This window comes from Marinomonas sp. TW1, from assembly GCF_001625355.1.
Lineage (GTDB): Bacteria > Pseudomonadota > Gammaproteobacteria > Pseudomonadales > Marinomonadaceae > Marinomonas.
In genome coordinates, this window is the sequence record NZ_JSEE01000003.1 from 113,563 (window position 1) to 170,748 (window position 57,186).

A 57,186-nucleotide genomic window follows, 5' to 3' on the forward strand; every position below is an offset into this window, starting at 1 on the left:
GCCTTGATTGATTTCATGAAAGCCTTTGAGAAACGTTACGGGTAATGATATGTCTAATTCAAAATCGGTAGTGCCGGACACGCTACCGCTGTTGCGGGATCGCATTGATAGTATTGATTCGCAAATCCAGTCCTTGATTAATGAGCGTGCCCGCTGTGCAGAGAAAGTAGCCGAAGTGAAATTGGCTGAGCAGGGTGATGAAACGGTTGTTTTTTACCGGCCTGAACGAGAGGCTCAAGTATTGCGTCGCGTTATGGAGCGTAACGAAGGGCCGCTGGGTAATGAGGAAATGGCAAAGATCTTCCGTCAGGTCATGTCTTCATGTTTGGCATTAGAGAAACCGATGCGCATTGCCTTTTTAGGACCGGAAGGGACTTTTACTCAGCAGGCTGCATTGAAGCATTTCGGTAAGTCGATTATCAGTGCGCCTATGGCGGCAATCGATGAAGTGTTTCGTGAAGTGGAATCTGGTGCGGCTAACTATGGCGTGGTGCCCGTTGAAAATTCTACCGAAGGGGTGGTGAATCACACTTTGGATACCTTCCGTGATTCGCAATTGAAAATATGTGGTGAAGTGGAAGAGCGTATTCATCATCATTTATTGTTAAGTCCAAATGTGAATGCGGATGATGTTACGCATATCTACTCGCATCAACAATCTTTGGCTCAGTGCCGTGCTTGGTTGGATCGCTATTGGCCACATGTGGAGCGCGTGGCGGTGAGTTCTAATGCTGAAGCCGCTCGCTTAGCCGCAGAGGCGGGGCGCAGTGGTCAAGCGATCGCTGCGATCGCTGGAGAAGTGGCGTGCGAATTGTACGATTTGGTGAAGGTGTCGGCCAATATTGAAGACCGCCCTGATAATACCACTCGCTTCTTAATCGTGGGCACACAGGATGTGCCTGCAAGTGGTAAAGATAAAACCTCGTTGTTGATTAGTGCGAAGAATGAACCGGGTGCTCTGTATCGTTTATTGGAAGCATTTGAGCGTCACGGTGTCGACATGACTCGTTTGGAAACACGTCCATCCTTAATGAGTCGTTGGGGCTACATCTTCTACATCGACTTTGTTGGACATTATCAAGATCCAGAATGTCAGGCTGTCATAGAAGAGCTGCGAAGCCGAGCGTCTGAAGTAAAAGTGTTGGGTTCTTATCCTGTGGCGGTGCTGTAATTAGCAATGAGTGAATCTAAGTTGACAAAAGATCGATTGAAGCACGACCAACTTTCATTTGGTAAAGTCATGATTGTTGGCTTGGGGATGATTGGCGGTTCTTTTGCGAAGGCGTTAAAAGAAAGAGGCTTGGCAGAACTTTATGCGGTTGATCGCCGTGAAGGAGAATTGGCCTTAGGTGTGTCAACAGGGGTGATTGATTATCCAGCTGAATTGACCGAGCAATTCATCGCTCAGATGGATGTCATTGTGCTGGCAACGCCAGTGCGTGCCATGGCCTCCGTATTGGCTGATATTAAACCGTACCTTGCTGAGCATACTTTGTTGACCGATGTGGGTTCAACGAAAGGCAGTGTGGTGGAGGCCGCGGTTTCTGTATTTGGTCATATGCCGGCTAACTTTATTCCCGGTCACCCGATTGCTGGTGCAGAGAAAAGCGGTGTATTGGCCGCCAACTCTCAATTGTTTGAAAAACACATGGCGATTGTAACGCCTGCCGCCGATAGTGATCCTGTGCTAGTGGATCGTTTGCATCGCTTGTGGCGCGCGATTGGTGCCGACGTTGTGAGTATGGATGTTGAACACCATGACCATGTGTTGGCATCGTCTAGTCACTTACCTCATTTGTTGGCCTATACCTTGGTAGATGCTCTAGCCAACAGTGATCGCAGTCAAGATGTCTTTAAGTTTGCCGCCGGTGGTTTTCGTGATTTTACGCGAATTGCTTCCAGTGACCCTGTCATGTGGCGAGATGTGTTCTTAGCCAATAAAGAGGCTACCTTAGCGACGCTTGACCAGTTTACGGCGCGTTTGGCGGATATGCGTGAGGCCATTGAACAAGGTGATGGCGCGAGTATGTTTGGTGTCTTTACTCGCGCAAAGTCTGCTCGAGATCATTTCTTAAGGTTGCTTGAGCAGCGTACTATTGCGCCGCAAAAAGATACTAGTTCGGTTTCTCTGTCGGTTCTGCCTGCGTCAGTTGTAAAAGGTGAGGTTTCTTTGCCGGGTGACAAATCTTTGTCACATATTGCGATTACTATGGCTGCGCTTTCGAATGGCGTGAGTCAATTAACGAATGTTTGTCTTGATAACGGCGTTCGAGTCACGATTCAGGCGTTACGTGATATGGGCGTGGTTATTGAGACGCTGTCCGAAAGTTCGTTGCGAGTACACGGTGTTGGTTTGCGAGGTTTAAGAGCGCCAATTGCACCGATTAATTTGCATCGATCTGAATTAAGTTTATATGTCTTATTACCTGTTTTAGCAGGGCAGCCTTTTGCTGTTTCTGTGACGGCGGACGATCCTCTTTTAAATCGCGTTCGAACGGATGTGTTTGATTTAATAAGGGCCATGGGGGTTGAGTTAGCATTTGAGCGTGAGGATTGTTTGCCAGTTAAAATGACGCCAGCAGTGCCCAAAGCTTTGTCTTTTAGTTTGGACGGCGCGTCGCAAAAATTAATGGTCAGTGCCTTTATGGCGTGTTTGTTTGCTGAACAAGATGCGAGTTTGACGCATGCGCCGCAAGACGTCACTCAAATGGAAGTTTTATTACAGCGCTTTGGCGTGGTTGTTACTCGTTCTGAAGCGACAATATCGGTTGTATCGGGTGAGCTGATCGCAACGGATGTTGAGATCGTTGCGGATATGTACAGCTCGGCTTGGATGGCGTTATTGGCCAGTTTGTTGCCGGGTTCTGAGTTGGTGATGACGAATTTAGGCTTAGATGCCAGAGCGTTTGCGTATTTTGCTTTGCTTAAGCAGATTGGCGCCGATATTGACATGCCTGCTAAGGGGTCCTCCGGTTTATATGAAGGGCAAGTTGTGGTGCGCTTTGCTGAGTTGTCAGCGTTTCAGTTGTCAGTTGAGCAGACCAATCAGTTAAGGACCCTAATGCCGTTGCTTTGTGTGGCGGCGGCTTATGCTAAAGGTCAATCTCGAATGGATGGTATTGGGCAATTGCCTTATTACCATGAAGACAGAGTCTTAGCCCTGATCGACGCTTTTGGTCTGGTGCAAGTGAATGCGCAGATTGAAAGTGGTTGTTTGAGTATTGATGGCGGTGTTCCACAGGGAGGGGAATTGGACTGCGCGGGTGATCAATATTTGGCGCTTGCTATGTTGGCGCTGGGGGTAAGAAGCAAAACGATTACTCAAATAGAAGATTGCCAAACATTATTAGAAGAATTTAGTGAGTTAGACGCGCAGGCTAAGCAATTAGGTTTACATTGCTCAGTGGCGCAATAGTTTTTTAAGAGGAATAGTTATGATTAACCAAGGCCCAGTTATTACGATTGATGGTCCAAGTGGTGCTGGTAAAGGCACAGTAAGTCAATTGGTAGCAGAAAAGCTGGGATGGCATTTGTTAGACAGTGGTGCTTTGTATCGACTTTTAGCGTTGGCAGTGTCACACCACGGTATGTCTGAAAATGATGTGGAAACACTAAAGGTATTGGCTGAACATTTGGATATTCAGTTCCAGCAGTCGGCTGAAGGTAAGGTTGAAATTGTGCTTGAAGGTGAGGTGGTCACTCAGGCCATTCGAACTGAAGAAGTTGGCAACGCGGCATCAAAATTAGCAGCGATCCCAGAAGTTCGTCAGGGTTTACTGCTTCGTCAACGAGCGTTCGCTCAAACGCCAGGTTTGGTGGCGGATGGTCGCGATATGGGGACGGTCGTTTTCCCATCAGCGCAAATTAAAATCTTTTTGACGGCTTCCGCTGAAGAGCGAGCACAAAGACGTCTTCTGCAATTGCAGCAAAAAGGCGAAACTGTTAATCTAGAGACATTAGTTAAAACGATTAAAGAGCGTGACGAGCGTGATGCAAATCGTGTCATCGCGCCACTTGTCCCTGCGGCTGGTGCGCTTGTAATCGATAGTACTGACTTAACCATAGAACAAGTTGTTGAAATCATCCTTGCTGAAACAGCCAAGGCGGGTTTTGCATAGCTTGTTCTTTTTCGCATGTGTTCTTTTTTGTGCGTTAAGTGTGCTAAAATAGTTTAAATGTTGACCAAGTCGATATGGGGGCCAGTAAACCTGTATCGCAAATTTTATAAAAATTGACCCACATCTTGCTGGCAGTGTGGTTAAGACTTAGTTCAACTAGGTCGATTATATAGGAAATACAATGACTCAAAGCTTCGCAGAACTGTTTGAAGAAAGCCTACAAAGCGTTGAAATGGCGCCAGGCTCAATTGTTACTGGTATCATTGTTGATATCGACAATGAATGGGTAACTGTTCATGCAGGTCTTAAATCTGAAGGCGTAATTCCTCGTTCTCAGTTCCTAACGGAAAGTGGTGAGTTCAACTTAAACATCGGTGACGAAGTTAAAGTTGCACTTGACGCTGTTGAAGATGGTTTCGGTGAGACTAAATTGTCTCGTGAAAAAGCTAAGCGTGCAGAGACTTGGTCTGTGCTTGAAAAAGCTTACGAAGAAAATGCCATCGTTAACGGTGTGATTAACGGTAAGGTCAAAGGTGGCTTCACTGTTGATATCGCTAACATCCGTGCTTTCTTGCCTGGTTCTTTGGTAGATGTTCGTCCAATCCGCGACACGTCTCACTTGGAAGGTGTGGATCTAGAGTTCAAACTTATCAAGCTTGATCAAAAACGTAACAACGTTGTTGTTTCTCGTCGTGCCGTTATGGAAGCGACTAACAGCGCTGAACGTGAAACATTGCTTGCTTCTCTTGAAGAAGGTCAAGAAGTTAAAGGTATCGTTAAGAACCTTACTGACTACGGTGCATTCGTTGATCTTGGTGGTGTTGATGGTCTTCTACACATCACTGACATGGCTTGGAAACGCATTAAGCACCCAAGCGAAATCATTGCTGTTGGCGATGAGATCGATGTTAAAGTTCTTAAGTTCGACCGTGAGCGTAACCGTGTATCACTAGGGCTTAAGCAGTTGGGTGAAGATCCATGGGTTGCAATCAAAGCCCGTTACCCAGAAAACACTAAAGTAACGGCTAAAGTTACTAACTTGACTGACTACGGTTGTTTCGCCGAGTTGGAAGAGGGTGTTGAAGGTCTTGTTCATGTTTCTGAAATGGACTGGACTAACAAGAACATCCACCCATCTAAAGTTGTCCAAATTGGCGACGAAGTTGAGGTTATGGTTCTTGATATCGACGAAGAACGTCGTCGTATCTCTTTGGGTATCAAGCAGTGCACAATGAACCCATGGGAAGAATTTGCTACTTCTTTCAACAAAGGCGATAAGATCTCTGGTGCCATCAAGTCTATCACTGACTTCGGTGTGTTCATCGGTCTTGACGGCGGCATTGACGGTCTAGTTCACCTATCTGACCTATCTTGGGATGAAGCTGGTGAAGAAGCGGTTCGTCAATACAAGAAAGGCGATATGCTAGAAACAGTTGTATTGTCTATCGATGCTGAGCGCGAGCGTATCTCTCTAGGTGTTAAACAACTAGAAGAAGATCCTTTCCTAGCTTACGTTGCTGAAAACGACAAAGGCACTATCGTAAATGGTACTGTTTCTGAAGTTGATGCTAAAGGCGCTGTTGTAACACTTTCTGAAGGTGTTGAAGCGACTCTTAAAGTATCTGAAATCAGCCGCGAACGTGTTGAAGATGCAACAACGGCTCTTAAAGAGGGTGACTCTGTAGAAGCGGCGATCATTAACGTTGATCGTAAAGCTCGCACTATCACGCTTTCTATCAAGCAGAAAGATGCTACTGAAGAAAAAGCGGCGATGAAGTCTCATTCTGAGAAGCAACAAGTTGAAGCAAATGGTCCAACCACTATCGGTGATTTGATCAAAGCACAATTGGAAGGCCAAGAGTAATTTTTACTCTTTCGTCTTGATGAAAAAGCGAGCCTCTGGCTCGCTTTTTTTATGCGTATTTTTTGATGGATAATCTTGACAATAAAACTATACACAGAACATGTGGATAACCATGGGTATAGCTAGCCTAAGCTCAATTTAACGAGTCTAAAAGTGCTTTTACGTCCTCTTCGTCCCACTCATCTTTTTTAATCAATATTTTTAACTTATTGTTTTTCTTGGTTTTACTTAAGTTTTCTTGGAACTTCGCATAATGGAAATCTTTAATTAGCTTTTCATCTTCTTTTGATCGATAAATGTTCGCTGTAGGCTCGTCAGGGATTGGATCTTGACGGACATTCTTTGGGTCAAGTTGGTTGATTTTCTTATAAGTATTTAAAAATTGTTTTTTGATCATACTTAACCTCACTTCACTTGTTCAATTTCGATGATTTCGAAATATTGATCCTTTGCTTGCCATCTAATGTTTAAATCCCACAGGCTGATGCCGTGTTCTCGATCGATTTGATTGGCTAAATAAGAGGGTCTTGGGTCTTGTTCTATGATTTGTGTAATTAAAGTATATAGGTCTTTTTCTAAGTTGGCTGAAAAAGCGGCACATTGCTGTTGTGCTTTTTCGGTAAATACGACGGGTTTAGGTTGGCTTCTTTCTGTCGTTGGCGTAAATGAACTGGTCGCTTGAGGAAGGCAATCTGAATAGGGTAAATAGGGCTTTATGTCTAGGATAGGGGTGCCATCCAGTAGATCGGCACCATGAAGATCAATCAAAATGCGTTTATCTTGTTGGTGTATCTTGCCTATTTTGACTACGGATAATCCAATGGGGTTTGGGCGATGCGTTGACCTTGTGGCAAAGACGCCCATTTTGCTTTTTCCGCCTAATCTGGGTGGTCGTACTTTGGCTTTCCAACCTTCGCTGATGCAGGCGTGAAATACGAACTGCACCCAAATGTGAGAATAGGCTTCGATGCCATCCAGTGTATCAAGTCGATTATAGGGTGGCAGCAATTCCAGTTGCGCGGTAGCCATGGTGACGAGCCCGGGCTGTCTAGGGATGCCAAATTTTTCTTGGTAACACGAGTGGACAATGCCAATGCTGGAGAATTGGAAGGCGTCAGTTGAGGGCACGTTTGGATCCTTTCATGTAAAACTGCACGGGATGAATAAATATATTGTGATAGTATACTGTTTCGCATAGAGGTATTTGACAGATTTTGTGGTCAGATGCGTATTTTTTATTATTTAGTTTGAGATGAAAAATGTCTTTAGAATCGTATATGAATCAAATTGGACAGCAGGCAAGGGCGGCGTCACGTTTGCTTGCTAAGGCGTCAACGGAACAAAAAAACATGGCTCTCTTTGCCATGGCTGAAGCGTTGGAAGTTGCTCGCCCCAAATTGATTGAAGAAAATGCGAAAGACATGAAAAGCGGTGAAGAAAAGGGTTTGGATACCGCAATGTTGGATCGCTTGCTGCTCACAGATGTGCGTATTGACAGTATGATTGAAGGCCTAAAACAAGTGGCTTCACTGTCGGATCCTGTGGGTGAAATTTCCGATATGGCGTATTTGCCTTCTGGTATTCAGCGAGGTCAAATGCGAGTGCCACTCGGCGTGGTCGGCATTATTTATGAGTCTCGTCCTAATGTAACCATTGATGCGGCCAGCTTGTGTTTGAAATCGGGTAATGCAACGATTTTACGTGGTGGTTCAGAAGCGTTTTATTCTAATCAGATGATTGCCGCGGCCATTTCAGCGGGGTTGGAAAAAGTCGGTTTGCCGGCGACCGCAGTGCAGGTGATCAACACCACGGATCGAGCGGCGGTGGGTAAGCTGATTACCATGCCGGAATTTGTTGATGTCATTGTCCCTCGTGGTGGCAAGGGCTTGATTGAACGCATTAGTGTTGATGCGCGAGTCCCAGTGATTAAGCACCTTGATGGTAATTGCCATGTCTATGTCGATGACGAAGCGGATTTTGATAAAGCCCACAAGATTGTTATTAATGCTAAAACCCGTCGTTACGGTGTGTGTAATGCGATGGAGTCTTTGTTGTTGCATAAGGACATCGCCGCGGATTTTTTCCCTCGTATTCTGACAACCTTTGAAGAAAAAGGGGTGGAATTACTAGGTTGTCCTGCCACGCAAGCGTTGTCAGATAAAGTTGGCGTGGCCACTGAGGACGATTGGTACACAGAATACACCGCCCCTAAATTATCAATCAAAGTCGTTGAGGATATGGATGAGGCGATTGCTCATATTAATAAATATGGTTCTCACCACACGGATGCCATAGTGACTCAGAACTACACAAAAAGTCGGGCTTTCATGACAGAGGTCGATTCCTCGTCGGTTATGGTGAATGCTTCAACCGCTTTTGCAGATGGTTTTGAGTACGGTTTTGGCGCTGAAATTGGTATTTCAACGGATAAAATACATGCTCGTGGGCCGGTTGGTTTAATCGGTTTGACCAGTCAGAAATACATCGTGCTGGGTGATGGCCATACCCGTGACAATTGATTCAAGCACCGCTCTTAAGAAAAAAGGCGTGGCCATTATGGGGGGCACATTTGATCCTATTCATAATGGTCATTTGCGCACCGCAGTGGATATCTTAGACGGTTACCATTATGCCAGTTTAAGGCTAATTCCGTGTTTTCAGCCCGTGCACAAAAGACAGCCTAGCATTACCCCTCAGCAGCGATTAGATATGGTCAAGCTGGCCATTAGTAGTCATGATGGCTTGTTGGTCGATGATCGGGAAATAACCCGTGAAGGGCCGAGTTATACCGCTGATACTTTGCGGGATATTCGTGCTGAAATTGGTCCAGATGAGCCTTTAGTGATGGTGTTGGGCATGGACAGTTTTCTGTCTTTACCCACTTGGCATAATTGGCAAGACCTAATCAAATTTGCGCACTTGTTTGTGGTGTCTCGTCCAGGTTGGGAGCCGGATCTGATTTCTGAGTTAAGTCGCTTTAGTGAAAACTATCGTGCCGCCTCGCCGCATGAGTTACAATGCAAGCCGTCAGGGCTAGTCTGGTTTGAAACCTTAACGCCATTGGGCATTTCTTCTAGCATGATTCGATCGTTAGCGAGGAAGAATAAGTCCATAGCGTATTTATTGCCCGAGCCCGTACAAAACTACATAGAAACAAATCAACTATACCGATAGGAAAATGTAAATATATGAGTCAAATTAATCTCACAGCGGATCAAATCTTAGCCTTTGCTGTCGAAGCGTTAGAAGATGTCAAAGGTGACAAGATCACTGTGTTGAATGTAGCAGATCATACAGACATGATGGACTACATGGTCATTTGTACCGGTACCTCGAAAAGACACGTTCACTCATTGGGTCAAAATGTGTTCGAATTTCTAAAGCAAAAGGGCTTGCAGCCTTTAGGTACAGAAGGTCGTGATATGGGAAGTGATTGGGTGCTAGTGGATCTGCATGACGTTGTGGTGCATGTGATGACAGAAGAAGCTCGTACTTTCTACGATCTAGAAAAGTTATGGGATATTAAGCCAGAAGAAAGATAAGGCTTCGTTAGATGCGTGTGCGATTGATTGCTGTCGGAAACAAAATGCCCAAATGGGTTGTCCAGGGTTATGAGGACTATGCTAAGCGTCTTCCGAAAGATTTTGCGTTAGAAACTGTGGAGATTCCAATGTCGCCACGGGGTAAAAATACTGACATAGCGAAAGCCATTCGCAAAGAAGGCGATGCCATGTTGGATGCGATTCCAGCTGGTGACAAAGTCATTGCGATGGAGGTTTTGGGTAAAGAGTGGTCAACTGAGCAGTTAGCAGACCAAACCGGACAATGGCGCATGGATGGCTATAATGTCTCTTTGTTGGTTGGTGGGCCTGATGGTTTAGACCCAAGGTGCACTGCACGAGCAGATCAAGTCTGGTCCTTATCGCGTCTTACCCTTCCTCACCCTATGGTGAGAATCATATTGGCCGAGCAAATATATCGAGCTTGGACTCTAATGAACAATCATCCGTATCACAGGTAGGTGTCGTAGGTGAGTCGTCAACATCAGCAATTTCGTAATTATCGTCAAGAGCAGCGCCTCACCCAGCATAGGGTGATTGCCGCTGCGATTTTTGTCATAGTTCTCGTCTGTATTTTGATGGCTCGTCTATTTTACCTACAGGTAATTGAATACGACTTGTACCAAACCAAAGCCGATGACAACCGGGTTATGCTGGTTACCGATCCGCCTCCTCGTGGTTTAATCTATGACCGCAATGGTTTGGTGCTGGCGGATAATCGTCCTATTCACAGTTTGACTGTGACGCCTGAACGGGTTGAGGATTTTATCGAGCTAAAAAAAGCATTGTCTAGCATCATCGATATTTCTGATAGTGAATGGGAAAATTTTGACATCCGTTTGAGGGAATATCGTCGTCCTTATCAATCCATCACCCTAAAATCTCAATTAACGGACGAAGAATGGGCACGCGTTTCGGTTGATCTTTATCGCTTGGATGGCGTGCAGGTTGAGGCGCAGTTAACCCGTTACTATCCATATGGTGAAGCTTTTGCTCATGCAATAGGGTACGTGGGGCGAATTACCGCCAATGATTTAAAGCGTGTTGATCAGCAAGCTTATCAGGGCGCTTTGTTTATAGGTAAAACGGGCATAGAAGGCTTTTATGAGAAAGAGCTGTTTGGCGAAGCAGGTTTTAGTAAAGTCGAAGTCAATGCTCGTGGTCGTATCATGTCTCAATTGGAGCGTCAGTCTCCTGTGCCGGGTAAAGATCTGCACCTGTATTTGGATGCTCGTCTGCAGCAATATGCCTATGATTTATTAGGGGATTATAAAGGCTCTGTAGTGGCGATTGACCCTGAAACTGGCGGTATTCTTGCCTTGGTCTCTAAGCCGGGCTTCGATCCCAATTTATTCGTTCGTGGTATTTCAGTCGCGGATTATTCGACCCTTAGACAGTCCAAAAAGCTGCCTTTGTTTAACCGAGCTTTGCGTGGTGGTTATCCACCCGCTTCGACCATTAAGCCTTTCATGGCGTTGGCGGGCTTAGATTATGGCTTTGCTTCTTGGACTGAACGATATTTTGCTAAAGGGTATTATCAGATCAATCCAGATGGTCGTCGTTATCGAGATTGGAAACGAACGGGTCATGGTTGGATTAACTTAGAGCGTTCTATTATTGAGTCGGTTGATACCTATTATTATCAGCTGGCCAATAAAATGGGCATCACGCCCATTCATAATTTTCTTTCCCGTTTTGGCTTTGGTCGCAGTACCTTATTGGATTTGAACGGCGACAGTTCTGGATTGTTGCCGTCTAACGAGTGGAAAAAAGCCAAATATAATGAGCCTTGGTATCCAGGAGACTCGGTTAACGTGGGGATTGGGCAGGGGTTTATGGTGGCAACGCCTATGCAAATTGCCTCAGCCACGTCTGCTTTGGCGAGTCGAGGTCGTTATTTTTATCCGCGTATGGCCGACAAGATTGGTAATGAGGCGGCTCAGTTTGAAGGCGATTTGGGTGGCGAGCACGATATTATTCTCAAGGATCAAGGTAATTGGGAGCGGATGGTGAACGCCATGCGCAAAGTGATTACCGATTCGTTGGGAACCGCACGACGACTGCAGGGAACCAAATACGATATCGCAGGCAAAACAGGAACAGGACAAGTGTTTAGTCTTCAAGAAGACGAAGAGTATGATTCTGAAAAACTGGAAAAGCGTCTTCATGACCATGCTTTGTTCATTGGTTTTGCGCCTGCAAAAGCACCGAAGATTTCGGTCTTTGCTATTTTCGAAAATGGGGGGAGTAGCTCTAAACCCGCCGATCTGAGTAAAAAACTGTTTGATGCTTACCTCTATGATAAGTACCCACCGCACTATGATTATTTAAAAGGGAAAGGCAATGAGTGAGAGTTTGTATCGTCGCATGCTGACCTTTGCCAATGCTCGGCTTTGGCAGTTAGTTCACATCGACATTTTGCTGATTGGTTCCTTGTTGCTGTTGATTGGCGGTGGCCTGTTTGTGCTGTATTCCGCATCAGGTCAGAATGTCGCCATGGTGGAACGACAAGTTTTTCGTTTTGCTGTGGGGATGATGGTGTGTTTGGTATTAGCGCAATTACCGCCTAAATACATGCGCCGGGCCTCACCTGCCTTGTATGTTTTTATTGTTTTTTTGCTTATTGGTGTATTGATGTTTGGGGTTGGCGCAAAGGGCGCTCAACGTTGGCTATCTTTGCCAGGCGGTTTGCGTTTTCAGCCGTCTGAAATTATGAAGATTGTCATGCCGATGATGGTCGCTTGGTATTTTTCTAATAGGGCTTTGCCTCCTAGTTTTAAGCAGATCTTGACGGTCATCGGATTAATTGTGATGCCTGTCTTGTTGATTGCTAAGCAACCCGACTTGGGAACCTCCTTGCTGGTCGCAGTGTCTGGTATCTTTGCGTTGTTTTTGGCGGGACTTGGCTGGCGTTATATTTTAGGGGCCGCGTCATTGGCACCTATTGCAGGCTATATCTTGTGGCAGGTCATGCATGATTATCAAAAGCAACGTGTGTTGACGTTTTTGAATCCAGAAAGTGACCCGCTTGGTTCAGGATGGAATATTATTCAGTCAAAAACGGCCATCGGCTCGGGCGGTTTGTACGGTAAAGGTTGGTTGGAAGGGACGCAGGCTCAGCTGGATTTCTTACCAGAAAGTCATACGGACTTTATCATTGCTGTCTTGGCGGAAGAATTTGGCATGCTTGGGTGTGGATTATTGATCTGTGCTTATCTATTGGTTATTGCCCGAGGTTTATACGTCGCAGCCATGGCCGAAGATAACTATGCCCGTTTGTTAGCGGGCAGTCTTACTCTGACATTTTTTGTTTATATGTTTGTAAATATTGGTATGGTTTCAGGAATTTTGCCTGTAGTTGGGGTACCCTTACCTCTAGTCAGTTATGGTGGTACTTCCATCATTACCATTATGGCGACGTTTGGAATTTTAATGTCGATTCAAACACATAAAAGAGCGAGATAATGATTAAGCTAGCAGCTTCGGTAATTGTGGCCATTGGTTTAACGGCATGTAGCGCTGTTGAGCAGAAGGATTTGCCAGCTAACTCAGGAGTGAGTAATGCCTTGCTTGAAGATAAGCCCAAAGAATGGGCGGATTCTTATGCCGGTAATCCGTCAGTACAAGCTTTTATTGACAAAATGGCGTCACAACATGGTTACGATAGAAAAACGTTGGAATTGGCGTTTTCTCACATCAAACGCCGTCCCAAAGTGATTGAAAAGTCTGACAATCAACCAGAAGTGTTAATTCCTTACTACCAATATAAAACACGTTTTGTTAATCAAGATCGTATGAGGGCTGGGCAAAAGTTTGCTCTGCGCAATGCCAAGTGGTTGAACAAGGCCGAGCAAGAGTTTGGCATTGACCCACATGTTGTGGTGGCACTGATCGGTGTGGAAACATACTACGGTCGCATTACCGGTTCGAAAGACGTGTTCACATCCTTAACCACACTTGCATTTGATTACCCAAGACGCGAAACCTACTTTCAAAGCGAATTAGAAGCGTATTTATTGCTTGCTCGTGAAGAAGGTTGGAACATTGGCGACACAAAAGGGTCATACAGTGGTGCCATGGGCATGGTTCAGTTCATGCCCAGCAATTACCAAAAATTGGCGCTGGATTACGATCAAGATGGTCACATCGATTTATGGCACTCAGAAGCGGATGCCATCGGCAGTGTGGCGAATTACTTAAAACACCATGGTTGGACAACAGATCAACCTTGGTTTGTTACGGCACAAGTCGCGGATTTGGCTACGGTTGAAGAGCAAGTCAATAAAGGGCGTTCTCCTAGTAAGAACATGACTGAATGGTCGGCGGTGAATGTGTTGCCAACCCAGCCGTTTGTTATTAATAAAACCGGCTTGATTGGCTTACGAACCTCGCCGAATGAGGTGTCGTACTGGTTAGCCTATGAAAATTTTTTCACGGTAATGGATTACAACCCTAGTCGCCGTTATGCCATGTCAGTTTTGGAATTAGCGAAAAGTATAGGGGCTTATGAAGCAAAGTAAACTGCTGTTATTGATCAGTATTTGCTCACTTATCTTAAGTGGCTGTATGAGCACTCGTCATGTGCTTGGTCATGATGACAATGACATCGATTTTGATAAGGCTTCTGGTGGTGGTCGTTATAGTATTCTTCAGGACCATGCCCCAAGTGGTGATGTTAAAGTAGACCATTTACCGGATTTAGTGCCGAAATGGGAAGCCAAAAGCCGCGGTGGAAATAAAAACCCGTATGAGGTTTGGGGGAAAAAATATTGGGTAATGGATTCTGCTAAAGGTTATACCGCTGAGGGGACGGCCTCTTGGTATGGTAAGAAGTTTCATGGTCATAAAACCTCAAATGGGGAAATATATGATATGTACGCCTTTTCAGCAGCGCATAAATCCTTACCCCTGCCAACCTACCTGAAAGTGACAAATCTGGACAATAACCGTTCGGTCATCGTTAGGGTGAATGATCGAGGGCCATTCCATGGTGATCGTTTGATTGACCTTTCCTATGCGGCAGCGGTGCGACTGGACTACCATAAAAAAGGGCTGGCAAGAGTACGTATTGAGGCCATCACACCAGCTAGAGGTGAAACTTATGCTGCAGATGACGTGCGTACTGAGACGCCTCAAGCCCTGCCAAATAAGGCTTCTGCCGTTTCTAAAGGAGCGGATGCGAGCACACCTGACCTTGTTTTTACACATTTGCAGCTTGGTGCCTTTAGTAGCGAGGCCTCGGCTGAGACATTAAAACGACGCTTGTTCGAAACCTTTGATACGAGTGTTCGTGTGGAGGTTAATAAACAAGGGGATGGTCTTTATAAAGTCTTAGTAGGACCTTATAAAGAGATGGAAGAGTTACAAAAGTGGCAAGGAAAACTACAAGAAAGTGGATTTGGAAGTCCGGTAAGAGTGGCTTTGGTGCCTTAAAGTCACTAGGTTTGGGCTAGAGATTCTATCTATGCTCTAGTATTATTCACGAACATTTTTTTGGAAGACGACATTTTTTGATATGAAAAAACTTCTCGCGACTTTATCGATTGTATTTGGCCTTGTATCTACGCCTGTTTCGGCCGCTCCTTCATTGATTCCTACTCCACCACAACTGTCTGCTAGTAGTTATATCTTAATGGATGCTTACACGGGGGACGTGTTGGTGTCTCATAATGCTGACGAAGAGTTACCGCCAGCGAGTCTAACCAAGCTGATGACGGCCTATATCATCGAATATGAATTGGCTCGTGGTAACTTGTCTTTTAGCGATCAGGTCAGTGTCAGTGAAAAAGCATGGCGCATGGAAGGTTCGCGCATGTTCATTCGTGAAGGCACGCGAGTGTCTTTGGAAGATCTGATGCGTGGGATCATCATCCAGTCTGGTAACGATGCTAGTGTGGCTGCGGCTGAATACGTAGCGGGCAGTGAGTCAGCGTTTGCCGATTTAATGAATCAACATGCACAGCTTTTGGGTATGAAAAACTCGCATTTTGTGAATGCCACAGGTTTTCCCGCTGAAGGACATTACTCCAGTGCTCACGATCTTGCCAAGTTATCTCGTGCGACCATTTTGCAGTTCCCAGAGAACTACAAAATGTATGCTGAAAAAGAATTCACGTACAACAACATCAAACAACCCAATCGCAATAAATTATTATGGCGTGACAAAACTGTTGATGGTTTGAAAACGGGTCACACTGAAGAAGCCGGTTATTGTTTGGCGGCTTCTGCTGTGCGCAATGGCACACGTTTGATTACCGTTGTGATGGGGACAAAATCAGATCAAGCTCGTGCGACAGAGTCTCAAAAACTATTAGATTACGGTTTCCGTTACTACGAGACTCGTAAACTGTATAGCCGTGGTCAAGTGGTCAACAACGCTAAAGTTTGGGGCGGAAGCCAATCAAATGTAAAAGTCGGTTTTGCTGAAGATGTGTTAGTAACCATTCCTCGTCAACAAGGTGATTCATTACCTGCAACACTGGATATGATGAAAGAAATTACAGCCCCAATCGCCGTTGGTGACGTATTAGGTAAAGTGATTGTTGGTACAGAAGGAAATATTCTGCTTGAGCAACCTGTGGTTGCCTTGGAAGCCGTTGAAGAAGGTGGTTTCTTCAAGCGTATGTTTGATAAAATCAGACTTTTCTTTGCGAACTTATTTTAAGCTCAATTGGGCGATGGTAAAGACATGGCGTTAATTACGAAAGACGGCGATCAGGTAGGTAAACAGCCTGATGCGCCAAAAATTGAATTTCCTTGTGAAAACTATGTGGTGAAAGTGGTGACCATGGACGCGGAAGGTGTTCATGCGGAAATTGTTGAGTGTTTTAAAACGCATGCGCCAGAGATGGATCCTAAAGCCGTAAGCATGAACCGTTCTAGTAAAGGGCGTTTCGTAAGCTACAGTTTTCGCATCATAGCTCAAAGCGAAGCGCAATTATCAGCGTTGCACACTGATTTGATGTCAGTCAACGCTGTAAAAATGGTTATGTAAATGACGTTAGGTTTGGTGTGTCGCGACCTTGGTGTGGTCGAGTATGAAGCGACTTGGGAGCGCATGAAGCAATTTACCCAAGTGCGTAGTAAGGATGATGCAGACGAAATTTGGTTGTTGGAACATCCCTCTCTTTTTACTCAGGGGCAAGCTGGGAAAGAAGAGCATCTGTTAGCGCCTGGTGATATTCCTGTTTATCAAGCTGATCGTGGTGGTCAGGTGACTTATCATGGTCCTGGGCAGCTGGTTGCATATGTTCTAATTGATCTAAAACGGTTGGGGATTGGTGTCAGAGACCTTGTGTCTGTACTGGAAAGCTCAATCGTTAAGGTGTTGGCGTTGAATGGCATTGAGGCCTACGCTAAGCCTGATGCGCCTGGTGTGTATGTTGATGAAAAGAAAATTGCATCACTGGGTTTAAGGGTTAGACGAGGCTGCTCTTTTCATGGGCTGGCACTGAATGTCGATATGGACCTCACACCGTTTAATCGCATCAATCCATGTGGCTATCAGGGGCTACAAATGGTTGATATGAAGCGTCTATTTACTGGCGCGTCGTTATCAGATACAAAAATTCAGTTGGCCAATCAGCTGGCTGAACACCTCGGATATACCAGTCCGACTATCCAACAAGGGTGGAACTAGAATGACAGCAGAACGCAAACGCGTTGTTCAAGGGGAGAAATTACGTGGCGCCGATAAGATGGCACGTATCCCAATTAAAATTGTACCAACAGAAGAAATTCCTCGTAAGCCAGAATGGCTTCGAGTTCGTATGCCTGCATCACCGGAAATTGCTCGTATTAAGAGCACGCTGCGTGAGCACAAATTGGCTTCCGTATGTGAAGAGGCAAACTGCCCAAATTTAGGTGAATGTTTCAGTAATGGTACAGCGACCTTTATGATCATGGGTGAGATTTGTACTCGTCGTTGTCCATTTTGTGATGTGGCGCACGGTCGTCCAAATGCCTTAAGTCAAGACGAACCAAAAGAGTTGGCTGCGGCGATTCGTGATATGAAGTTGAAATACGTTGTGATCACGTCAGTGGATCGTGATGATCTTCGTGACGGTGGTGCGCAGCACTTTGTTGACTGTATCCGTGAAACTCGTGCTGAAAGTCCAACTATTGAGATTGAAACATTGGTACCAGACTTTCGTGGCCGTATGGAAGTGGCGATTAATACTCTAGAGCAAGCACCACCAGATGTGTTTAATCATAATCTAGAGTCCATTCCTCGTCTGTATCGCCAAGTTCGTCCAGGGTCTGATTATCAATGGTCATTGGATCTATTGAAAAACTTCAAAGATCGTTGTCCTGATGTACCAACCAAGTCAGGTTTGATGGTTGGTATGGGTGAAACATTTGAAGAAATTGTGGAAGTGCTAAAAGACTTGCGAGCTCATAACGTAGATATGTTGACCATTGGTCAATATTTGCAGCCTTCTAAACACCATTTCCCAATGGCTCGTTTCGTACCACCAGAAGAGTTCGCACGCTATGAAGAAGTGGCGAAAGAGTTGGGATTCAAGCATGCAGCTTGTGGACCACTAGTGCGTTCTTCTTATCATGCAGATAAACAAGCACACGGTGAACGCGTTTCGTAATTCGTTTGCCTGAATACAACAGCGAAGCTTGAATTGAATCCATAAAGTTGGGCTCATTTCTAAGTGGCTACCAAGGCCTGAGTTCGATATTTAATCGGACTCAGGCCTTTTAGTTTCTGTTAAAAAAGCATAAAAAAAGCCCGCACTCGGCGGGCATCAAGCTATCCTTATCTCTATCAATATAAGGGGAACATTAATAAAGGGCATCCATTCGCACGGTCAGTGAAGAGGTAAATAACGCCGTGCATCTAGTATATTGGTCGTCATAGTTAGCCGTTAAACTTGCTGAAAATAACAAGAAATACATGAAAGAACCTATACTTAGACATAGCCAATTAACTATAGTCAGAAATGAGAGTTTCGCGACTTTTATTTAAACGGTGTATTGAAATCCGATTAAAGGCCCGCAAACAACAACCCACATTACCTAAGTAAGAGGCTTCATGAGCGTATTTAGTTCCACTGGCAATCAAAAATATTTTGCGGTCGTGCTTTCAGTGAAATTGATGCTGGAGGATCTGACTCATCGAATTATGATTGAAAAACTGCTTATGATGGCAAAAGATAAACCGGATTATCTTGGCGAAGAGACTAGCTTTGGTGAGATTTATACACTCATTACCTATTGGCAGACTGAGGCGGCGGCACAAGAGTGGCAAGAAGATGAAATGTTACGTAGGGTCTTGTCATTGGGAGAGCATTTTTGGTATCAAGAGTATTCGATTAAATCTTGTGTTGTGACTAAGGATATGTCGTTTAAAACTGCTAACGCTGATTTACATACCTCGCGTTTTCCTATCATCAAAACGCCTCGTGGTGTACTCCGTATTTTAGAAGAATCCCAGGCGGAATTACTGCATGATTATGTCAACTCCGAAAGGCACTTTTTGGCGCCATGGGAGCCATTAAGAAACGAGGCTTACTATTCGCTTGAAACCTGTCAGTTAAGAGTGCGAGAGATGCGTCGTGACTTTTTGGAGGATAAAGGGTGTGTGCTGTGTTTACTAACACCAGATGAGACAAAGATGTTGGCTTATAGTAATTACTCCAATATTGTTCGGGGGGTATTTCAAGCCTGTACATTGGGTTACAGCTTACGTGAAAGTGAGCAGGGTAAAGGTCTAATGAATGAAATGCTGACGTCAGGCATTCGTTATATGCAAAAAGAGCAACAGATTGATCGTATTCAGGCAGGCTACATGCCTAGGAATGAACGCAGTGCAGCGGTGTTAGCGAAATTAGGCTTTGAAAAGGAAGGAATGGCCAGAGATTATTTGAAAATTAATGGGCAGTGGGAAGATCATGTTCTGATGGCTTTGATTTTACGATAATTCAGCCTGTTCATTGGTTTAAGATGGGCGGTTTAAGACAATGACACGGCCTTTTAGTTTTTGTTGTTGGGAAACGATGACCGTCAGGGTAATTAGATGATCATCGTCTGGGTTGATGATGCCGCTGGTGTATCTGGCTGGAATGAACTGGCCAAATTCAGTGTAGGGAATGGCGGCGGCGTTCTTTTTCGCCAAATAAGCAGACCCTTTTAAAGGCAGAACATAGTGGCTGGCGGCTTTTTGATAGTAAAGGGCTTCTGAATAATGGGCTGGGTATTTCTCGATGCAAATTCGAGCCGTGTTACTTTCCCATAGTGGCCATACTTGAACTTGTTTCTTTTCTAATTTTGAGTCTACGGTGCCAGTAGAGACTTTCTGCAATGTTTGAGGTTGATTTGTTAAAGTCATTTTAGGGAATCGAATCGTGCAAAGCGTGGCATTGGGAGTCAGTAAAGTAAGCACACTGGATTGCTGGATGGGTAACCAAACCGCTTGGTAGGGTTTTAAATTTACTGAGTGTTGCTCTGATTGCAGATGAACTTCCCCTTTTATGACGAAGCAAAAACAATGGTCAGCGGGTCGGTAAAGTCGCGAAGGTGTCGCGGCTTGATTGAGGTGTTCATGGACGATCAAAACATCCTCTTGTTGGTGTATAATGCTGCGTTTGCTTTCACCGTAAAGAGGGTGCTGGATAACAGGGAGTGTATTATGGTCTGTTTGACTCACCATCTTGAACCTTTTGTTAGATCCATCCTATTAAAGCATGAGAAAATAGCCCTTACCATTAGAATCTTGCCATGAGAGTTGCAGTGTGTCATGGAGATTCTTTATAGTTGAGCCCAGAGAAAAAGCATATTGTTGCACCCATGCTGTTAGCTTGTAGATTTAAACGATAGAAGAAGGAATGCTTCCTTGAGTGAGTTGTCAAATTTTGAGTCTAATGAAACGCTTTCATTAAAAGACTATACCGAAAAAGCGTACTTGAACTACTCCATGTACGTTATTCTAGACCGTGCTTTACCTCACATTGGAGATGGTCTAAAACCCGTACAACGTCGCATTATTTATGCCATGAGTGAACTGGGGCTTAAGGCAACCGCTAAGTACAAAAAATCCGCACGTACGGTCGGGGATGTATTGGGTAAGTTTCATCCACATGGTGACAGTGCCTGTTACGAAGCCATGGTGTTAATGGCGCAGCCTTTTTCTTATCGCTATCCATTAGTGGATGGACAAGGTAACTGGGGGGCTCCAGATGATCCTAAGTCATTTGCGGCTATGCGTTATACCGAATCACGTCTGTCAAAATACGCCGATGTATTACTCAAAGAAGTGTCTCAAGGTACCGTAGATTGGGTACCAAACTTTGATGGAACGCTACAAGAGCCATCGGTATTGCCTGCTCGTCTGCCTAATCTATTGTTGAACGGTACTACAGGTATTGCGGTTGGTATGGCGACGGACATTCCGCCTCATAACTTGAGAGAGGTGGGGGAAGCCTGTATTCACTTGTTGAATAACCCTAACGCCGATCTAGAAGACTTGTTGAATTTTGTGCAAGGACCGGATTTTCCGACCGGTGGTGAGATCATTACGCCAAAAAGCGACATCGTCAAATTATACGAAACTGGCAAAGGGCAGATTAAAGCCCGGGCTCGTTTTGAAATGGAAGAAGGTGAGATTGTCATCACTGAACTGCCACATCAAGTGTCAGGTAGTAAAATCCTTGAGCAAATTGCCGCTCAGATGCAAGCCAAAAAACTACCAATGGTGGTGGATCTTCGTGACGAATCAGATCATGAAAACCCGACTCGTTTGGTGATTGTGCCTAAATCAAACCGTGTTGATATTGACTCTGTGATGACGCATTTGTTTGCGACAACGGATTTGGAAAAGTCCTATCGCGTGAATATGAATGTCATTGGACTAGATGGTTTGCCACAGGTTAAACCACTTAAGAATTTCTTGTCTGAATGGCTGCGTTTTCGAATCGACGTGGTGCGCAAACGTCTGCAGTTTCGTTTGGACAAAGTACTCAACCGTCTACATATCTTAGAAGGTTTGTTGATCGCGTATTTGAACATTGATGAAGTGATTGAAATCATTCGTCATGAAGACAAACCCAAGGTTGAGTTAATGGCGCGCTTTGGCTTGAGTGATATACAAGCAGAAGCGATTCTTGAATTGAAGTTGCGTCACTTGGCGAAACTGGAAGAAATTCGCATCAAGAGTGAGCAGGATGAACTTGAGAAAGAGCGTAAAACGCTAGAAGGCTTATTGTCTTCTGATCGTAAGCTGAAAAAACTTATTTCTGATGAAATACAAGAGGCTGTCGATCTGTTTGGTGACGATCGCCGTACCCCAATAGTTGCTCGTAAAGAAGCTCAAGCTTTTAGTGAAGAGGATCTGTTGTCGAATGATCCCATTACTGTGGTGATTTCAAAACAAGGTTGGATACGCGCGGCGAAAGGCCATGATATTGATGTGCAAGGCTTAAGTTACAAGTCTGGTGACGAATTCTTGATCAGCACCAAAGGTCGCTCAAATCAGACGTTAGTCTTGTTTGCGTCGAATGGGCGAACCTATTCTATTAAAGCGCATACTCTGCCGTCTGCACGTGGGCAAGGAGAGCCGATTACGGGGCGTATTTCTTTAGAGAAAGACTCGACGATTGTTGCGGCGGTGTTAGACAAAGAAGAGGCGCATTACCTAGTCGCCAGTGATGCTGGTTATGGTTTTGTTGCGCAATTGAAAGATTTGTATGCTAAAAATAAAGCAGGTAAGGCAACTCTGAGTCTGCCTGCAGGGGCTAAGGTTTTGTCACCCGTTGGGGTCGCGAGTACAGAAACGGGACGAGTTGTTGCAATATCTAATGAGGGACGTATGTTAGTATTTGACGTCGCTTCATTGCCGCAGATGGCAAAAGGTAAAGGCAACAAGATGATCAGTATCCCAAGTGCTCGTGCAGCGCAGGGCGAAGAGCTGGTCGTGGCGATGGCATGTGTTCAACCCGAGGATTTGTTGGTGGCTTTGTCTGGTAAACGTTTTATGAACTTTACCGAAAAAGACTTACAAGAATACATGGGAGAGCGTGGCCGTCGTGGCTTGAAGTTACCAAGAGGTTTCCAACGAATTGATGGTCTGGAAGTGAAAGTAGGCGAAGGCAAAGTAACTTCGACTGTGGCCACCCCTGATGCAGATTTGTTCGAAAGGTAAGAAATTGGTTGTGACTGAATAACACCTAGGTCACAACCTAATGATAAGGTGTTAACTCGGCGTTACTGAATGTTTAAGTAACGCCACTTGTGAGGAGAGAAATATGAAAGGCAGTCAGAAAGTAATTGATAGTCTGAATGCATTGTTGGCTAATGAACTGGCCGCAATTGATCAGTACTTCATTCACTCTCGCATGTACGATGATTGGGGTTTAAACAAGCTTTATGAGCGTTTGAATCACGAAATGGAAGAAGAAACTCAGCACTCAGATTGGCTAATTAAGCGTATTTTGTTCTTGGAAGGCGTGCCTTGCATGACGAAACGACGTGATCTTTTGGTTGGGTCCGATGTTCGTTCAATGATGCAGAATGATCTAACACTTGAGCTAGAAGTCGTTAGCAGTGTCCGTGGTGCGATTAAAATCTGTGAAGAAGAAGGCGACTATCAAACTCGCGAGACGCTAGAAAAGCTTCTGTTTGATACCGAAGAAGATCATGTTTATTGGTTGGAGCAGCAGCTTGGCCTAATGGATAAGATTGGCATGCAGAACTACTACCAATCTCAGATGGGTAACTAGGAGCAGGCTATGAAAGGTGATCGCGACGTTGTTGCTAGTTTAAATAAGGTGTTGGCGAACGAGTTAGTAGGAATTAACCAATATTTCCTTCACGCTCGTATGTTTAAGGACTTTGGTTTTTCAGCTTTGGATAAAGCCGATTACAAAACCTCAATCCAAAAAATGAAAAACGCGGATCGTTTGATTGAGCGTATTTTATTTTTAGAAGGTTTGCCTAACCTTCAAGACTTAGGTCGACTTCGCATTGGTGAAAACAGCGAAGAAATGATTTCCGCGAATCTAGAATTTGAGTTGGGTACGGTTGGTGCAGTGAAAGCTGCCATTGAATTATGTGAGCAAAAGCTTGATTTTATGAGCCGTGATACCTTGGAAAATATTCTGGAAGAGCAAGAAGAGCAGATTGATTGGCTGGAAACGCAGCAACAATTGATTAAAACTTCAGGAATTGAAAACTATCTACAGTCTCAAATGTAATAAAACAAAGTAGCATCAAGCAACTTGAAATTGGCTATCGGCTATTTTGATGAGTTCTTGGTTCAGTACTTGTTTCGCGCACTGGCAGCACTTGCCACATTGACTACCAATGCTGTGCTCTTTGTACAGGGCACGCATGGTAGTCGCGCCATCTTGTATTGAAGCTTTGATGTCTTTGTCTGAGACTTTGTTACAAATACATACGTACATGAATGAAAATTACTCTCATTAGTGTTTATATGTTTTGATTTTATTTTTAATGTGAATGATTATCAACATTAAAATTCTTATTAACTTGAGAGTATTGATAGTTTTTTTGAAGTGAAAAAAATGGGAGGCCGATTGCCTCCCATTTTTTATGCAGATAAGACCGCTTTAGTGCTCTTTTTCTGCAATGTCGTTGAGTACTTTTAAGAAGGATTCTGGGTCATGTGCACCGTGTATCATGTATTTATCATTGATGACATAAGTTGGCACTGATTGGATGTCCATGCTGCGCAAATGCTTGAGCTTTTTTTCCGTTAAGGTTTTGGCTTCATCGCTCATCGCATAAGCAAGGTCGGTGTCTTTTAAACCCGACGCAAGAGCGATTTTTTCCAGTACGGCTTGCTGTCCTATGTTCTCGCCATGAGTGAAGTAAGCATGGAACAGCGCAAGCACATAAGGAGTGGCCAGACCTGCTTTGCTGGCCGCAAGGACAAACTGATGCGTTAGTTTGGTGTTAGGGATCTGGTCTTTCTCAGTAAAGTTAAATTCAATCCCAGCCTCTTTCCCCACATGTTGTAATGCGTGGCTCACTTCATTGAGTTTTTCCTGACTACCAAATTTTGATCCTAAGTAGCTTTCTCGATCCGCGCCGGATAATGGCATATCGGGGTGCAATTCGAATGGCTGCCAACGGATATCAATTTTGTAATCTTCACCAAGCTGATCGATGGCTTGTTTTAAACGGGAATAGCCTAGGTAACACCAAGGGCAAACGATGTCTGAAATAATGTCGATACGAAGATCGGCCATGAGTTCTCCTGAATGTAAACGTGTTAGTTAATGCTTAGGGCGAGGCATTGGCTGATCTCTGTATAGGATCGTCCGCTTTGCTGCTGCCAGTGGTTAAAAGCGTCCTGAGCGGCTTGCCAAGCCGATTGCGTGTCTTTTCCTGTGGTGATGATTTGATGATGGCGAAGATAGCCTTCTACGTCTTTTGTAAGTAAAAAAGTGTCTTTACCCATTGCTCGTAAGGTATAGGGACCAGTATTGCCACCTAAACGAGCTCCGTGCTTTTTAAGGTGTCGCCACAAACCAATAATGTTATCGCTAGGCCAATCGGCAATAAAGTGACTAAAAGAAGTGTACTTCTGTTGGCTGTCATGAATCATTAAAGCATTTTGACGGATTGTCATGACTTTTCCTAAATGCCGGATGATGCGCTGATCTTTAGCTTTTTCTTCCCACATTTCATCATGAATCAGAAGCATCTTTTCAATATCAAAATGGAAAAACACCTCTTCAAAATTGGACCATTTATTACGCACAACTTGCCAGCTAATACCAGATTGAAAGACTTTCTGACTAAAGGCGGATAACCAGCGATCATCCGTATGATTTTTTAATTCGTTACTAGCCAAGGGGCGAGACAATCTCTGTTCAAGGGCGCGTTCGCCACCATGTCGTTGGGCGGCACGCTGATAAATGTCTTCAAAGCGTTCGTAATGCATTAAGGTGTCCTATTTTCGAGCTATAACAAAGCCTGTGCGCTTGCTGCTCAAGGGGCGAGACAATCTCTGTTCAAGGGCGCGTTCGCCACCATGTCGTTGGGCGGCACGCTGATAAATGTCTTCAAAGCGTTCGTAATGCATTAAGGTGTCCTATTTTCGAGCTATAACAAAGCCTGTGCGCTTGCTGCTGGTGGCCTCTTTATTGGGCAAGTTTATCATAAGCTGAGTGGTAGATTTGGCAGAAGTTAAGGAGATTTAGTATTGAGAAAGAAGAGTTTGTTTTATAATGCGCGAAAATGATCGAATCGAGAGACATGGCATGACACATTTAAGCGTTAACCTGAACAAAATTGGTCTATTACGTAATTCCCGTGGGCGCAACTATCCAAACATGGTTGAAATGGCAGAACGTACCCTAACGTTAGGCGCCTTTGGTGTCACCATTCATCCACGACCAGATCAGCGTCATGCAACGTATCAAGATGCTTATGATTTAAAAGATTTGTTAAAACGTTTTCCATCTGCAGAGTTGAATATAGAAGGCTTTCCTGATGCCAAATTCTTAGAAGTGGTTGAGGAAGTGGTGCCACATCAATGCACATTGGTACCGGATGATCCAAATCAATTAACCTCAGACCATGGTTGGAATCTGGCTCGTGATCAAGATGCTTTGCGCCCTGTGATTGCAAAACTCAAGCAGAAAGGCATTCGAGTCGTGCTGTTTATGGACCCAGTAGCAGAAAACATGCAACTGGCGAAAGACATAGGGGCTGACCGGGTTGAATTGTATACCGAAGCCTATGCTAATGCTTATGGCACAGAAGGCGCGGAGGCGGTGCTGGCTCAATATCAGCAGGCGGCGCAAGCGGCGGTGATGGCCGGTTTGGGGGTGAACGCGGGCCACGATTTGGATCTGAATAACGTTGAAGCCTTGTGCGCGCCGGGTCATATTGCTGAAGTGTCAATTGGGCATGCTTTGACAGCAGAGGCATTGGACCTTGGTTGGGACCAGGTCGTACAAGCTTATCTGGCGAAGCTATCTTAGTTTGGTTGCTCATGTTAAGCCATGGGAGCCGCGTCGATGACGTCTAATAAACGTTCTGAGTGTGAGGTTTGTGGCTTCTTACAGTCACAATGTGTTTGCGCCTGGATACCCTTATTGACAAGTCGCTTGAAGATTTTGGTTGTACAAGATCGTAAAGAGGCATCACACGCAAAAAATACAGTCACGTTATTGCGTCTGGCTTTGCCATCAGTAGAGTGTATTGATAGTGATGATGTGTCGCGTTTGTCGCACTTAGATGTCAACACTTGGCGTGTGTTGTTTCCCGGTCAGGGGGCGACACCTGTTGAGTCGATTACTGAGGGTCAAAAAAGCCAAATAGAAGGGGTTATTTTGCTTGACGCTACTTGGCGAAAAGCAAAGAAATTGCTACTCAGTGAACCGCTTCTGCACGGTTTTAAAAGGTTGTCGTTTGAGCAACCACCTGTTGGGGCCTATGCCATTAGAAAGTCACCAAATGATCAGGCACTATCAACCTTGGAAGCGTGTGCTTATTGCATTGAACAGCTGTGTGCAGAAGATATGCAAGGTTTACGTGATTTTATGCAACAGGCTCATGCTTGGCAGTGGCGTCGACAACCAAAGCAACACCAACACCGTTAGGTGGTGGGCAGTCAATTTGAAATGAGGTGGAGAGATAAATCGTGGATAAGCAAACTGAAATTGAAGCGGCGGTATTGCGTCGTTTGTTAAAACACCTAGATGACAACAAAACAGTACAAAATATTGACTTAATGAATCTTGCAGGTTTTTGTCGAAACTGTTTGAGTAAGTGGTATATGGCAGAAGCTGAAAATCAAGGTGTTGAAGTAAGTTATGATGAAGCGCGTGAATATGTGTACGGTGAACCCTATGAGGCTTGGAAGGTGAAACATCAACCAAAGGCCACGGCCGAGCAATTAGCCGCTTTTGATGCTAAGTCTCAGTCTAAAAAATAGTTCACGCCAAAAAGGCCAGTATCGTCTTTGGCCTGGTCGAGTGTTTAATCGCAAGCTTTTATTCGGCTTGCTTTTGCTCGCATGTCTCATTTCTTCTTTTTATGTTTACGCTGAAATATCGGATAAATATCGCAAGCTTGCGAAACAAGCTGGCGAGGTTTATGGAGCTGATGCCGAAAAGCGGGTTCTGGCTTGGCGACGCTTAATCGATGAATCAAAAGATTTACCGATTGTTGATAAATTGGCCAAGGTAAATAATTTCTTCAATCAAATGGATTTTGTTGATGATATTGATCTGTGGGGCAAGGATGATTACTGGGCGACCCCCATTGAATTTTTAGGGATGCGGGCAGGCGACTGCGAAGACTTCACCATTGCAAAATACTTTACCTTGCGTGAGCTTGGGGTGGTGGATGATAAACTGCGTTTGGTATACGTCAAGGCGTTACGTTTAAATCAGCATCATATGGTGTTGGCGTATTATCACAAGCCTACTTCTGTTCCTGTGTTGCTGGATAATTTAGATAAAGAATTGAAGCCCGCGTCAAAACGCAACGACTTATTGCCCATATATTCGTTTAATGCTGAAAATCTTTGGCTTTCCAAAGAAAAAGGGCGTGGTGTCTTGGTTGGGGGCTCCTCGCGCCTAAGCTTGTGGACAGATTTAAATGATCGTTTAAACACGATTTCAAATTAGGAGAACTTGGATGACGCTGTTCCGCCAATTAATGTTAACCATAGTAGCCATTTTTTCAGTAATGCTGGCCGTGGTTATGGGGATCAACTTTGATACCACAAAGGGCTATTTAATCGGTCAGCTGGAATCGACAACTCAAGATACAGCGACCTCGTTAAGCATGTCGGTGTCTGACTTCATGGCATTTGAAGATTATGCGTCAGTAGAAAGCAGCATGAATGCGGTATTCGACAGTGGGTATTTCTCCGAAGTAAAAATCCATGTATACGCGACAGAAAAAGACTTAGTACGACATAATGAGACTCAAATTGAAGGCGTGCCAAGCTGGTTTATCCATTTGATCGATTTTAAAGTGCCGGTGGCAAAAGCCGTCATTTCTAGTGGTTGGAATGAGTTAGGGCAAGTCTATGTCACGGGCAGTGCTGGATACGGTTATCAGCAGCTATGGTTGGCTTCACGTCATATTTTATTGTCGTTTTTCATTATTGGTACTGTTACTTTGGTGCTGGGCAGCATCGCGTTGAGGTATTTGTTCCAACCGTTGGCTGAGTTGGAAAAACAAGCCGAAGCCATTCAACAGCGTCGTTTCATGAAGATGAAGAATGTGCCAAAAACACGAGAGCTAAAGTCGGTCGTGTTGTCGATGAATCGCATGGCAGAAAAATTGGAAAAGGAATTCGCTGCCGAGGTAGAAACCGCACAATGGCTACAAGCTAAAGCCTTTAAAGACCCTGTAAGTGGCTTAGGTAACCGCCACTTTTTTGAGAGTCAGATGAAGTCGCATTTTGCTGAACCGGAAAGAGGGATTGATGGTTTGGCACTGATTGGTTTGGCCGATTTAGGTAAATTGAATAACGAGCGAGGCTACGAGTCAGCGGATATGTTTATTCAAGCGGCGGCGGATATTCTACAGAAGAAAGTGGCGGCTATTTCGTCTTTTGCCACGCTGGCGCGGTTATCCGGCGCAGACTTTGTCTTATTGGTGCCGAACTTTGATCATGAGCAACTTAAACAGCTGGTGGACGCGCTGATGATGGCGCTCTTGGAGTTGAGTCAGGCGGATATCAGTTATTCTTCCTATGTGGGCAATATTGGCGCTGTCACCATTGATGGTCAGGTCAGTAAAGGCAGCGCTATGGCTCAGGCCGATGCGGCGCTTCGTGAAGCGAAGCGAGGGGGGGGAAATCGGGTTTCCGTGTATGACTTGAATACCAAGCAAGCCTTGTCAATTAACCGTTCTGAATGGAAAGGGATTCTTGAAAGTACCATTGCGAATAATGCCTTCAGTTTGAAGAAGCAAGCGGTGTATGAATTGGCTGAGCAAGACAAGATTTTGCATGAAGAGGTATTTATGGGCTTGAGTCATGCCGGTAAAGACTTTCATGCAGGCTTTTTTATTGGCTTAGCAGAGCAGTATCACCTTACCGCGCAAATTGATCAGGTCATTATCAAAAAAGTGTTGGGCGTGATTAATGGTAAAAAAGTCACTCAGCCATTAACCATCAATTTGTCTGGCTCTTCTCTTCAGGATGAGACATTTATCGCTTGGTTGGACAAAACCTTGTCACATCTTGATGATGCGGCACGCGCGTTATTGGTGTTTGAGATGTCAGAGCAAAGTGTGATTGCGGATGAGCAAGGGGCGCTGGCTTTGGCTAAGATTCTGAAAAATCGTGCCATCGTATTTGGAATAGATAATGTCGGGAAACAATTTTCAGCCTTTCAATATTTAAAAGTGCTGATGCCAAATTATGTGAAAGTCGATTCGTCTTATACACGTATGGCGGCAGGTAAAGAGTCAGAGTCTTTCTTCTTGCATAGCTTGTGTAAAATGTTTAACAGTTTGAACATTGAAGTGATTGCTACAGGCATTGAGAGTGAAAAGCAACTTAACGCATTGCAGCGATTTGATGTGCTAGGTGGGCAAGGTTTTGCATTAGGTCGTGCCGAATCAATGTAACGCTAACGTGGTAAAACCAAAGCAAATATCAGCAATGGTATGGAAGGCTTTTGTGATTGCGGTTTTGAGTGGATGACATCATCCCTTTTAAGCGTTAAGGGAAACAGGATGGTGATTAAATAAATGAATCACCATCTGGGTCGGTCAAACTGTCATTGTCTGAAATTAAGTCTTCATCTTGACTGTTATGAACGCCACGAACCCATTTACGACTTAGCAACTTCTTCTGAGCGGCTGTTGGTAGCTCGGTGAATTGAATGATTCGTTTCTCTGAAAGAAGGTCAATCAAATCCTCTAGTACACGCATCATGTCGCTATCAGAATTCGTCAACATTTCTTGCGTATTGTTGTGATCGTTCGCGGTGAATTTTTTCTCTAAAATTTTTGCAACAGACGGTTCATTAGGGGCTACTAATAGGCCGTATTCCTCTGATTGAGAGGTCGCAACGTCTATGATATCACCGTCTTCGTTAAGCTTTGCGTAGAGCATTTTAGTGTCCCGTGTTTGTATCAATTTGTAGTGGAGTGTTTTGATAACTTCCCATCTTAGCTGAGAACTACTATTCTAGTCTAAAACTTACATCCTGTTGGTTTTAAATTGTTTTTTTCGTTTACTTAGGAGAATTAGAGTATGTCTGGCTCGGACCGTTCAGAACAGAACTCTTCATCGTCCCATCAAGAAGAGCAGCGCCATTCGGACGATATGACAACGGACCACTCTGCTTCTACCGTGACAGAGAATGCCCCAGTAGATGAAACAGATAGGGAGAACCAAAAGCCGCAATGGCAAGCTAACGCCACATCGCTTGATTACCCTAATCCTCTATTAGATTGCCTCGTATTGTTAAGTCGTTATTTTAATAACCCTTATACCTCCGACGCCATTGCAGCAGGTCTGCCGATTACCGATGATTTAATGACCCCTGAATTGTTTTTACGGGCATCGAAACGAATTGGATTAAGTTCTCGGTTTGTAAAACGAAAGCTGTCTAAAATTCCTCATATGGTGTTGCCGACAGTGCTTTTGTTAGACGATCAACAAGCCTGTGTGCTGTTGGAAATTAACGATACAACAGGAATGGCAAAAATTTTACGTTCTGAATCTGGTGAGGGTGAAATTATTTTGCCAATAGTCGAATTACAGGCGTCTTATACGGGATACTGCTTTTTTGTCAGACCCGTCTATCAATTTGATAAACGTGCGCAAAAGTCAGATGACGCTCAGCAGAAAAAAGCCCATTGGTTTTGGGGAACTGTGCTTGGATCTTGGCGGATTTATCGTGATGTTTTTATCGCCTCACTTTTAATCAATATGTTTGCGGTTGCTAGCCCTTTGTTCGTGATGAATGTATACGATCGAGTGGTGCCGAATAATGCGTTTGATACTTTGTGGGTATTGGCTATTGGTGCTGCCGCCGTGTACTTTTTTGATTTTTTATTGCGCATGCTCAGAGCGTATTTTATCGACATCGCAGGAAAGAAATCGGACATTCTCATATCAGCTTCGATCTTTTCTAAAGTGAACAACATCACCATGGCGTCTCGGCCGAAATCGGTGGGGGCGTTTGCGAAGAATTTACAAGAGTTTGAAAGTATCCGTGATTTTATCACTTCTGCCTCCATTACGACTCTAGTAGACATTCCGTTTATGTTTTTGATCGTTGGGGTGATCTGGCTAATTGGTGGCCCAGTCGGCTACATTCCGATTATTACAATTGCGTTGATTTTGATCTACAGCATCATCATCCAAATACCCCTTAAACGTTCTATCGAAGAGAGCCAGAAAACCGCCTCGCAGAAAAACGCCGTCCTGATTGAGAGTTTATATAATGCTGAGAGTGTGAAATTAAATAACGCGGAAGGTGTTTTACAAAAACAATGGGAAAACGCGGTTGGCAATATCGCCGATTGGGGTGTTAAGACACGTCAACTGTCTCAGTCCACGTCGTCGTTTGCCATGGTGGCACAGCAACTGACCACCGTGGTGATCGTGATCGTTGGTGTGTACCAAATTTCAGAGGGCTTAATGAGCATGGGGGCGCTAGTCGCATCCGTAATGCTAACAGGGCGTGCTCTTGGTCCTATGACGCAAGTTGCCAGTTTAGCGACTCGCTACAATCAAGCTAAATCTGCGTTTTCTTCATTAAATGAGATCATGTCATCACCTGTAGAAAATCCAGAGGACACTAAGTTTGTGCATCGTCCTGTATTCAAAGGAGAGTTTCAATTTGATGCCGTTAATTTCTCTTACCCTGACCAAGATCAGGCGGCCGTGACTGACATTAATATTAATATCAGGGAAGGGGAAAAAGTGGCGATTATTGGACGTATTGGTTCCGGTAAATCGACATTGGGTAAGATGATGACAGGCTTGTATACGCCGAGCAGTGGAGCGATTCGTGTTGATGGCGTGGACCTTCGACAAATCAATCCAACTGATTTACGTCGCAATGTGGGCTCGGTATCGCAAGACGTCAACTTATTTTATGGTTCCATCAAAGACAATATCATCATGGGTGCGCCCTACATGGAAGACGATGCAATCATTCGAGCGGCTGAGCTATCGGGTGTGTCTGAGTTCGCGAATCGTCGTTCAAATGGTTTGGACAGTTTGGTCGGAGAACGAGGTGTCTTACTGTCTGGCGGCCAACGTCAGAGTATTGCGATTGCAAGGGCGTTGTTATTTGATCCGCCAGTGTTGATTTTGGATGAACCCACGGCCTCCATGGACAACACGACCGAAGCAAGAATGAAGCGACGTTTGATGGAAGGGTTAAAAGACAAGACCTTGATCCTGATTACTCACAAAGCGTCTATGCTCGACATGGTGGATCGCATCATCGTTATGGATAATGGCCGTTTAATTGCAGATGGTCCGAAAGCGCAAGTACACGAAGCGCTTCGTCAAGGCAAGCTGAAGGTAAGTTAATGATGAGTAAGCGTACAGTCTCACAAAGTGATTTAGGGTATTTATCAGATCGAAATGCCGCCTTGATGCTGAAAACACCAAAAGGTGGGCGCATCATTTTATGGGTGATTTTTATCTTTATTATGTCGGCTCTGGTTTGGGCTTATTACACCTCATTAGACGAAGTGACGGTCGGTGAGGGTAAAGTCATTCCTTCTAGTCAGGTTCAGCAAATTCAGAACTTGGAAGGGGGGATTTTAAAAGAAATTAACGCCAAAGTAGGTCAGGTGGTCAATGCTGGTCAGATCTTAATGACCATTGAGAATACGGAAGCCTTGTCTTCCCTGCGGGAACAGCAAGCTGAATTCATTAACTTGCAAGCTAGGGCTGCACGTTTACAAGGCGAGTCCTACGGCAGATCACCGGTATTTGATGAAGCGTTACGAAACGATTATCCGTCTGTGGTGAATCGCGAGATGGATCTGTATAAAAATCGTTCAGAATCATTGCGAACCAATCAAGTGGGTTTTGAACAGCAGATTGAGCAAAAGAGACAAGAAATTGTAGAAATGCAGGCGAAGCTTGATAACCTCAAGCAGAGCTATGAATTTTCAAAAGAAGAGTTAGCGTTAACGCGTCCCGCCTTCGAGCAGGGGGCTGTATCACGAGTCGAACTGCTTCAATTGGAACGAGAAGTGAATCAATTACAAGGGGATCTAGAAGCGACTCAGTTGGCGATTCCTCGTGCCCGTTCTGCGCTTAAAGAGGCGCAAAGTAAATTGGAAGAAAGTGTGGCGAAGTTTCGTGCGGATGCACAAGAAGAGCTAACCAATGTACGCAGTAAGTTGGATCAGATTCGCGAAGCGAGTGTGTCGTTAGAAGACAAGGTCTCTAGAACGCAAGTACGTTCACCGGTAAAGGGCATTGTTAAACAGATTCAAATTAATACGGTGGGTGGGGTAATTAAGCCGGGCATGAATATGATGGAAATCGTGCCGATTGAAGACTCCTTGTTGATCGAAGCTAAGGTACGCCCAGAAAATATTGGTTTTATTCAACCAGATTTACCCGCAGTGGTGAAACTGTCTGCTTATGATTTTGCGATTTTTGGTGGCTTGGACGGTACGGTGGAAAATATTAGCGCGGACACCATTCTTGATGAAGAAGGCAACAGTTTTTACCTAGTCCGAGTCAGAACGGATAAGAACTTTTTAGGGACGAAGGAAGCGCCGTTGCCAATTATTCCTGGCATGCAATCCAGTGTGGACATTATTACAGGGAAAAAGACCTTGTTAGATTATTTGTTGAAACCGATTTTGAAAGCCAAACAAAATGCATTGCGAGAGCGATAATTACAAAAAATTTAGCTTTCATGTCATTGTGATAACAAATGTTAACAACCCTGTCTTGTAAGCTAGATACAATGTTTACAGCTTAATAAACTGAACGAGATTGATTTTGAAAATTTTGTGTTGGAATACAGACGATGCCGTTTGGGAGCATTGGTTAAAAGTTGTCCCGCAGGGAGCAGAGCTTGTTCGAGTTGACAGCTTAGTGGCGTCCCGTCATGCGCTTCTTGAGTCTCAACAATCATTTCAATATTGTTTTGTGTACTTAGCGGATGATTCGTTTTCGAGTCAAGTCGAAGAGGTTGTGACGTTAAAATCAGAGTTTTCAAATCATAATATGGTGGTGTTTCCAAACCAAGCCAGTCAGCAAGCCGCGTTACGTCTATTCTCTATTGGTGTGAATGGTCAATGTGCCCCTTATATCGGGGAAGAGCAGTTGTCTCTGGTGATGTCAGTGATTGATTCGGGGGAGATTTGGGGTGGCAAAGCCTTTATACAACAATTAATTAGTCAGTCAGCGGAACAGGTCGATTCGCCTTCTCTGGAAATGGATGGTTTGTCTGAGCGCGAATTGGACGTAGTGCGTTATGTCGCAGAAGGATTTTCGAATAAGCAGGTGGCAACTGAGATGGCCATAACTGAAAGAACCGTGAAAGCGCACCTCACTTCTGTTTTCAAAAAAACAGATACTCGTGACCGTCTTGCGTTAGCATTGAAAGCAAAGCGTCACTTTTCAGTGCGCTAAAAATATACCTCCTAAAAATAGCGCACAGTTTTCGCGCTTCTCTATGAATTTGTGTCTCAAAACTCATTGAATGTCACCGTATTTGTCTTCGAATAGTCTTTGGTTTTAGGTTCTCTCGTCTCTGTTGGGCCCTGTTCTTGCCTATTTCTCCCCCAACATTTTATTCATGTACCTTAGTGGCGCATATCTTGCTTCATACAGTGAAATTCAGCTTGTATAGGTAGAGAGTGCACCATGTCTGCGCCCCCAGAGAATGAATTAACTGTGATGTTGGTTGATAACGAACCTGCCCGAGCAGCGATTGTCGAGCAAGCTATGTTAGACAGTGGCTACCGTGTAATCCGTCGTCTTGAAAATGCTTTGAACTTAAGTCAGGCCGTCATGGAATGTCAGCCAGATATGGTGATCATTGACATTGAATCTCCAGATCGAGATATGTTGGAAAACATGTCTCGGCTCACCCAAGATAATCCAAGACCCATTGTGATGTTTGCAGAAGAAGACGATTCTAGGCACGTTGAAGCGGCCATTCGTGCTGGCGTTAGTGCTTATGTTGTCGATGGGGTGAACAGTGGCAGTGTGAAGGCGATTTTACAGGTGGCTATCGCGCGGTTTAGGGAGTTTCAAGCATTACGCTCTGAGCTTGAAACGGTAAAAACTCAGTTGGAAGATCGTAAGCTAATTGATAAAGCAAAAGGGTTGATTATGAAGCATCAACAGTGTGATGAGCCAGCGGCTTATCAAGCCCTCAGAAAATTAGCGATGGATCGCAGTCAAAGAATGACCGAAGTGGCTCGTAATATCATTTCAGTGATGGAAATTATGGGAGCTTCTAAATGACGTCGACGGTAAATAATTCGTTAGAATCTCAACAGACTGTGCGGATTGGCTTTATTCCTTTAATTGATTGTGCGCCTTTTGTCATCGCCAAAGAGAAGGGCTTTTTTGCAGCTGAAGGGGTCTCAGTAACGCTATCAAAAGAAGCATCTTGGGCCAGCATTCGCGATAAAGTGACGTTTAATATCTTACAGGGTGCACACATGTTGGCATCCATGCCGATTGCGGCAAGCCTGGGTGTTGGGACATTAAAAACCGCCATGCAAACCAGTTTTACAGTGAGCCATAATGGCAATGGCATTACGGTTGGCAATACCTTGTATGAAGCGCTAACGAAGTATGTGGCGCACAGTAGTGATATTCGAAATGGTGTCGCCTTGAAGCGCTATATCGAGGATCGTGCAAAGCACAGTAAGCCACTGCTTCGCTTCGCTGTGGTTTACCCATATTCTTCTCATAATTATCAACTTAGAGATTGGTTGGCTCGTGCTGGTATTGATCCGGATGAAGAGGTGCAAATTGTTGTTATTCCTCCAGTGAAAATGATCGACAGTCTAAAGGCTGGTGACATAGATGGTTATTGTGTCGGGGAGCCTTGGAACAGTTTAGCGGTTGAAGCTGGGGTAGGCCATTTACTGGTGACGGGGTATGAGATTTGGGGGAGCACACCAGAAAAAGTATTTGGTGTGAATTCCTCTTGGGCTGAACAACATGAATTGACCCATCTCGCTGTGATTCGAGCTTTAGAAAAAGCGTGTGAATGGGTTGATCATCCAGATAACCAGACGGAGTTATTGAGTATTTTAAGTCATCCCGATTATCTAAATTGCAGTGTTGAGCAATTGGTGTACGGTTTTAGTGCGATTAAACCGAAAGGCAAATTTGATTGGCCGATGGAGGCGTATCAGCGTTTTTCAGGCCAAGAGATTAATCGCCCTTTACCCAGTTACGCTCTATGGATTATGGGGCAAATGCATCGCTGGCATCAGCTGCCAAGCCTCGAAGCAGCGAATTTAAATGCGATGGCTAAGCAAGTGTATCGTCAGGACATATATGAACGTGCCTCAGGCGACCTTGATCAAGAAATGCAATGGCCTTTAAGCTCATTGCAAGAATCGACTTGGCTAGAGGATATTGCGAAAGGGCGGGTGAGACTTCACCCGAAAGGCATCTTGAAAGGGTTTATAAAATCAGAGGATTAATCGGCCATCTTATGGTGCGTCGTGCCTGATTTGAGCGCAGAAACAAGACATTTTCTGCGTGAATTAAGGTGGTTAAATAATTAAATCCATTGAAATCAATGCTTTATTTGTTTTGGCACATATCATGCTAAAGTTTATATATTGATAGATTATCATCTAAACATTTTGGTGGAATGAGCAATGATGCTGATTGTCACCCACAGGATTGAAGGCTCAATGTAGAGTCGTTTATGAATGGCAAAGGTGCCTGCGAACACACAATTGTGTGATTTGCATGCGCCTTTTTTTGTGTCTTAAAGCGGAGAGTGAAAATGAATTTAAAGTCTTTAGAGACGGTTTTACGGTTACCTAATTTGATCGGGTTAGCGAGAAATTCTACGGCCACTTTATTGTTAAGTTCTGTGCTGGTGTCTGGTGCTGCTCAAGCGGAATTGGATTACCCAGAAAAAGAAGAATTGAAGTTTGGCTTTATTAAGCTAACAGATATGGCTCCACTGGCCATTGCTTATGAAAAAGGCTATTTCGAAGACGAAGGTCTTTACGTTACTTTGGAAGCGCAAGCGAACTGGAAAGTATTGTTAGACCGAGTGATTGACGGTCAATTAGACGGGGCGCACATGTTAGCAGGGCAGCCATTGGGTGCAACGATTGGCTATGGTACTAAAGCGCACATCATTACGGCATTTAGCATGGACTTGAACGGTAACGGCATTACCGTTTCAAACGACGTTTGGGAAGAGATGAAACCCAACATTGCCAAAGGCGCAGACGGTAAGCCGGTTCACCCTATTAGTGCAAGTGCTTTAAAACCAGTCGTGGACCGCTACCGTTCAGAAGGTAAGCCGTTCAATATGGGGATGGTGTTCCCTGTCTCAACTCACAATTATGAATTGCGCTATTGGTTAGCGGCTGGCGGTATTCACCCTGGGTATTATGCGCCCGCGAAAGGCGACACCAGTGGTCAAATTGATGCCGATGCTATGTTATCTGTGACGCCACCGCCCCAAATGCCCGCGACAATGGAAGCCGGCACCATACATGGTTACTGTGTTGGCGAACCTTGGAACCAACAAGCAGTATTCAAAGGCATTGGCGTGCCTGTGATCACCGACTATGAAATCTGGAAAAACAACCCAGAAAAAGTATTTGGTGTTAGTAAAGAGTGGGCTGATGAGTACCCCATTACTCATATTCGCGTAGTCAAAGCCATGATTCGAGCGGCGAAATGGTTAGATGAAAACAACAATGCTAACCGCCCAGAGGCGGTAAAAATCTTATCGCAAAGCCAATACGTTGGCGCGGATTACGATGTCATTGCAAACAGTATGACGGGAACATTTGAATACGAAAAAGGCGATAAGCGTGAGGTGCCTGATTTCAACGTGTTCTTCCGTCATAACGCAACGTATCCCTACTACAGTGATGCGATCTGGTATCTGACTCAAATGCGCCGTTGGGGACAAATCGCAGAGCCTAAATCTGATGAATGGTTCATGAAAACGGCGAAAGAAGTGTATCGCCCTGATATCTACGCGCAAGCGGCTGAATCTTTGATTGAAGACGGTTTTATGCAGGCTTCTGATTTCCCTGATTTTACAACGGAAGATGGCTTTAAATCGCCACAAAGTGATTTTATTGACGGCATTACTTATGACGGTAAGCATCCAAATGATTACTTGAAAAGCTTTCAGATTGGTCTGAAAGGTGATGATCAGATTTAAAGACTTATTAAGCAGTGGGCTTATTTAGGTCCACTGCAAGATGAGTGAGTTCGCCGTTTTACAACTAGCAGGAATATCGCCATGTCAGATTTATCCATCCACTCTTTAAAGGAAAAGCTAGAGCAGATTTCTCTCAAAAGCCTTCTTTTGCCTCTGTGTGGAATCCTTATTTTTATTATGCTCTGGCAGGTGGGTGCCAGCCGAGTACACACCTCACTGGGTGTATTTCCCGGTCCTGCCGTCGTTTATGAGCAATGGGGTAACCTGATTAGTGAACATCAGAACGAAAGGGTAAAAGAACAGCGCTTTTATGAGCGTCAGGAAGACAGAATTGCCAAACGTCAGGCAAAAGACCCGAGTTATGTGGGCAAAATTCGCAGCTATACCGGCAAACCGACGTTCTTTGACCAAATTTTTACCAGTTTGTATACCGTCCTAGCGGGCTTTGGCTTGGCCTGCCTGATTGCCATTCCATTAGGCATTTTGATCGGTTTGAATAATGCGGTGTACAGTGCGCTAAACCCGGTAATTCAAGTCTTTAAGCCCGTGTCACCTCTTGCTTGGTTACCGCTTGTCACCATGGTGGTGAGTGCGACCTATGTATCGGATGACCCGATCTTCTCTAAATCGTTTTTAACCTCCATGTTCACGGTCACTCTATGTTGCATGTGGCCGACCTTAATTAATACGGCGGTCGGTGTGGCGGCCGTTGAGAAGGATTTGTTGAACGTGTCAAAAGTATTGCGTTTAGGCTGGTTTACTCATGTTATGAAGATTGTGATTCCATCGGCTATTCCATTGATGTTTACCGGTTTGCGCTTGTCTTTAGGGATTGCTTGGATGGTTTTGATTGCCGCAGAAATGCTGGCGCAGAACCCAGGTTTGGGCAAGTTCGTTTGGGACGAGTTCCAAAATGGCAGCTCTAATTCTCTTGGTCGCATTATGGTGGCGGTGTTGATGATAGGTTTCATTGGCTTTTTATTAGACCGAGCCATGTTGATGGTTCAGCGTTTTGTGTCTTGGGATAAGACACAAATTTTACGATAGGAGAATGATCATGGCGACGCATCTAGACATCAGTCAGGTATCCATCGAATTCCCCACCCCCAAGGGGTCATTTAAAGCCTTGGATGGGGTGAATTTAAAAATTAAGAAGGGAGAGTTTGTGTCCCTTATTGGCCATTCAGGTTGTGGTAAATCCACCGTTCTGAACATAGTGGCCGGTTTGTATGACGCCACAGAAGGTGGTGTGCTTCTTGATGGCAAGGAAGTCAAAGGTCCAGGGCCAGAGCGTGCGGTGGTGTTTCAAAACCACTCCTTGTTGCCTTGGCTAACGTCCTACCAGAATGTTGAACTGGCGGTGAAGCAAGTCTTTAAAAAGACCAAATCGAAAAAAGAAATGCATGACTGGATCATGCATAACTTAGATTTGGTACACATGACGCATGCGGCAGATAAGCGTCCAGATGAAATTTCTGGTGGGATGAAGCAGCGTGTCGGCATTGCCAGAGCCTTGGCAATGGAACCAAGTGTATTGTTAATGGACGAACCATTTGGTGCTTTGGATGCCTTGACCCGAGCTCACTTGCAAGACTCTCTTATGGAGATTCAAAAAGACTTAAACAACACCGTTATCATGATTACTCACGATGTGGATGAGGCGGTGTTGTTATCGGATCGCATCATTATGATGACCAACGGCCCAGCGGCGACGATTGGTGAGGTTTTAGATGTGGACTTGCCACGACCACGTGATCGTTTGGCATTAGCAAACGATGCGAAGTATGTGGATTATCGTGCTCAAGTACTGACGTTTTTGTATGAAAAGCAACGCAAGGTTGAACCGATCAATGGCTCCACTAAAGCCACCAGTTCGTCTGCCGCGAAAGTGGCTAACGCGTAACAGGGTAATTCATCATGATGCGAATAGTCATAGTGGGTGCCGGAATGGCGGGCAGTAAATTAGCGGAAGAGTTAGCACAGGGGGCAACCGCTAAGCTGGCGATTACCTTAATCGGTGAAGAGCCGAAAGTGGGTTATAACCGCATTATGTTGTCTTCGTTATTGGCTCAGGAAATTAGTGATGAAGACATGCCGTTGGTGGATTTACAAACAATGCGTCAAACCGGCGTTGATATTATTGCTGAAGACCCAGTGGTTAGTATTTCAAGTAAACATAAACAAGTAACCTTGTCGTCTGGTCGTGTGATGGATTATGACAAATTAGTATTTGCGACTGGCTCCAAAGCCAACCTATTGCCCATTGAGGGTGCCAATGCTGACAACGTAATGGGGTTTCGAACTTGGCAAGATGTCGACCGTATGTCGGCGCTCCCTGCTGAACAAAAAGTAGCGGTTGTCGGTGGTGGTTTACTGGGTTTAGAAGCCGCCGTTGGTTTAGTAAAAAGAGGTCATCAGGTCACTGTATTCCATCGCAGTGGTCATTTGTTAAATCGACAATTGGACGCGGCCGCGGCCAGCTTATTGCAAAATCGTCTTGAGACGATGGGGATTGAATTTTGTTTATCCGATAGCCCAACGAGATTTATTCATGATACGTCGGGGACGGTGTGCCAGTTGCTACATGGTGATGGTCAGCGAAAACCGGTGGATTTGGTGATCATGGCGGCGGGGATCGTACCTGAAACACAATTAGCGCAGCAAACTGGTTTGGCGGTAAAAAAGGCCATTTTGGTGGATGCGCAAATGACCACCTCTGACGCAGATGTTTATGCTGTAGGAGAATGTTGCGAATTCGAGCAACAAACCTTTGGCTTAGTGGCGCCTATTTGGTCGCAAATTAAAGTATTAACTCAGGTGTTGGCAGGTAATGCCGCGAATTTTACCGTCACGCCGACACCAACCAAATTAAAAGTGTCAGGTATTAACCTATTTTCGGTAGGGACAATTCAGCCTGATGCGCAAGACGCTTGTCTGGTCTTTGAAGACGTAAGCGCAAATCACTATCGCAAACTGGTGGTCAACGACGGCCAACTGGTTGGCGCTATTCTATACGGCAACGTCGCCGATGGTAGCTGGTATTTCCAGCTTATTCAAAACAAGACGAAGGTTACAGACATGCTGGATCGACTGATATTTGGCGAGGCTTATTGCCAGCCAGAAGTCGCCTGATTCCGCTTTTGTGACGCTAAACTCCGACAAGGGGAAAGACATGACTATAAATACATTAACCGCAGACAAGCCACGTTTAGTCGTCGTGGGAAACGGTATGGTAGGACATCATTTTATTGAGCAGCTGATTGAGCAAGGTGCGCAACATCAATTTGCTATTAATGTCTTCGGTGAAGAGCCGCATTTAGCCTATGATCGGGTGCATTTGAGTGAGTATTTTACGGGTAAAGCCGCTGCGGATTTAGCCATGACAGATGGCCGCCTATATGATGAAAATGGGGTTCGCTATTTTACCAAGAGTCAGGTGGTGGCAATTGAGAGAGATGCTAAATCATTGCAATTGGCATCAGGTGAGCGCTTGTCTTACGACATTTTGGTGCTGGCCACTGGCTCCTACCCGTTTGTACCACCGATGCCTGGACACGATAGAGATAACACCTTTGTGTATCGTACGCTTGAAGATTTAGATGCGATTCGTGATTGTGCCAAACAAGTGACACGAGGCACCGTCGTCGGAGGTGGCTTGCTTGGGTTGGAGGCCGCCAACGCGCTGAAAAACTTGGGCTTAGAAACCAGTGTGATTGAATTTGCGCCACGTTTGATGCCTGTGCAATTGGATGAGACGGGTGGCCAAGTGTTAAAAGAAATGATTGAGGGCTTGGAGGTTAAGGTAAATACAGCCACGGCCACTCAAAACATTGTTGACGGCGAGCAAGCCTTCCACCGTATGAATTTTGCCGATGGCAGTTATCTTGAAACTGATCTGATTTTGTTTTCCGCTGGGATTCGCCCACAAGATGCTTTGGCTAGACAGTCTGGATTAGAAATCGGTGAGCGTGGTGGTATTTGTGTTAACAACGATTGTGTTACCAGTGATGACAGCATTTATGCCATTGGTGAGTGTGCTTTGTGGAATGGTCGAATTTTTGGCCTAGTGGCACCAGGTTACAGTATGGCAAAAGCCGCTGTTGCTCATATTATGGGTGACTCAGACAAGCGCTTTATGGGCGCTGACATGAGCACTAAGCTTAAGTTGCTGGGTTGTGATGTTGGGTCGATTGGGGATGCCCATGCTCAAACTCAAGGTTGTAAGGTGTTTGTATACCAAGATGAGCTGACCCAAAGTTATCGTAAAATGGTGGTGTCGGAAGACGGTAAGAAATTGTTGGGTGCCGTGTTGGTCGGAGATAACAGCTACTACGACACCTTACTGCAATATTATCTAAACGCTATCGATTTACCAGACAATGCCCAGTCTTTGATTTTACCCAGTATGGATGGCGCGCCAGCGGCGTTGGGGGTGGACGCTTTGCCCGCTACGGCGTCCATTTGTAGTTGTCATAACGTCAGTAAACAAGACATCAGCGATGCTGTTTGCGCTGGGGCTTTGTCCGTTGGCGATGTCAAAGGAGTGACTAAGGCGGCCACTGGTTGTGGTGGCTGTGCTGCTTTATTGAAAAAAGTGGTCGACAATGAATTATTGGCACTTGGGGTAGAAGTGAGTACCGACATTTGTGAGCATTTTGCTTATACCCGTCAGGACTTATACAACCTAATCAAAATTGAAGGCATTAAAAGCTTTGCTGAATTGCTGCAAAAGCACGGTAAAGGCCACGGTTGTGAAATCTGTAAACCTGCCGTGGGCTCCATTTTAGCCAGTGTTTGGAACGATTATGTGCTGAAGAAAGAGCACATAGGCTTGCAAGATACCAATGACCGATTCCTTGCCAACATGCAAAAGGACGGTAGCTATTCCATCGTACCACGTATTCCGGGTGGCGAAATTACCCCTGAAAAGTTGATTGTGCTGGGGCAAGTGGCCAAAGACTATGGCTTGTATACCAAGATTACCGGTGGACAACGTATTGATTTGTTTGGTGCCACTCTGCCGCAATTGCCCGAAATTTGGGAAAAGCTGGTGGCGGCTGGATTTGAAACGGGCCAAGCCTATGGTAAGTCATTACGAACCGTTAAATCCTGTGTAGGTAGTACCTGGTGTCGTTACGGGGTCAACGACAGCATGGGCATGGCGATTCACTTAGAGAATCGCTACAAGGGGTTGAGATCACCGCACAAAATTAAATTCGCTGTGTCTGGGTGTACTCGAGAATGTGCAGAAGCGCAGAGTAAAGACATCGGAGTAATTGCCACCGAAGGTGGTTGGAACTTATACGTATGTGGCAACGGAGGTATGAAGCCTCGTCATGCGGATTTGTTTGCTACGGATTTGGACGACGAAACCTTGGTCAAATACATTGACAGAGTTTTGATGTTTTACACCCAAACAGCTGATCGCCTACAACGTACTTCGGTGTGGATGGAAAGCTTAGAAGGCGGTTTGGATTACCTCAAAGAGGTGGTCATTGATGACAAGCTTGGCTTGTGTGACGAGCTTGAGAGCCGTATGCAGCACGTAGTAGACACTTTCCAATGTGAATGGAAAACCACCTTACAAGACGAGCAGGCGTTGAAAAATTTCCGTCAGTTTGTCAATTATGAAGGGGACGATACCAATGTCGTATTTGTCGAAGAGCGCAACCAAATTCGCCCTGCGACAGAAGAAGAAAAACAGCAACTGATTGCGAAGGCAGGTTAATCATGACGATGCAGTGGAAATTGATGTGTGAACAGCAGGACTTGATTGAAGGCGCTGGCATTGCAGCCATGTTGGATGGTCAACAAATTGCGTTGTTTTACGTACCAGAGGCAGAGCAACAAGTGTTTGCCATTAGCAATTGGGATCCCATCGGCAAAGCCAATGTATTGTCCCGTGGTTTGCTAGCAAATTTAAAGGAACAGTGGACCGTAGCGAGCCCTTTGTATAAGCAGCATTATGAATTGCAATCTGGACAGTGCCTTGAGGAAGAAGGTGTCAAGGTAACAACTTGGCCAGTAAAGCTGGAAACCGGCAAGGTGTTTGTTGCTTGTCGGTGATCCTTCATTGACCCTGAAGGTGATTTTTGCACTCAAATAGTGCCAATTCGCATAAGAGGGAATTTCGGGTTCGAGCTTGATGCTCCTGAATCCTTATTATGTGGTGTTTGTTGTACTTGGCCTGTTAATTGCTTAGTTAATAAGTAACTGATGCACCTTGAACCAAAGTTGGTTTACTAATAAAGCAATCAGATATTACAAAAGGCAACGAAGCCCAATCATTCTAGTAGAGTGATTGGGCTTTTTTTGTCTTCGAAAAAGTGAAGGATGGATATATGGCGCAGGCTTTTCAAAAAACAACATGTCCTTATTGCGGTGTCGGCTGTGGTGTAAATATGGTTTTACCAAATACGGATAAAGCCCCTGTTCCCCCAGTATCAGGGGATGAAATGCATCCGGCAAACTTTGGGCGATTGTGTGTGAAAGGAAGCAGTCTGTCGCAAACCTTAATTGATCATGACAGGTTGCTCACGCCAAGCATTCAGGGGCAATCTACTTCTTGGGATGAGGCTTTAGACACCATTAGCGACAAGGTTGCTCAAGTGGTGAAAGATCACGGTCCCGATGCTTTTGCGTTTTACTTGTCTGGTCAGATCCTGACGGAAGATTATTATGTGGCTAATAAGTTAGCAAAGGGCTTTATTGGTACGGCAAACGTCGATACGAATTCAAGGTTATGCATGGCGTCCGCGGTGGTGGCTTATAAGCGCGCGTTTGGGTCTGATACTGTGCCTTGTTGTTATGAAGATTTAGAGTGCTGCGACTTGCTTATTATGGTGGGGTCTAATGCCGCTTGGACACACCCGGTTTTGTATCAGCGCATCGCCGCGGCTAAACAAAAACGTCCTCAAATGAAGGTGGTGGTGATCGATCCTCGTCAAACAGCGACTTGTGATATTGCGGATCTGCATTTAGCGATTAAGCCTGGGGCTGATGCGGCGATTTTTTCTTACCTGCTCTGTCATTCAGATCGTGCCGGCGTTGTTGATCAGACTTTTATGGCGGATTCGACATCAGGGTTTGATGAGGCATTAACGTGTGCGCATGCCGCCACACCAAGTTTGTCTTTTACGGCGGATTTTTGTGGTGTGTCGGTAGAGGACTTAGCTTGTCTGGCGGATTGGTGGGTTGATACTGAAAAGACAGTCACGTTTTATTCTCAAGGCATTAATCAGTCGTCGTCTGGCGTGGATAAATGCAATGCCATTATCAATTGTCATCTTGCAACGGGCCGAATTGGTAAAGAGGGCGCAGGGCCTTTCTCTATTACAGGTCAGCCAAATGCCATGGGCGGACGCGAAGTTGGTGGCTTAGCCAATCAACTGGCGGCCCATATGGATTTTGCAACCCCCGGCGCTCAAGACTTGGTTAAGCGTTTTTGGCAGGCTCCCAACATGGCCACTGAAAATGGTCTGAAAGCAGTCGACTTATTTCAAGCCATGGAAGCGGGCAAAGTCAAAGTGGTGTGGATTATGTCGACGAATCCTATGGTGAGTTTACCTGATACTGCTCAGGTTCGACGTGCGTTGGAAAAATGCGAGTTGGTGATTGTTAGTGACTGCAAAAACAATACTGATACGACGGCCATGGCGGACATCTTATTGCCTGCAACGGGGTGGAGTGAGAAAAATGGCACGGTGACAAATTCAGAGCGGTGTATTTCTCGTCAACGAGGCTTGTTACCGGCGCCCGGGGAGGCCAGGCATGATTGGTGGGCGATTTGTGAAGTTGCGAAAAGGCTTGGTTTTAAACCAGCGTTTGACTACCAAGGGACACATGACATTTTTGCAGAGCATGCGGCGTTATCAGCGTTTGAAAACGCCGGTAAAAGAGATTTCGATATTGGTCACTTTCAGTCTGTGACTCAAGCAGAATACGATGCCTTAGTGCCGGTTCAGTGGCCGGTTCCAAAAGGTCAGCCGGCAGGCACTAAACGGATGTTTGCGGATGGGCAATTTTTCACGGCGGATCGTAAGGCGCGTTTTATTCCCATTTCGCCGGTGCTTCCTCAGCATGCTCGTAATCAAGAGTGGCCGTTTGTTTTGAATACAGGTCGGGTTCGAGATCAGTGGCATACCATGACCAGAACAGGAAATGCGGCTTCTTTAGCTCGTCATACCAATCAACCTTATGTTGAAATCCATCCTCGAGATGTCAAGGCACTGGGGCTTCAGGATCAAGGGTTGGCGCGTTTAGTGAGCCCTTATGGTCAGGCTATTTTAAGGGTGAAGACAAGTCGCGCGACTTCACCGGGTCAGGTATTTGCGCCCATTCATTGGACACAAGCCTTTGCGAATCAGTCTGTGGTCTCCAATCTGATACCACAAGTGGTTGACCCCTTGTCGGGGCAGCCAGAGTCTAAGCATGCGGTCATTCGACTGGAAGCCATAAAAAAACCTCTCTTTGCGGCCATTTTATCAACACAGGCGTTGGATTTATCGGCGTTTTTATATTGGTGTCGTATTCCGTCTGAGCATGGTTTTTACTACGAAGTGGCCTTGTCTAGTGCCGCCGAAGTTGAACAAACCGTACGAGATTTAAAACAGCAAACTGGTTTATCAGAACATTGGATGACGTATCAAAACCCATTGTCTGGGCAATCGAGAATGGCTTGCTTGCGAGAGAATCAATTGGCTTTGTTGTTGTATTGGCATGACCAACCACAGCAATTGAGTGTGGATTGGTTAGTGTCCAAGTTGGCACCTGATAGTCCTGTTTTGGAACAGGAAAGATTGGCCATCTTGGCGGGGAGCTTGGCTCATTCGGAAGATAAAGGCGAGATTATTTGTTCGTGTTTTCAAGTTGGTCATAAACAAATTCAAAAGGCGGTGGCAGAAGGTGTTCGTTCTGTCGCTGAGTTGGGGACGCGATTAAAATGTGGCACTAATTGTGGTTCTTGTGTGCCAGAGTTGAAACCTTTTATGCCAATACCAGTGGAGCAAAGCGCATGAGTGACGCATTTAAACCATTTATTCAGGTGCTTGGGCGAGGTAAGAAAGGCGCTCGAAGTCTTACTTCGGAAGAAGCCGAACAGGCAATGACTCTTATGCTGAATGATCAAGTTGCCGCTGAACAATCGGGGGCTTTTTGGATGTTAATTCGCATTCGAGAAGAAACCGTTGAAGAAACCGTGGGGTTTACACGAGCCACGCGCCGCTTCTTACGAGAAAACAATGCATTGGTGAAGACGGTCGATCTTGATTGGCCTGCTTATGCTGGTAAACGCAATGAGTTGCCTTGGTTTTTGTTGTCAGCGTTGGCCTTAGCGAATGCTGGTGTTCGCATAGTCATGCATGGTCACGCGTTTGATGGAGAAGAGCGGATTTATGTCAACCAAGTATTAAGTGTGTTGGGCCTTAACGTTTGTTCTTCGGTAGAGGAGGTCAATCAATGCCTTAATGAGCAAGCGTTTGCTTACATTGATTTGATAAACATACACCCTATGCTAGGGAGAATGATGAATTTGAAATACCAATTAGGGTTGCGATCGCCGGTGAATACCGTGGTTCGAATGATGAATCCATTTTTTGCTCCCCATAGTCTACATGGGGTGTTCCATCGTGGTTACGATGCACTGCACCTAGCGGCTTGCGAACAGCTCCAGGACCCTTCCGTCTTAGTGTTTCGTGGTGGTAATGGAGAAGCGGAAGTGAACCCAGAGCGAGAAGTGACACTGGGAAAATGGCAGAGTAATCAAGCGACGTGGACGGTATGGCCTAAAGCTGAGCAGCGTTATAAGCGACTGAAAGACAACCTTGATGTCTCTCGTTTGGTGGATCATTGGGGGGGCGAGACCATTGACCCATTCGGAGAGCAAGCCGTGCGTCAAACCCTCGCAGCGGTTGTCGGTTTGTTATACAAATTAGATTCACATCAAGCTTGTTTGGCATTAGCGGATGAAATTTGGTCTAATCGATCTTTACCTTGGCTGAGAAAAGCGAATTAAAGCATGGAAATAACATCGGTGACTGGTGCTGTCTTAGCGGGCGGTAAAGGGGAGCGTGTATCAGGTCAGGACAAAGGATTACTTTTGCTCCGTGATGAGCCAATGGCGGTGCATGTGATTCGAGCGTTGCAACCTTCTGTTGATCGAGTATTGATTAATGCCAATCGACATATGGTGGAATATCAAGGAATGGGTTATGAAGTACACTCGGACGCTGAGTCGGTGTATGACAAAGGACCATTAGCTGGCCTTTACTCTTGTTTAGCGGTCTCAAAAAGCTCGCACTTAATGGTGTCGCCATGCGATACGCCCTTGATCACAAGTCAAGAGTTCGAATCCTTGCTCAAGGCGGCAAAAAACGCACCGGATAAAATTCACTATTTGCAGGACGATAAAGGCCGTCACCCATTACATGCAATCATGCCTGTCGCATCAAGCCTGTTTGCTTTGGATGTATTTTTGAGTCAACAGGATAAGCTGGCTGTTATGGCATTCTACGAGTCATTTGGTTGTCAGTCTGTCCGTATTGACTCCGGTGACACATTGAAGAACGTCAATACTTGGGCCGACTTAAAGGCGTTTGAATGAGTCTATATCAAGGTGGTAAGACTCGCCATCTTCTCTATGCTCTAGTTTGACAAGCAGATAATCCAGCTTAGGCACAAACCAAAAAGAGGTTTGTTTGCCTTTGCTTAAGTTGTCGGTTCGAATCATTTTGATGGCGGATAAACGACCAATTTTGGTCTTTACGGTTTCCATCTTCTCGCGCTTAAATTGCCAGTTTTTGATGTAGCCACCATCTGCGATAAGGTAATCAAACTCGTTTTTTCCTTGCTTTAAATCCTGTCGGATTTGCAGTTGGATCGACAACTTATCTAGGGTGTTCGGGCTAATGGCCAGATTCCAAGGTTTTTCTTCCACGTCGTTGCGGACCAGCTGTTTTTTCCAATCAAAGGTCAGAGTGGCTTTGCGAGTTTTGCCCAGTACCTTACTTTTGTATTGGTATTTGGTTGGAATAATTTGATGGTCTCTCACGTAAAATTGCGAACTTTCATTGAGAGAAGCAATGAGGCTGTCTGCTGAAAATGCAAACTTCCACATATCACCTGATTGTTTAGACAGCGTCTGCTTGCCTTCAACTTTGAGGCTGATGCCTTTTTTCCAAACCGTACTGTAGACGGCTGAATAGGCTTCTAGAAAAGCGTCTTCCTTTGGCGTGGCGGAGTAAGAAAGCATAGGAATGAACATAAAAGTGGCAATAAACCAGATTGATATTTTATGAATCCCCATGCTTTCTCCTTTTTTAGGCTAGGCCTGAATGGTAAAGAATGCCGGTCTCCGAAAGAGGGGCATCATCCAAATACGCTGTACCGTGTTTCAATGTCAATCGACTTTCGCTAAACCATTTCACCGCCAGTGGGTAAATGACATGCTCAAGAGCATGAACTTTACGGGCGAGACGGCTTGCGGTTTCATCTGTCTCTATCTTTGTGCTGGCTTGCAATATTACAGCGCCAGCGTCCAGTTCTGAGCTGACAAAATGCACAGAAACACCGTGTTCTTGTTCCTTGGCATCAATGGCTCTTTGGTGTGTATCCAAGCCTTTGAACTTTGGCAGTAAAGACGGATGTATATTAAGCATTCTACCTTCATAATGTTGCGTAAAGGTTTCAGTTAATATGCGCATAAAGCCCGCCAATACCACTAACTTAGGTTGATACTGATCGATTGTTTGTTGCAGTGCTTCATCAAATGCTTCGCGACTGGCGAACGCCTTATGATCTAGAGCATGGGTTGGAATGCCCGCTTTTTTCGCTCTTTCTAGTCCAAAGGCATCGGCTTTGTTGCTGATCACGGCTTTGATATCGATGTTCAGTTTTCCTTGCAAGCTTTGATCAATCAAAGCTTGCAAGTTACTGCCACTGCCTGAAATCAAGACAATGACTGGAAAACTCATGCGTTAGACTCTAGATCAGAAATCAACACATCCTTGCCACCGTTACGCGGGCAGATTTCACCAATGATCCACGCTTGTTCACCTTCTCCTTGAAGAAGGTTTAATGCTTCTTCTGCTTTGTCTGCATTGATACACAGTACCATGCCAACGCCACAGTTTAGAACACGGTACATTTCTTCTTGCTCGACATTTCCTTGTTCTTGAAGCCAATCAAACACAGCAGGGCGTTTCCAGCTGTTGGCATCAATTTTAGCCGCTGCCTCTTCTGGTAAAACGCGAGGAATGTTTTCCAGCAAACCGCCACCAGTAATGTGCGCAAGAGCATTCACTTGAATGCTTTCCATCAATTTAAGAATGGATTTTACGTAAATGCGTGTCGGTGCCATAAGGGCATCTTTCAGCGCGATGCCGTCGATGTCGGTGTTTAGGTCCGCTTGACTGACTTCGAGGATTTTTCGGATCAAAGAGTAACCGTTAGAGTGAGGGCCTGATGAGCCAAGCGCAATCAGTTTGTCACCGGCTTTGACTTGACTGCCGTCGATGACATCATCTTCTTCTGCAACGCCGACACAAAAGCCAGCGAGATCGTAGTCACCATCATGATACATGCCAGGCATTTCAGCTGTTTCACCACCCACTAGGGCGCAACCAGCTTGTAAACAACCTTCGCCGATACCTGTTACGACGTTTGCCGCGACATCGATATCCAATTTGCCGGTTGCGTAGTAATCAAGGAAAAGTAATGGCTCAGCGCCGGCTACCACTAGATCGTTAACACACATGGCCACAAGGTCAATGCCAATGGTGTCATGTTGATTGAGGTCCATTGCAAGGCGTAGCTTAGTACCCACGCCGTCGGTGCCAGAGACCAAGACCGGTTTTTTGTACTTGGTTGGTAAACGGGTAAGGGCCCCGAATCCACCTAAACCACCCATTACCTCTGGGCGGCGAGTCTTTTTGCTAACGCCTTTGATACGTTCAACAAGTTGGTTGCCAGCGTTGATGTCTACGCCTGCGTCTTTATAACTAATCGATGGTTTGTCCGACTTGGTCATTGCCTATGCCTTATCATGGTACGAGGAAAAAAAGGCATTTTACCATAGTGACACATTAGGGCTATGGTTCTTTGCGATTAAGACAGTAGAATAGACAAAATAAACGAAGGAAGGGCTATGAATTCTCGTATATTTTTTCTATTAATGGTTTTTTGGTTCACATCGTCAGCGCAGGCGGTCAATGTGAAAGGGCTGTACAGTGCTGAAATTAATTTGCCCGTGACGCAATCGGAAGCAAATATGCTGAATCAAGCGTTCAGATTAGCGGCGGAGCAAGTGTTGATAAAAGTGTCTGGCAATAAAGAGGCGATCATCGGTGATTTATTGAGTCAAGCACGAAAACAATCGGCGGGTTGGGTGGCGCAGCATTCTGTGGCCTCATTAAGTGAGTTATTACCAAGTGATGATGGTTTGGTTCCAGGCAAGCAAATTAAGGTGACTTTTTATCCCGAGTCGATTGATCGTTTCTTATCGCAAAATGGTTTACCTGTGTGGGGAAGTAACCGACCTTCGGTTCTGGTTTGGTTGGCCAGTGAAAACAATGGCATCAGACGATTGTCTGGTTCGAGTGCCCCGTCGCAAATTTTAAATGACTTTGCACGGGCCAGTAATTTGGTTGGTGTGCCCATTTATGCCCCGCTCATTGATCAAGTGGATCAAAACAATATTAGCGCCGCCGATGTTTGGGGCTTCTTTGAAGATACCATTGCGAATGCCAGTCAGCGTTATCAAACCGATGCTGTGGCGGCATTGCGGGTGAGTAATTATGCGGGTCATATCGGTGGCAGTTTGATGGTGATGCAAAAAACAGGTGAGACGACTCGCTTTGTGCTGACTGGAGACAGTTTGGACGGTTTATTGGATCAAGCCAGTGCGAAGTTAGCGAATGTGTTTGCCTCACGTTATGCATCCGTTAGAAACAGCGGTTCGGCCAGTCGTCTGAATATCCAGATTGGCGGCGTGAACAATTATTCTTCTATGGCAAAAGTTCAGTCTTATCTTGAAAGCATTGGCGTTGTCCGTGAAGTGAGTTTGGTGCAGGTGAAAGGTGAGCAAGTTGAGTACAGTGTTGAAATTGATGGTGATAAGCAAAAGTTGTTTAACTCTATTTCTTTGAGTCGTTTGCTAATTGAAACGCCGCTAAATGCACTTGATCCTGATGCTAACCGTGTTGTGTCCTATTTATACAGTGGAGTGAATTAATGTCAGATATTGCTGCGGAGCAAGTGGTTGCTCGTGATTTTTATGCGCGTTCTGCAGAGGAACAGCAAGATTTTTTAACGCAAACCTGGTGTAACCAGTGTCAAGACATCGACCTTGGCATGGTTGAACCGCAAGAGTTTGAAGCACAGGGACGCGTTTGGATTGAAGGTAAGTGTGCGAAATGCGGTGAAAAAACCGTCACTGAAATCGTCGAAGAAGACGATGAATAATCGTTGATATGGTTACGTATTAGGCACAAAAAAACGCGTCTCTTGGACGCGTTTTTTTGTGCGATAAGATTACTTATCTGTTGGGTAATCTCTTTCCTCATGGCCAATGTACAGCTGGCGAGGACGACCGATTTTGTATGGTCCAGAGATCATTTCATTCCAATGTGAAATCCAGCCAATGGTACGAGACATGGCAAAGATAACCGTAAACATGCTTGTTGGAATGCCAATGGCTTTCATAATGATGCCAGAGTAGAAATCCACATTCGGGTACAGTTTACGTTCCACAAAGTAAGGGTCTTCTAAGGCAATCTGCTCAAGACGTTTAGCGATCTTTAGTAGCGGATCATTAGACTGGCCTAACTCTTCCAATACTTGGTCACAGGTTTCTCGCATGACTTTGGCACGAGGGTCAAAGTTTTTGTAAACACGGTGGCCAAAGCCCATTAGGCGGAATGGATCGTTTTTGTCTTTTGCTTTTGCGATGTACTCATCGATGTTTTCAACGTCACCGATCTCTTCCAACATGGTCAATACGGCTTCGTTAGCACCACCATGCGCTGGACCCCAAAGGGTCGCAATGCCTGCGGCAATACAAGCGAATGGGTTGGCGCCAGAAGAGCCTGCTAAACGTACAGTCGACGTTGAGGCATTTTGTTCGTGATCGGCATGCAATACAAAGATGCGATCCATCGCTTTGGCGAATACTGGATTCACTTTGTAATCTTCACAGGGTGTCGCGAACATCATGTATAGGAAGTTTTCAGCGTAAGATAAGTCGTTACGTGGGTACATAACAGGCTGATCTTTAGAATACTTGTAACAAATTGCTGCCAAGGTTGGCATTTTAGAAATCAAACGAAACGCCGCAATTTCACGGTGTTCTGGGTTGTTGATGTCCATATGGTCTTGGTAAAAAGCAGACAATGCGCCAACTAAACCACACATGATTGCCATTGGGTGAGCGTCATTACGGAAGCCCTCAATGAATTTATGCATGGATTGGTTCACCATAGTGTGTTTACCAACCGTACGTTCAAATTCTGCGCGCTGTGCTTCAGTAGGAAGTTCTCCATAAAGTAGCAAGTAGCAGGTTTCTAGGTAATCTGAATGTTCTGCAAGTTGGGCAATAGGGTAGCCACGGTGCAAAAGAATGCCAGCTTCACCATCAATATAGGTGATCGCAGATTCGCAAGAACCGGTCGACATAAAGCCTGGATCGTAGGTGAAAACACCGTTAGCACCAAGGCCGCGAACGTCTATAACGTCTGTACCTAAGGTGCCTGTAAGGACAGGTAATTCGATGGGTTGATCGATACCGTCCACTTTGAGTAGTGCTTTTTTATCAGCCATTTTGGTCTCCTTCATATTCTGGTCCGGGGCGAAGAATTCGTATTATTTGATTATCCTGGCCCAGAAGGTGCGAGAAAAAATACTGTTTATAGACTATAAAAGTCAATCTTGACTACTGACACTTTATTGACCTAGCTACATAACTTTTTGTAATAAACTGACAAAACCTAAGGGGTGAGCTTGGTTAAAGCGTGTACTTTAAATTTGTAACGTTATGTTTGCAAAGGATAAAGCTTGTTTTTTTTAGGCATCAATTTATGTAATTTTATACCATTATTGTTTCGGTTTATGGCTACATTCATTTGATGAATGATGACCATTGAAAACCCCTTGTCTAGTCTATTTGTCTTCGTATTTTTTGCTGGTCTATAATTGCGCCCCAGATAATCTCATTGATTTGTTGATGATAGTTAAAAGAGAGTCGCTTTTAGATCGTCATTTGTAAATCGATGGGGTTTTCAACTTAAGTCCTATGCAACGAGTGATCGTTTTGCTTACCACCAGCGTAAACATATAGTCATAGGGTCGTGATTGACCATTCAATCGAAAAAATGGTGTATAACTCGTGAACAAAAAAAGACCAGTCAACCTTGATATTTTAACAATATCCCAGCCAGTCACCGCCATTGTATCCATTCTTCATCGTGTAACAGGAATCATTCTCTTTGTGGGGTTAGCTTTCTTGTTTTATGCGTTTGATTTGTCATTGGATTCTCAGCAGGGCTTTGATCAAGTCGTCAACATTTTGCAAACCAGTTTCCTTGCCAAGTTTATTATCTGGGGAGTGGTATCTGCTTTGTTGTATCACCTAGTGGCGGGTGTAAAGCACTTGTTTATGGATATGGGGTATTTCGAAGAATTGGACAGTGGGCGTAGTGCGGCAATTGCCAACATGATTATCGCTACCGTCTTTATCGTATTAGCAGGAGTGTGGATATGGTAACTCAAATTACAAGCTTTGGTCGTTCAGGCCTGTATGATTGGATGATGCAGCGAGTCTCTGCATTGGTTCTGTCTATCTATACCTTGTTTATGATCGGCTATTTGGTGAGTAATCCAGATCTGACTTATGAACAATGGAGCGCATTGTTTGAAACAACTTGGATGCGCATTTTTAGTTTGTTGGTCTTGTTGTCTATCGGTATCCACTCTTGGATCGGTTTGTGGTCTGTGTCGACAGACTATATTAAAGCAACAGGTGCACGTTTTTTCTTTCAATCTCTATGCGGTTTGGCCATGTTTGTGTACATCGTGTGGGGCATTCAGGTTCTTTGGGGGCTATAAGTAATGGCGAATATTCGTACGATTTCATTTGATGCCATTGTAATTGGCGGTGGCGGTGCCGGTATGCGTGCCGCTCTTCAGTTGACAGAGACAGGTTTGGATACCGCTTGTATTACGAAAGTATTCCCTACTCGTTCTCACACAGTATCCGCGCAAGGTGGTATTACTTGTGCGATCGCAAGTGACGATCCAAACGATGATTGGCGCTGGCACATGTACGACACGGTAAAAGGGTCGGATTACATTGGTGACCAAGACGCTATCGAATACATGTGTTCTGTCGGTCCACAAGCAGTGTTTGAACTTGAGCACATGGGTTTGCCATTCTCTCGTACAGAGCAAGGCCGTATTTATCAGCGTCCTTTCGGTGGTCAGTCTAAAGATTTTGGTAAGGGTGGTCAGGCTGCTCGTACTTGTGCTGCGGCGGACCGTACTGGGCACGCTTTGTTGCACACGCTTTATCAAGCTAACCTAAAAGGTGGTACGTCTTTCTTTAATGAATGGTATGCCACAGATTTGGTGAAAAATAATGACGGCGCAGTGGTTGGTGTCATCGCTATCTGCATCGAAACAGGTGAAACGGTTTACCTAAAAGCCAAAGCAACGGTTATTGCAACTGGTGGTGCGGGGCGTATTTACCAGTCCACTACCAATGCTCACATTAACACGGGTGACGGTATTGGTATGGCACTGCGTGCTGGTTTCCCAATGCAAGACATGGAAATGTGGCAGTTCCACCCAACCGGTATTTACGGTGCGGGTACGCTTGTGACAGAAGGTTGTCGTGGTGAAGGTGGTTACCTGATCAATAAAGACGGCGAGCGTTTCATGGAGCGTTATGCGCCTAACGCGAAAGACCTTGCGGGCCGTGATGTGGTTGCACGTTCTATGATCTTGGAAATTCTTGAAGGTCGTGGTTGTGGCCCAGACGGTGACCATGTGTTGCTAAAACTGGACCATCTAGGTGAAGAGACGCTGAATAAGCGTCTACCAGGTATCCTAGAGTTGTCTCGTACTTTCGCGCACGTTGATCCTGTTAAAGAGCCTATTCCTGTTATCCCAACTTGTCACTACATGATGGGGGGTATTCCAACGAACGTTGGTGGTCAAGCTCTAATGCAAAATGAAGCAGGCGAAGACATCGTTGTAGATGGTCTATACGCTTGTGGTGAAGCAGCGTGTGTATCGGTGCATGGTGCTAACCGCCTAGGTGGTAA

General features: G+C 45.0%; 57 protein-coding genes (2 of these 57 cut by a window edge). 45 read left to right on the top strand and 12 right to left on the bottom strand.

Annotation, left to right across the window (positions count from 1 at the left end; translation table 11 throughout):
- The 5 genes from serC to rpsA form a co-directional block, all read left to right on the top strand.
- On the top strand, positions 1-45 hold the 3' portion of the coding sequence (gene serC / locus OA79_RS03650; RefSeq protein WP_063331981.1) for a 3-phosphoserine/phosphohydroxythreonine transaminase. 1,035 nt of this gene lie to the left of the window's left edge; only the last 45 of its 1,080 coding nucleotides appear in the window; its start codon lies beyond the left edge, outside the window; its stop codon occupies positions 43-45.
- Between the two features lie 4 nt (positions 46-49).
- Positions 50-1,171 (top strand): prephenate dehydratase, encoded by a 1,122-nt coding sequence (gene pheA, locus OA79_RS03655; protein WP_063331861.1) that lies wholly within the window; start codon positions 50-52, stop codon positions 1,169-1,171.
- Positions 1,172-1,177: 6 nt separating this feature from the next.
- Positions 1,178-3,415 (top strand): prephenate dehydrogenase/arogenate dehydrogenase family protein, encoded by a 2,238-nt coding sequence (locus tag OA79_RS03660; protein ID WP_063331862.1) that lies wholly within the window; start codon positions 1,178-1,180, stop codon positions 3,413-3,415.
- A gap of 19 nt (positions 3,416-3,434) precedes the next feature.
- Positions 3,435-4,118, top strand: a complete 684-nt coding sequence (cmk, locus tag OA79_RS03665; RefSeq protein ID WP_063331863.1) for a (d)CMP kinase — start codon at positions 3,435-3,437, stop codon at positions 4,116-4,118.
- Positions 4,119-4,299: 181 nt separating this feature from the next.
- Entirely contained in the window at positions 4,300-5,982 is a 1,683-nt protein-coding gene (gene rpsA, locus OA79_RS03670) for a 30S ribosomal protein S1 (RefSeq protein WP_063331864.1), read from the top strand.
- Positions 5,983-6,115: 133 nt separating this feature from the next.
- Here rpsA and OA79_RS03675 read toward each other — a convergent pair whose 3' ends face one another.
- Positions 6,116-6,379, bottom strand: coding sequence for a hypothetical protein (locus tag OA79_RS03675; RefSeq protein WP_063331865.1), 264 nt, complete (start codon positions 6,377-6,379; stop codon positions 6,116-6,118).
- A gap of 8 nt (positions 6,380-6,387) precedes the next feature.
- Positions 6,388-7,110 carry a tRNA (N6-threonylcarbamoyladenosine(37)-N6)-methyltransferase TrmO gene (gene tsaA, locus OA79_RS03680; RefSeq protein WP_063331866.1) on the bottom strand — a complete coding sequence of 241 codons (723 nt, stop codon included), beginning with the start codon at positions 7,108-7,110 and terminating at the stop codon, positions 6,388-6,390.
- Positions 7,111-7,241: 131 nt separating this feature from the next.
- Here tsaA and OA79_RS03685 point away from each other — a divergent pair, with 131 nt between their 5' ends.
- From OA79_RS03685 to OA79_RS03745, 13 genes are all read left to right on the top strand, one after another.
- The gene (locus tag OA79_RS03685; protein ID WP_063331867.1) at positions 7,242-8,501 is read left to right on the top strand and encodes a glutamate-5-semialdehyde dehydrogenase; all 1,260 of its coding nucleotides are present in this window, start codon (positions 7,242-7,244) and stop codon (positions 8,499-8,501) included.
- Positions 8,491-9,156, top strand: a complete 666-nt coding sequence (nadD, locus tag OA79_RS03690) for a nicotinate-nucleotide adenylyltransferase (RefSeq protein ID WP_082825364.1) — start codon at positions 8,491-8,493, stop codon at positions 9,154-9,156. Before OA79_RS03685 ends, nadD begins: the two co-directional genes overlap by 11 nt.
- 14 nt (positions 9,157-9,170) lie before the next feature.
- Positions 9,171-9,524 (top strand): ribosome silencing factor, encoded by a 354-nt coding sequence (gene rsfS / locus OA79_RS03695; protein ID WP_013795743.1) that lies wholly within the window; start codon positions 9,171-9,173, stop codon positions 9,522-9,524.
- 11 nt (positions 9,525-9,535) lie between these two features.
- Complete coding sequence (gene rlmH / locus OA79_RS03700; RefSeq protein ID WP_013795744.1) at positions 9,536-10,003, top strand: 23S rRNA (pseudouridine(1915)-N(3))-methyltransferase RlmH; 468 nt, start codon at positions 9,536-9,538, stop codon at positions 10,001-10,003.
- 9 nt (positions 10,004-10,012) lie between these two features.
- The gene (gene mrdA, locus OA79_RS03705) at positions 10,013-11,893 is read left to right on the top strand and encodes a penicillin-binding protein 2 (protein WP_063331869.1); all 1,881 of its coding nucleotides are present in this window, start codon (positions 10,013-10,015) and stop codon (positions 11,891-11,893) included.
- Entirely contained in the window at positions 11,886-13,007 is a 1,122-nt protein-coding gene (rodA, locus tag OA79_RS03710; protein ID WP_063331870.1) for a rod shape-determining protein RodA, read from the top strand. The genes mrdA and rodA overlap by 8 nt, the downstream gene beginning before the upstream one ends.
- Positions 13,007-14,062: a lytic murein transglycosylase B gene (gene mltB, locus OA79_RS03715; RefSeq protein ID WP_063331871.1), complete on the top strand. Its 1,056-nt coding sequence runs from the start codon at positions 13,007-13,009 to the stop codon at positions 14,060-14,062. Before rodA ends, mltB begins: the two co-directional genes overlap by 1 nt.
- Entirely contained in the window at positions 14,049-14,975 is a 927-nt protein-coding gene (locus OA79_RS03720) for a septal ring lytic transglycosylase RlpA family protein (RefSeq protein WP_063331872.1), read from the top strand. Before mltB ends, OA79_RS03720 begins: the two co-directional genes overlap by 14 nt.
- An 82-nt stretch (positions 14,976-15,057) precedes the next feature.
- Positions 15,058-16,206 (top strand): D-alanyl-D-alanine carboxypeptidase family protein, encoded by a 1,149-nt coding sequence (locus tag OA79_RS03725; protein WP_063331873.1) that lies wholly within the window; start codon positions 15,058-15,060, stop codon positions 16,204-16,206.
- Positions 16,207-16,230: 24 nt separating this feature from the next.
- Positions 16,231-16,536 carry an HP0495 family protein gene (locus OA79_RS03730; RefSeq protein ID WP_063331874.1) on the top strand — a complete coding sequence of 102 codons (306 nt, stop codon included), beginning with the start codon at positions 16,231-16,233 and terminating at the stop codon, positions 16,534-16,536.
- The gene (gene lipB / locus OA79_RS03735; protein ID WP_063331875.1) at positions 16,537-17,181 is read left to right on the top strand and encodes a lipoyl(octanoyl) transferase LipB; all 645 of its coding nucleotides are present in this window, start codon (positions 16,537-16,539) and stop codon (positions 17,179-17,181) included. It begins immediately after the preceding gene.
- Position 17,182: 1 nt separating this feature from the next.
- Positions 17,183-18,142, top strand: a complete 960-nt coding sequence (gene lipA / locus OA79_RS03740; RefSeq protein WP_063331876.1) for a lipoyl synthase — start codon at positions 17,183-17,185, stop codon at positions 18,140-18,142.
- 443 nt (positions 18,143-18,585) lie between these two features.
- On the top strand, positions 18,586-19,473 hold the full coding sequence (locus OA79_RS03745) for a GNAT family N-acetyltransferase (protein ID WP_082825365.1): 888 nt from the start codon (positions 18,586-18,588) through the stop codon (positions 19,471-19,473).
- A gap of 18 nt (positions 19,474-19,491) precedes the next feature.
- On the opposite strand, the gene OA79_RS03750 is transcribed toward OA79_RS03745, so the two are convergent.
- Positions 19,492-20,202, bottom strand: a complete 711-nt coding sequence (locus OA79_RS03750; protein ID WP_063331877.1) for a hypothetical protein — start codon at positions 20,200-20,202, stop codon at positions 19,492-19,494.
- 183 nt (positions 20,203-20,385) lie between these two features.
- Here OA79_RS03750 and parC point away from each other — a divergent pair, with 183 nt between their 5' ends.
- The 3 genes from parC (at position 20,386) to bfr (OA79_RS03765) (ending at position 23,740) form a co-directional block, all read left to right on the top strand.
- The gene (parC, locus tag OA79_RS03755) at positions 20,386-22,689 is read left to right on the top strand and encodes a DNA topoisomerase IV subunit A (RefSeq protein ID WP_063331878.1); all 2,304 of its coding nucleotides are present in this window, start codon (positions 20,386-20,388) and stop codon (positions 22,687-22,689) included.
- 103 nt (positions 22,690-22,792) lie between these two features.
- Positions 22,793-23,266, top strand: a complete 474-nt coding sequence (gene bfr, locus OA79_RS03760) for a bacterioferritin (RefSeq protein ID WP_063331879.1) — start codon at positions 22,793-22,795, stop codon at positions 23,264-23,266.
- 9 nt (positions 23,267-23,275) lie between these two features.
- The gene (gene bfr, locus OA79_RS03765; RefSeq protein WP_063331880.1) at positions 23,276-23,740 is read left to right on the top strand and encodes a bacterioferritin; all 465 of its coding nucleotides are present in this window, start codon (positions 23,276-23,278) and stop codon (positions 23,738-23,740) included.
- A 15-nt stretch (positions 23,741-23,755) separates the two neighbouring features.
- Here the strand turns inward: bfr (OA79_RS03765) and OA79_RS03770 are convergent, their stop codons facing one another.
- The 4 genes from OA79_RS03770 to OA79_RS18520 form a co-directional block, all read right to left on the bottom strand.
- Positions 23,756-23,950, bottom strand: a complete 195-nt coding sequence (locus OA79_RS03770) for a (2Fe-2S)-binding protein (RefSeq protein WP_013795758.1) — start codon at positions 23,948-23,950, stop codon at positions 23,756-23,758.
- A 165-nt stretch (positions 23,951-24,115) separates the two neighbouring features.
- The gene (locus tag OA79_RS03775; protein WP_063331881.1) at positions 24,116-24,757 is read right to left on the bottom strand and encodes a DsbA family oxidoreductase; all 642 of its coding nucleotides are present in this window, start codon (positions 24,755-24,757) and stop codon (positions 24,116-24,118) included.
- Positions 24,758-24,780: 23 nt separating this feature from the next.
- Positions 24,781-25,455 carry a DNA-3-methyladenine glycosylase I gene (locus tag OA79_RS03780; RefSeq protein ID WP_063331882.1) on the bottom strand — a complete coding sequence of 225 codons (675 nt, stop codon included), beginning with the start codon at positions 25,453-25,455 and terminating at the stop codon, positions 24,781-24,783.
- 9 nt (positions 25,456-25,464) lie between these two features.
- A complete protein-coding gene (locus OA79_RS18520) occupies positions 25,465-25,596 on the bottom strand; it encodes a hypothetical protein (protein WP_269447813.1) in 132 nt (43 codons plus the stop codon).
- A gap of 178 nt (positions 25,597-25,774) precedes the next feature.
- Between OA79_RS18520 and OA79_RS03785 the strand changes: the two genes are divergently transcribed.
- Genes OA79_RS03785 through OA79_RS03805 form a run of 5 tightly spaced genes read left to right on the top strand, consistent with a single transcriptional unit; the run spans position 25,775 to position 30,113 of the window.
- Positions 25,775-26,500, top strand: coding sequence for a pyridoxine 5'-phosphate synthase (locus OA79_RS03785; RefSeq protein WP_063331983.1), 726 nt, complete (start codon positions 25,775-25,777; stop codon positions 26,498-26,500).
- A gap of 36 nt (positions 26,501-26,536) precedes the next feature.
- The gene (locus OA79_RS03790) at positions 26,537-27,121 is read left to right on the top strand and encodes a tRNA-uridine aminocarboxypropyltransferase (protein ID WP_063331883.1); all 585 of its coding nucleotides are present in this window, start codon (positions 26,537-26,539) and stop codon (positions 27,119-27,121) included.
- A 41-nt stretch (positions 27,122-27,162) separates the two neighbouring features.
- Positions 27,163-27,456 carry a DUF1244 domain-containing protein gene (locus OA79_RS03795; protein WP_063331884.1) on the top strand — a complete coding sequence of 98 codons (294 nt, stop codon included), beginning with the start codon at positions 27,163-27,165 and terminating at the stop codon, positions 27,454-27,456.
- A complete protein-coding gene (locus tag OA79_RS03800) occupies positions 27,431-28,153 on the top strand; it encodes a transglutaminase-like cysteine peptidase (RefSeq protein ID WP_156486211.1) in 723 nt (240 codons plus the stop codon). The genes OA79_RS03795 and OA79_RS03800 overlap by 26 nt, the downstream gene beginning before the upstream one ends.
- 10 nt (positions 28,154-28,163) lie before the next feature.
- On the top strand, positions 28,164-30,113 hold the full coding sequence (locus OA79_RS03805) for a bifunctional diguanylate cyclase/phosphodiesterase (RefSeq protein ID WP_063331885.1): 1,950 nt from the start codon (positions 28,164-28,166) through the stop codon (positions 30,111-30,113).
- A gap of 115 nt (positions 30,114-30,228) precedes the next feature.
- Here the strand turns inward: OA79_RS03805 and OA79_RS03810 are convergent, their stop codons facing one another.
- Positions 30,229-30,603 carry a hypothetical protein gene (locus OA79_RS03810; protein WP_063331886.1) on the bottom strand — a complete coding sequence of 125 codons (375 nt, stop codon included), beginning with the start codon at positions 30,601-30,603 and terminating at the stop codon, positions 30,229-30,231.
- 141 nt (positions 30,604-30,744) lie between these two features.
- On the opposite strand from OA79_RS03810, the gene OA79_RS03815 reads away from it, so the two are divergent.
- From OA79_RS03815 to mobA, 14 genes are all read left to right on the top strand, one after another.
- Entirely contained in the window at positions 30,745-33,042 is a 2,298-nt protein-coding gene (locus OA79_RS03815; protein WP_063331887.1) for a type I secretion system permease/ATPase, read from the top strand.
- Positions 33,042-34,373 carry an HlyD family type I secretion periplasmic adaptor subunit gene (locus OA79_RS03820; protein ID WP_231908793.1) on the top strand — a complete coding sequence of 444 codons (1,332 nt, stop codon included), beginning with the start codon at positions 33,042-33,044 and terminating at the stop codon, positions 34,371-34,373. The genes OA79_RS03815 and OA79_RS03820 overlap by 1 nt, the downstream gene beginning before the upstream one ends.
- A 106-nt stretch (positions 34,374-34,479) precedes the next feature.
- Positions 34,480-35,115 carry a response regulator transcription factor gene (locus OA79_RS03825; protein WP_063331986.1) on the top strand — a complete coding sequence of 212 codons (636 nt, stop codon included), beginning with the start codon at positions 34,480-34,482 and terminating at the stop codon, positions 35,113-35,115.
- Positions 35,116-35,349: 234 nt separating this feature from the next.
- Positions 35,350-35,955 (top strand): ANTAR domain-containing response regulator, encoded by a 606-nt coding sequence (locus OA79_RS03830; protein ID WP_063331888.1) that lies wholly within the window; start codon positions 35,350-35,352, stop codon positions 35,953-35,955.
- Positions 35,952-37,154, top strand: a complete 1,203-nt coding sequence (locus OA79_RS03835; RefSeq protein ID WP_063331889.1) for a CmpA/NrtA family ABC transporter substrate-binding protein — start codon at positions 35,952-35,954, stop codon at positions 37,152-37,154. The genes OA79_RS03830 and OA79_RS03835 overlap by 4 nt, the downstream gene beginning before the upstream one ends.
- A 311-nt stretch (positions 37,155-37,465) precedes the next feature.
- Positions 37,466-38,875 (top strand): CmpA/NrtA family ABC transporter substrate-binding protein, encoded by a 1,410-nt coding sequence (locus OA79_RS03840; RefSeq protein ID WP_063331890.1) that lies wholly within the window; start codon positions 37,466-37,468, stop codon positions 38,873-38,875.
- An 81-nt stretch (positions 38,876-38,956) separates the two neighbouring features.
- Entirely contained in the window at positions 38,957-39,922 is a 966-nt protein-coding gene (locus OA79_RS03845; RefSeq protein WP_063331891.1) for an ABC transporter permease, read from the top strand.
- A 10-nt stretch (positions 39,923-39,932) separates the two neighbouring features.
- On the top strand, positions 39,933-40,778 hold the full coding sequence (locus OA79_RS03850) for an ABC transporter ATP-binding protein (protein WP_063331892.1): 846 nt from the start codon (positions 39,933-39,935) through the stop codon (positions 40,776-40,778).
- Between the two features lie 14 nt (positions 40,779-40,792).
- Positions 40,793-42,007, top strand: a complete 1,215-nt coding sequence (locus OA79_RS03855; RefSeq protein WP_231908794.1) for an NAD(P)/FAD-dependent oxidoreductase — start codon at positions 40,793-40,795, stop codon at positions 42,005-42,007.
- Between the two features lie 40 nt (positions 42,008-42,047).
- Positions 42,048-44,603 (top strand): nitrite reductase large subunit NirB, encoded by a 2,556-nt coding sequence (nirB, locus tag OA79_RS03860; protein ID WP_063331893.1) that lies wholly within the window; start codon positions 42,048-42,050, stop codon positions 44,601-44,603.
- Positions 44,604-44,605: 2 nt separating this feature from the next.
- A complete protein-coding gene (nirD, locus tag OA79_RS03865) occupies positions 44,606-44,941 on the top strand; it encodes a nitrite reductase small subunit NirD (protein WP_063331894.1) in 336 nt (111 codons plus the stop codon).
- A gap of 275 nt (positions 44,942-45,216) precedes the next feature.
- Complete coding sequence (locus tag OA79_RS03870) at positions 45,217-47,892, top strand: nitrate reductase (RefSeq protein WP_063331895.1); 2,676 nt, start codon at positions 45,217-45,219, stop codon at positions 47,890-47,892.
- The gene (locus tag OA79_RS03875) at positions 47,889-48,887 is read left to right on the top strand and encodes a glycosyl transferase family protein (RefSeq protein WP_063331896.1); all 999 of its coding nucleotides are present in this window, start codon (positions 47,889-47,891) and stop codon (positions 48,885-48,887) included. The genes OA79_RS03870 and OA79_RS03875 overlap by 4 nt, the downstream gene beginning before the upstream one ends.
- 3 nt (positions 48,888-48,890) lie before the next feature.
- Complete coding sequence (gene mobA / locus OA79_RS03880) at positions 48,891-49,475, top strand: molybdenum cofactor guanylyltransferase (protein ID WP_063331897.1); 585 nt, start codon at positions 48,891-48,893, stop codon at positions 49,473-49,475.
- Here mobA and OA79_RS03885 read toward each other — a convergent pair.
- From OA79_RS03885 to purM, 3 genes are read right to left on the bottom strand one after another with little or no spacing between them, the layout of a single operon-like run.
- On the bottom strand, positions 49,458-50,177 hold the full coding sequence (locus OA79_RS03885) for a DUF3108 domain-containing protein (RefSeq protein ID WP_063331898.1): 720 nt from the start codon (positions 50,175-50,177) through the stop codon (positions 49,458-49,460). The genes mobA and OA79_RS03885 overlap by 18 nt on opposite strands.
- Positions 50,178-50,190: 13 nt before the next feature.
- A complete protein-coding gene (purN, locus tag OA79_RS03890; RefSeq protein WP_063331899.1) occupies positions 50,191-50,844 on the bottom strand; it encodes a phosphoribosylglycinamide formyltransferase in 654 nt (217 codons plus the stop codon).
- Positions 50,841-51,899, bottom strand: a complete 1,059-nt coding sequence (purM, locus tag OA79_RS03895) for a phosphoribosylformylglycinamidine cyclo-ligase (RefSeq protein ID WP_063331900.1) — start codon at positions 51,897-51,899, stop codon at positions 50,841-50,843. The genes purN and purM overlap by 4 nt, the downstream gene beginning before the upstream one ends.
- A 117-nt stretch (positions 51,900-52,016) precedes the next feature.
- Between purM and OA79_RS03900 the strand changes: the two genes are divergently transcribed.
- Together OA79_RS03900 and OA79_RS03905 are read left to right on the top strand one after the other, a co-directional pair.
- Complete coding sequence (locus tag OA79_RS03900) at positions 52,017-53,102, top strand: DUF2066 domain-containing protein (protein ID WP_063331901.1); 1,086 nt, start codon at positions 52,017-52,019, stop codon at positions 53,100-53,102.
- Positions 53,102-53,332, top strand: coding sequence for a hypothetical protein (locus tag OA79_RS03905; RefSeq protein WP_063331902.1), 231 nt, complete (start codon positions 53,102-53,104; stop codon positions 53,330-53,332). The genes OA79_RS03900 and OA79_RS03905 overlap by 1 nt, the downstream gene beginning before the upstream one ends.
- A 69-nt stretch (positions 53,333-53,401) precedes the next feature.
- Here the strand turns inward: OA79_RS03905 and gltA are convergent, their stop codons facing one another.
- Positions 53,402-54,685 (bottom strand): citrate synthase, encoded by a 1,284-nt coding sequence (gltA, locus tag OA79_RS03910; protein WP_063331903.1) that lies wholly within the window; start codon positions 54,683-54,685, stop codon positions 53,402-53,404.
- A gap of 565 nt (positions 54,686-55,250) precedes the next feature.
- Between gltA and sdhC the strand changes: the two genes are divergently transcribed.
- The 3 genes in view from sdhC to sdhA are tightly spaced (at most 3 nt apart) and all read left to right on the top strand, a layout consistent with a single transcriptional unit that may run on beyond the window.
- A complete protein-coding gene (sdhC, locus tag OA79_RS03915; protein WP_063331904.1) occupies positions 55,251-55,628 on the top strand; it encodes a succinate dehydrogenase, cytochrome b556 subunit in 378 nt (125 codons plus the stop codon).
- Positions 55,622-55,969: a succinate dehydrogenase, hydrophobic membrane anchor protein gene (gene sdhD, locus OA79_RS03920; protein ID WP_063331905.1), complete on the top strand. Its 348-nt coding sequence runs from the start codon at positions 55,622-55,624 to the stop codon at positions 55,967-55,969. Before sdhC ends, sdhD begins: the two co-directional genes overlap by 7 nt.
- Before the next feature lie 3 nt (positions 55,970-55,972).
- Positions 55,973-57,186, top strand: the 5' portion of a protein-coding gene (gene sdhA / locus OA79_RS03925) for a succinate dehydrogenase flavoprotein subunit (RefSeq protein ID WP_063331906.1). The gene runs 559 nt beyond the window's last position; 1,214 of the gene's 1,773 nt are visible here — the first part of the coding sequence; its start codon is at positions 55,973-55,975; the stop codon falls past the right edge of the window.

What these genes read in the sequence shown, in the direction of transcription:
- OA79_RS03675 (WP_063331865.1), bottom strand. Translation starts at nt 6,379, where the DNA reads ATGATCAAAAAACAATTTTTAAATACTTATAAGAAAATCAACCAACTT.
- OA79_RS03800 (WP_156486211.1), top strand. Translation starts at nt 27,431, where the DNA reads ATGCTAAGTCTCAGTCTAAAAAATAGTTCACGCCAAAAAGGCCAGTAT.
- purN (WP_063331899.1), bottom strand. Translation starts at nt 50,844, where the DNA reads ATGAGTTTTCCAGTCATTGTCTTGATTTCAGGCAGTGGCAGTAACTTG.
- OA79_RS03835 (WP_063331889.1), top strand. Translation starts at nt 35,952, where the DNA reads ATGACGTCGACGGTAAATAATTCGTTAGAATCTCAACAGACTGTGCGG.
- rsfS (WP_013795743.1), top strand. Translation starts at nt 9,171, where the DNA reads ATGAGTCAAATTAATCTCACAGCGGATCAAATCTTAGCCTTTGCTGTC.
- OA79_RS03770 (WP_013795758.1), bottom strand. Translation starts at nt 23,950, where the DNA reads ATGTACGTATGTATTTGTAACAAAGTCTCAGACAAAGACATCAAAGCT.
- pheA (WP_063331861.1), top strand. Translation starts at nt 50, where the DNA reads ATGTCTAATTCAAAATCGGTAGTGCCGGACACGCTACCGCTGTTGCGG.
- OA79_RS03780 (WP_063331882.1), bottom strand. Translation starts at nt 25,455, where the DNA reads ATGCATTACGAACGCTTTGAAGACATTTATCAGCGTGCCGCCCAACGA.
- OA79_RS03905 (WP_063331902.1), top strand. Translation starts at nt 53,102, where the DNA reads ATGTCAGATATTGCTGCGGAGCAAGTGGTTGCTCGTGATTTTTATGCG.
- OA79_RS03790 (WP_063331883.1), top strand. Translation starts at nt 26,537, where the DNA reads ATGACGTCTAATAAACGTTCTGAGTGTGAGGTTTGTGGCTTCTTACAG.
- OA79_RS03785 (WP_063331983.1), top strand. Translation starts at nt 25,775, where the DNA reads ATGACACATTTAAGCGTTAACCTGAACAAAATTGGTCTATTACGTAAT.
- cmk (WP_063331863.1), top strand. Translation starts at nt 3,435, where the DNA reads ATGATTAACCAAGGCCCAGTTATTACGATTGATGGTCCAAGTGGTGCT.
- bfr (WP_063331880.1), top strand. Translation starts at nt 23,276, where the DNA reads ATGAAAGGTGATCGCGACGTTGTTGCTAGTTTAAATAAGGTGTTGGCG.
- OA79_RS03685 (WP_063331867.1), top strand. Translation starts at nt 7,242, where the DNA reads ATGTCTTTAGAATCGTATATGAATCAAATTGGACAGCAGGCAAGGGCG.
- OA79_RS03805 (WP_063331885.1), top strand. Translation starts at nt 28,164, where the DNA reads ATGACGCTGTTCCGCCAATTAATGTTAACCATAGTAGCCATTTTTTCA.
- OA79_RS03900 (WP_063331901.1), top strand. Translation starts at nt 52,017, where the DNA reads ATGAATTCTCGTATATTTTTTCTATTAATGGTTTTTTGGTTCACATCG.
- OA79_RS03660 (WP_063331862.1), top strand. Translation starts at nt 1,178, where the DNA reads ATGAGTGAATCTAAGTTGACAAAAGATCGATTGAAGCACGACCAACTT.
- OA79_RS03775 (WP_063331881.1), bottom strand. Translation starts at nt 24,757, where the DNA reads ATGGCCGATCTTCGTATCGACATTATTTCAGACATCGTTTGCCCTTGG.
- nirB (WP_063331893.1), top strand. Translation starts at nt 42,048, where the DNA reads ATGACTATAAATACATTAACCGCAGACAAGCCACGTTTAGTCGTCGTG.
- OA79_RS03810 (WP_063331886.1), bottom strand. Translation starts at nt 30,603, where the DNA reads ATGCTCTACGCAAAGCTTAACGAAGACGGTGATATCATAGACGTTGCG.
- OA79_RS03840 (WP_063331890.1), top strand. Translation starts at nt 37,466, where the DNA reads ATGAATTTAAAGTCTTTAGAGACGGTTTTACGGTTACCTAATTTGATC.
- bfr (WP_063331879.1), top strand. Translation starts at nt 22,793, where the DNA reads ATGAAAGGCAGTCAGAAAGTAATTGATAGTCTGAATGCATTGTTGGCT.
- OA79_RS03850 (WP_063331892.1), top strand. Translation starts at nt 39,933, where the DNA reads ATGGCGACGCATCTAGACATCAGTCAGGTATCCATCGAATTCCCCACC.
- sdhD (WP_063331905.1), top strand. Translation starts at nt 55,622, where the DNA reads ATGGTAACTCAAATTACAAGCTTTGGTCGTTCAGGCCTGTATGATTGG.
- OA79_RS03730 (WP_063331874.1), top strand. Translation starts at nt 16,231, where the DNA reads ATGGCGTTAATTACGAAAGACGGCGATCAGGTAGGTAAACAGCCTGAT.
- lipA (WP_063331876.1), top strand. Translation starts at nt 17,183, where the DNA reads ATGACAGCAGAACGCAAACGCGTTGTTCAAGGGGAGAAATTACGTGGC.
- OA79_RS03855 (WP_231908794.1), top strand. Translation starts at nt 40,793, where the DNA reads ATGATGCGAATAGTCATAGTGGGTGCCGGAATGGCGGGCAGTAAATTA.
- OA79_RS03745 (WP_082825365.1), top strand. Translation starts at nt 18,586, where the DNA reads ATGAGCGTATTTAGTTCCACTGGCAATCAAAAATATTTTGCGGTCGTG.
- rlmH (WP_013795744.1), top strand. Translation starts at nt 9,536, where the DNA reads ATGCGTGTGCGATTGATTGCTGTCGGAAACAAAATGCCCAAATGGGTT.
- mobA (WP_063331897.1), top strand. Translation starts at nt 48,891, where the DNA reads ATGGAAATAACATCGGTGACTGGTGCTGTCTTAGCGGGCGGTAAAGGG.
- OA79_RS18520 (WP_269447813.1), bottom strand. Translation starts at nt 25,596, where the DNA reads ATGCATTACGAACGCTTTGAAGACATTTATCAGCGTGCCGCCCAACGA.
- OA79_RS03845 (WP_063331891.1), top strand. Translation starts at nt 38,957, where the DNA reads ATGTCAGATTTATCCATCCACTCTTTAAAGGAAAAGCTAGAGCAGATT.
- OA79_RS03750 (WP_063331877.1), bottom strand. Translation starts at nt 20,202, where the DNA reads ATGGTGAGTCAAACAGACCATAATACACTCCCTGTTATCCAGCACCCT.
- OA79_RS03875 (WP_063331896.1), top strand. Translation starts at nt 47,889, where the DNA reads ATGAGTGACGCATTTAAACCATTTATTCAGGTGCTTGGGCGAGGTAAG.
- rpsA (WP_063331864.1), top strand. Translation starts at nt 4,300, where the DNA reads ATGACTCAAAGCTTCGCAGAACTGTTTGAAGAAAGCCTACAAAGCGTT.
- OA79_RS03885 (WP_063331898.1), bottom strand. Translation starts at nt 50,177, where the DNA reads ATGGGGATTCATAAAATATCAATCTGGTTTATTGCCACTTTTATGTTC.
- gltA (WP_063331903.1), bottom strand. Translation starts at nt 54,685, where the DNA reads ATGGCTGATAAAAAAGCACTACTCAAAGTGGACGGTATCGATCAACCC.
- OA79_RS03815 (WP_063331887.1), top strand. Translation starts at nt 30,745, where the DNA reads ATGTCTGGCTCGGACCGTTCAGAACAGAACTCTTCATCGTCCCATCAA.
- OA79_RS03725 (WP_063331873.1), top strand. Translation starts at nt 15,058, where the DNA reads ATGAAAAAACTTCTCGCGACTTTATCGATTGTATTTGGCCTTGTATCT.
- OA79_RS03830 (WP_063331888.1), top strand. Translation starts at nt 35,350, where the DNA reads ATGTCTGCGCCCCCAGAGAATGAATTAACTGTGATGTTGGTTGATAAC.
- nirD (WP_063331894.1), top strand. Translation starts at nt 44,606, where the DNA reads ATGACGATGCAGTGGAAATTGATGTGTGAACAGCAGGACTTGATTGAA.
- lipB (WP_063331875.1), top strand. Translation starts at nt 16,537, where the DNA reads ATGACGTTAGGTTTGGTGTGTCGCGACCTTGGTGTGGTCGAGTATGAA.
- purM (WP_063331900.1), bottom strand. Translation starts at nt 51,899, where the DNA reads ATGACCAAGTCGGACAAACCATCGATTAGTTATAAAGACGCAGGCGTA.
- rodA (WP_063331870.1), top strand. Translation starts at nt 11,886, where the DNA reads ATGAGTGAGAGTTTGTATCGTCGCATGCTGACCTTTGCCAATGCTCGG.
- mltB (WP_063331871.1), top strand. Translation starts at nt 13,007, where the DNA reads ATGATTAAGCTAGCAGCTTCGGTAATTGTGGCCATTGGTTTAACGGCA.
- OA79_RS03720 (WP_063331872.1), top strand. Translation starts at nt 14,049, where the DNA reads ATGAAGCAAAGTAAACTGCTGTTATTGATCAGTATTTGCTCACTTATC.
- OA79_RS03870 (WP_063331895.1), top strand. Translation starts at nt 45,217, where the DNA reads ATGGCGCAGGCTTTTCAAAAAACAACATGTCCTTATTGCGGTGTCGGC.
- OA79_RS03820 (WP_231908793.1), top strand. Translation starts at nt 33,042, where the DNA reads ATGATGAGTAAGCGTACAGTCTCACAAAGTGATTTAGGGTATTTATCA.